56 protein-coding genes, 1 tRNA gene and 1 pseudogene (2 of these 58 cut by a window edge) are annotated in these 56,423 nt (G+C 52.5%); 33 read left to right on the top strand and 25 right to left on the bottom strand.

Going from position 1 to position 56,423, the window contains the following annotated elements:
• Positions 1–1,801, top strand: partial view of a beta-N-acetylhexosaminidase gene (locus GYRE_RS01890; protein ID WP_038252529.1) — the 3' portion only. The gene continues 593 nt to the left of window position 1, outside the view; 1,801 of the gene's 2,394 nt are visible here — the last part of the coding sequence; its start codon lies beyond the left edge, outside the window; its stop codon occupies positions 1,799–1,801.
• 41 nt (positions 1,802–1,842) lie between these two features.
• On the opposite strand, the gene ridA is transcribed toward GYRE_RS01890, so the two are convergent.
• The 4 genes and pseudogenes from ridA to pyrL form a co-directional block, all read right to left on the bottom strand.
• A complete protein-coding gene (ridA, locus tag GYRE_RS01885; RefSeq protein ID WP_038252528.1) occupies positions 1,843–2,229 on the bottom strand; it encodes a 2-iminobutanoate/2-iminopropanoate deaminase in 387 nt (128 codons plus the stop codon).
• 72 nt (positions 2,230–2,301) lie between these two features.
• The gene (pyrI, locus tag GYRE_RS01880) at positions 2,302–2,763 is read right to left on the bottom strand and encodes an aspartate carbamoyltransferase regulatory subunit (RefSeq protein ID WP_038252526.1); all 462 of its coding nucleotides are present in this window, start codon (positions 2,761–2,763) and stop codon (positions 2,302–2,304) included.
• An 11-nt stretch (positions 2,764–2,774) separates the two neighbouring features.
• On the bottom strand, positions 2,775–3,710 hold the full coding sequence (pyrB, locus tag GYRE_RS01875) for an aspartate carbamoyltransferase (protein WP_006816877.1): 936 nt from the start codon (positions 3,708–3,710) through the stop codon (positions 2,775–2,777).
• Between the two features lie 2 nt (positions 3,711–3,712).
• A pseudogene (gene pyrL, locus GYRE_RS23360) lies at positions 3,713–3,848 on the bottom strand (pyr operon leader peptide).
• Between pyrL and GYRE_RS25235 the strand changes: the two are divergent.
• Complete coding sequence (locus GYRE_RS25235; RefSeq protein ID WP_373896528.1) at positions 3,828–3,944, top strand: hypothetical protein; 117 nt, start codon at positions 3,828–3,830, stop codon at positions 3,942–3,944. The pseudogene pyrL and the gene GYRE_RS25235 sit on opposite strands and share 21 nt — an antisense overlap.
• A 3-nt stretch (positions 3,945–3,947) precedes the next feature.
• On the opposite strand, the gene GYRE_RS01870 is transcribed toward GYRE_RS25235, so the two are convergent.
• From GYRE_RS01870 to arcA, 5 genes are all read right to left on the bottom strand, one after another.
• A complete protein-coding gene (locus GYRE_RS01870) occupies positions 3,948–4,427 on the bottom strand; it encodes an arginine repressor (protein WP_006816878.1) in 480 nt (159 codons plus the stop codon).
• 120 nt (positions 4,428–4,547) lie between these two features.
• Positions 4,548–6,017: a basic amino acid/polyamine antiporter gene (locus GYRE_RS01865; RefSeq protein WP_006816880.1), complete on the bottom strand. Its 1,470-nt coding sequence runs from the start codon at positions 6,015–6,017 to the stop codon at positions 4,548–4,550.
• Positions 6,018–6,067: 50 nt separating this feature from the next.
• Positions 6,068–7,072: an ornithine carbamoyltransferase gene (argF, locus tag GYRE_RS01860; protein ID WP_038252523.1), complete on the bottom strand. Its 1,005-nt coding sequence runs from the start codon at positions 7,070–7,072 to the stop codon at positions 6,068–6,070.
• Between the two features lie 19 nt (positions 7,073–7,091).
• Complete coding sequence (locus tag GYRE_RS01855) at positions 7,092–8,027, bottom strand: carbamate kinase (RefSeq protein ID WP_038252521.1); 936 nt, start codon at positions 8,025–8,027, stop codon at positions 7,092–7,094.
• Positions 8,028–8,037: 10 nt separating this feature from the next.
• Entirely contained in the window at positions 8,038–9,258 is a 1,221-nt protein-coding gene (gene arcA / locus GYRE_RS01850; RefSeq protein WP_038252519.1) for an arginine deiminase, read from the bottom strand.
• A 666-nt stretch (positions 9,259–9,924) separates the two neighbouring features.
• On the opposite strand from arcA, the gene GYRE_RS01845 reads away from it, so the two are divergent.
• Complete coding sequence (locus GYRE_RS01845) at positions 9,925–10,377, top strand: YhcH/YjgK/YiaL family protein (RefSeq protein ID WP_038252517.1); 453 nt, start codon at positions 9,925–9,927, stop codon at positions 10,375–10,377.
• A gap of 39 nt (positions 10,378–10,416) precedes the next feature.
• Here GYRE_RS01845 and argF (GYRE_RS01840) read toward each other — a convergent pair whose 3' ends face one another.
• A complete protein-coding gene (argF, locus tag GYRE_RS01840; protein WP_038252515.1) occupies positions 10,417–11,421 on the bottom strand; it encodes an ornithine carbamoyltransferase in 1,005 nt (334 codons plus the stop codon).
• Between the two features lie 163 nt (positions 11,422–11,584).
• Between argF (GYRE_RS01840) and rraB the strand changes: the two genes are divergently transcribed.
• Entirely contained in the window at positions 11,585–12,010 is a 426-nt protein-coding gene (gene rraB, locus GYRE_RS01835; RefSeq protein ID WP_006816888.1) for a ribonuclease E inhibitor RraB, read from the top strand.
• Between the two features lie 48 nt (positions 12,011–12,058).
• Positions 12,059–12,817 carry a tRNA isopentenyl-2-thiomethyl-A-37 hydroxylase MiaE gene (gene miaE, locus GYRE_RS01830; RefSeq protein WP_038252513.1) on the top strand — a complete coding sequence of 253 codons (759 nt, stop codon included), beginning with the start codon at positions 12,059–12,061 and terminating at the stop codon, positions 12,815–12,817.
• Positions 12,818–12,837: 20 nt separating this feature from the next.
• On the opposite strand, the gene GYRE_RS01825 is transcribed toward miaE, so the two are convergent.
• Positions 12,838–13,338 (bottom strand): GNAT family N-acetyltransferase, encoded by a 501-nt coding sequence (locus GYRE_RS01825; RefSeq protein ID WP_038252510.1) that lies wholly within the window; start codon positions 13,336–13,338, stop codon positions 12,838–12,840.
• Positions 13,339–13,542: 204 nt separating this feature from the next.
• On the opposite strand from GYRE_RS01825, the gene GYRE_RS01820 reads away from it, so the two are divergent.
• A complete protein-coding gene (locus GYRE_RS01820) occupies positions 13,543–14,394 on the top strand; it encodes a DUF3289 family protein (RefSeq protein WP_038252509.1) in 852 nt (283 codons plus the stop codon).
• Positions 14,391–14,927, top strand: a complete 537-nt coding sequence (locus tag GYRE_RS01815) for a DUF943 family protein (RefSeq protein WP_038252508.1) — start codon at positions 14,391–14,393, stop codon at positions 14,925–14,927. Before GYRE_RS01820 ends, GYRE_RS01815 begins: the two co-directional genes overlap by 4 nt.
• 39 nt (positions 14,928–14,966) lie before the next feature.
• Here GYRE_RS01815 and valS read toward each other — a convergent pair whose 3' ends face one another.
• From valS to pepA, 3 genes are all read right to left on the bottom strand, one after another.
• Positions 14,967–17,822, bottom strand: coding sequence for a valine--tRNA ligase (gene valS, locus GYRE_RS01810; protein WP_038252506.1), 2,856 nt, complete (start codon positions 17,820–17,822; stop codon positions 14,967–14,969).
• On the bottom strand, positions 17,822–18,265 hold the full coding sequence (gene holC, locus GYRE_RS01805) for a DNA polymerase III subunit chi (RefSeq protein WP_006816894.1): 444 nt from the start codon (positions 18,263–18,265) through the stop codon (positions 17,822–17,824). Before holC ends, valS begins: the two co-directional genes overlap by 1 nt.
• A 120-nt stretch (positions 18,266–18,385) precedes the next feature.
• Positions 18,386–19,897 (bottom strand): leucyl aminopeptidase, encoded by a 1,512-nt coding sequence (gene pepA, locus GYRE_RS01800; protein ID WP_006816896.1) that lies wholly within the window; start codon positions 19,895–19,897, stop codon positions 18,386–18,388.
• Between the two features lie 257 nt (positions 19,898–20,154).
• Here pepA and lptF point away from each other — a divergent pair, with 257 nt between their 5' ends.
• Both lptF and lptG read left to right on the top strand, forming a co-directional pair.
• Complete coding sequence (gene lptF / locus GYRE_RS01795) at positions 20,155–21,255, top strand: LPS export ABC transporter permease LptF (protein WP_038252503.1); 1,101 nt, start codon at positions 20,155–20,157, stop codon at positions 21,253–21,255.
• Positions 21,255–22,337 carry an LPS export ABC transporter permease LptG gene (lptG, locus tag GYRE_RS01790; RefSeq protein ID WP_006816898.1) on the top strand — a complete coding sequence of 361 codons (1,083 nt, stop codon included), beginning with the start codon at positions 21,255–21,257 and terminating at the stop codon, positions 22,335–22,337. The genes lptF and lptG overlap by 1 nt, the downstream gene beginning before the upstream one ends.
• A 59-nt stretch (positions 22,338–22,396) precedes the next feature.
• Here the strand turns inward: lptG and GYRE_RS01785 are convergent, their stop codons facing one another.
• Positions 22,397–23,899, bottom strand: coding sequence for a helicase HerA-like C-terminal domain-containing protein (locus tag GYRE_RS01785; protein WP_038252499.1), 1,503 nt, complete (start codon positions 23,897–23,899; stop codon positions 22,397–22,399).
• A 134-nt stretch (positions 23,900–24,033) separates the two neighbouring features.
• Here GYRE_RS01785 and GYRE_RS01780 point away from each other — a divergent pair, with 134 nt between their 5' ends.
• Complete coding sequence (locus GYRE_RS01780; protein ID WP_038252496.1) at positions 24,034–25,671, top strand: dihydroxyacetone kinase subunit DhaK; 1,638 nt, start codon at positions 24,034–24,036, stop codon at positions 25,669–25,671.
• A gap of 32 nt (positions 25,672–25,703) precedes the next feature.
• Here the strand turns inward: GYRE_RS01780 and ahr are convergent, their stop codons facing one another.
• The 3 genes from ahr to GYRE_RS01765 form a co-directional block, all read right to left on the bottom strand.
• Entirely contained in the window at positions 25,704–26,723 is a 1,020-nt protein-coding gene (gene ahr, locus GYRE_RS01775) for an NADPH-dependent aldehyde reductase Ahr (RefSeq protein ID WP_038252493.1), read from the bottom strand.
• Positions 26,724–26,880: 157 nt separating this feature from the next.
• Positions 26,881–27,459, bottom strand: coding sequence for a class I SAM-dependent methyltransferase (locus GYRE_RS01770; RefSeq protein WP_038252491.1), 579 nt, complete (start codon positions 27,457–27,459; stop codon positions 26,881–26,883).
• Positions 27,459–28,472 (bottom strand): HNH endonuclease, encoded by a 1,014-nt coding sequence (locus GYRE_RS01765; protein ID WP_038252489.1) that lies wholly within the window; start codon positions 28,470–28,472, stop codon positions 27,459–27,461. Before GYRE_RS01765 ends, GYRE_RS01770 begins: the two co-directional genes overlap by 1 nt.
• Positions 28,473–28,715: 243 nt before the next feature.
• Here GYRE_RS01765 and GYRE_RS01760 point away from each other — a divergent pair.
• Together GYRE_RS01760 and GYRE_RS01755 are read left to right on the top strand one after the other, a co-directional pair.
• Positions 28,716–28,800 (top strand) — tRNA-Leu (locus tag GYRE_RS01760).
• A gap of 200 nt (positions 28,801–29,000) precedes the next feature.
• Complete coding sequence (locus GYRE_RS01755; protein ID WP_038252487.1) at positions 29,001–30,269, top strand: tyrosine-type recombinase/integrase; 1,269 nt, start codon at positions 29,001–29,003, stop codon at positions 30,267–30,269.
• Positions 30,270–30,882: 613 nt separating this feature from the next.
• Here the strand turns inward: GYRE_RS01755 and GYRE_RS01750 are convergent.
• From GYRE_RS01750 to GYRE_RS01740, 3 genes are all read right to left on the bottom strand, one after another.
• Positions 30,883–31,764 carry a DNA adenine methylase gene (locus GYRE_RS01750; RefSeq protein ID WP_038252485.1) on the bottom strand — a complete coding sequence of 294 codons (882 nt, stop codon included), beginning with the start codon at positions 31,762–31,764 and terminating at the stop codon, positions 30,883–30,885.
• Positions 31,764–33,284, bottom strand: coding sequence for a ParB/RepB/Spo0J family partition protein (locus GYRE_RS01745; protein ID WP_038252484.1), 1,521 nt, complete (start codon positions 33,282–33,284; stop codon positions 31,764–31,766). The genes GYRE_RS01750 and GYRE_RS01745 overlap by 1 nt, the downstream gene beginning before the upstream one ends.
• A gap of 271 nt (positions 33,285–33,555) precedes the next feature.
• A complete protein-coding gene (locus tag GYRE_RS01740) occupies positions 33,556–34,488 on the bottom strand; it encodes a hypothetical protein (protein WP_038252483.1) in 933 nt (310 codons plus the stop codon).
• 179 nt (positions 34,489–34,667) lie between these two features.
• On the opposite strand from GYRE_RS01740, the gene GYRE_RS25230 reads away from it, so the two are divergent.
• The 3 genes from GYRE_RS25230 (at position 34,668) to GYRE_RS01725 (ending at position 38,530) form a co-directional block, all read left to right on the top strand.
• Complete coding sequence (locus GYRE_RS25230) at positions 34,668–34,961, top strand: helix-turn-helix transcriptional regulator (protein ID WP_373896527.1); 294 nt, start codon at positions 34,668–34,670, stop codon at positions 34,959–34,961.
• 202 nt (positions 34,962–35,163) lie between these two features.
• Complete coding sequence (locus GYRE_RS01730; RefSeq protein WP_038252480.1) at positions 35,164–36,771, top strand: DUF3987 domain-containing protein; 1,608 nt, start codon at positions 35,164–35,166, stop codon at positions 36,769–36,771.
• A 769-nt stretch (positions 36,772–37,540) separates the two neighbouring features.
• On the top strand, positions 37,541–38,530 hold the full coding sequence (locus tag GYRE_RS01725) for a hypothetical protein (protein ID WP_146748699.1): 990 nt from the start codon (positions 37,541–37,543) through the stop codon (positions 38,528–38,530).
• Between the two features lie 196 nt (positions 38,531–38,726).
• On the opposite strand, the gene GYRE_RS01720 is transcribed toward GYRE_RS01725, so the two are convergent.
• Entirely contained in the window at positions 38,727–39,671 is a 945-nt protein-coding gene (locus GYRE_RS01720; protein ID WP_038252477.1) for a glycosyltransferase, read from the bottom strand.
• Positions 39,672–40,200: 529 nt separating this feature from the next.
• Here GYRE_RS01720 and GYRE_RS24890 point away from each other — a divergent pair.
• The 10 genes from GYRE_RS24890 (at position 40,201) to GYRE_RS01670 (ending at position 46,760) form a co-directional block, all read left to right on the top strand.
• Positions 40,201–41,385 carry a hypothetical protein gene (locus tag GYRE_RS24890; RefSeq protein ID WP_245939530.1) on the top strand — a complete coding sequence of 395 codons (1,185 nt, stop codon included), beginning with the start codon at positions 40,201–40,203 and terminating at the stop codon, positions 41,383–41,385.
• 168 nt (positions 41,386–41,553) lie between these two features.
• Positions 41,554–42,225, top strand: coding sequence for a hypothetical protein (locus GYRE_RS01710; protein WP_038252474.1), 672 nt, complete (start codon positions 41,554–41,556; stop codon positions 42,223–42,225).
• Positions 42,222–42,473 carry a DUF905 family protein gene (locus GYRE_RS01705; RefSeq protein ID WP_038252472.1) on the top strand — a complete coding sequence of 84 codons (252 nt, stop codon included), beginning with the start codon at positions 42,222–42,224 and terminating at the stop codon, positions 42,471–42,473. Before GYRE_RS01710 ends, GYRE_RS01705 begins: the two co-directional genes overlap by 4 nt.
• A gap of 138 nt (positions 42,474–42,611) precedes the next feature.
• The gene (locus tag GYRE_RS01700; RefSeq protein ID WP_038252470.1) at positions 42,612–43,430 is read left to right on the top strand and encodes a DUF932 domain-containing protein; all 819 of its coding nucleotides are present in this window, start codon (positions 42,612–42,614) and stop codon (positions 43,428–43,430) included.
• A 185-nt stretch (positions 43,431–43,615) separates the two neighbouring features.
• A complete protein-coding gene (locus GYRE_RS01695) occupies positions 43,616–44,098 on the top strand; it encodes an antirestriction protein (protein ID WP_038252469.1) in 483 nt (160 codons plus the stop codon).
• A gap of 10 nt (positions 44,099–44,108) precedes the next feature.
• Positions 44,109–44,588, top strand: a complete 480-nt coding sequence (radC, locus tag GYRE_RS01690; RefSeq protein ID WP_038252466.1) for a RadC family protein — start codon at positions 44,109–44,111, stop codon at positions 44,586–44,588.
• A gap of 12 nt (positions 44,589–44,600) precedes the next feature.
• Positions 44,601–44,822 (top strand): DUF987 domain-containing protein, encoded by a 222-nt coding sequence (locus GYRE_RS01685; protein ID WP_038252463.1) that lies wholly within the window; start codon positions 44,601–44,603, stop codon positions 44,820–44,822.
• 31 nt (positions 44,823–44,853) lie between these two features.
• Positions 44,854–45,228, top strand: a complete 375-nt coding sequence (locus GYRE_RS01680; RefSeq protein WP_038252461.1) for a type IV toxin-antitoxin system YeeU family antitoxin — start codon at positions 44,854–44,856, stop codon at positions 45,226–45,228.
• 68 nt (positions 45,229–45,296) lie between these two features.
• Positions 45,297–45,671, top strand: coding sequence for a TA system toxin CbtA family protein (locus tag GYRE_RS01675; RefSeq protein ID WP_038252597.1), 375 nt, complete (start codon positions 45,297–45,299; stop codon positions 45,669–45,671).
• A 291-nt stretch (positions 45,672–45,962) separates the two neighbouring features.
• Entirely contained in the window at positions 45,963–46,760 is a 798-nt protein-coding gene (locus GYRE_RS01670; protein WP_038252458.1) for a helix-turn-helix transcriptional regulator, read from the top strand.
• Positions 46,761–47,094: 334 nt separating this feature from the next.
• Here GYRE_RS01670 and GYRE_RS01665 read toward each other — a convergent pair whose 3' ends face one another.
• Positions 47,095–47,349 (bottom strand): helix-turn-helix domain-containing protein, encoded by a 255-nt coding sequence (locus GYRE_RS01665; protein ID WP_038252456.1) that lies wholly within the window; start codon positions 47,347–47,349, stop codon positions 47,095–47,097.
• Positions 47,350–47,571: 222 nt separating this feature from the next.
• Between GYRE_RS01665 and GYRE_RS01660 the strand changes: the two genes are divergently transcribed.
• From GYRE_RS01660 to GYRE_RS01635, 6 genes are all read left to right on the top strand, one after another.
• Positions 47,572–47,883 (top strand): helix-turn-helix domain-containing protein, encoded by a 312-nt coding sequence (locus GYRE_RS01660; RefSeq protein ID WP_038252454.1) that lies wholly within the window; start codon positions 47,572–47,574, stop codon positions 47,881–47,883.
• 382 nt (positions 47,884–48,265) lie between these two features.
• Positions 48,266–48,724 (top strand): STM2901 family protein, encoded by a 459-nt coding sequence (locus GYRE_RS01655; protein ID WP_038252595.1) that lies wholly within the window; start codon positions 48,266–48,268, stop codon positions 48,722–48,724.
• Positions 48,718–49,050 carry a DUF1493 family protein gene (locus GYRE_RS01650; protein WP_038252452.1) on the top strand — a complete coding sequence of 111 codons (333 nt, stop codon included), beginning with the start codon at positions 48,718–48,720 and terminating at the stop codon, positions 49,048–49,050. Before GYRE_RS01655 ends, GYRE_RS01650 begins: the two co-directional genes overlap by 7 nt.
• A gap of 18 nt (positions 49,051–49,068) precedes the next feature.
• Complete coding sequence (locus GYRE_RS01645; RefSeq protein ID WP_038252451.1) at positions 49,069–49,554, top strand: Hcp family type VI secretion system effector; 486 nt, start codon at positions 49,069–49,071, stop codon at positions 49,552–49,554.
• Between the two features lie 262 nt (positions 49,555–49,816).
• The gene (locus tag GYRE_RS01640) at positions 49,817–50,491 is read left to right on the top strand and encodes a nucleoside deaminase (RefSeq protein ID WP_112471441.1); all 675 of its coding nucleotides are present in this window, start codon (positions 49,817–49,819) and stop codon (positions 50,489–50,491) included.
• A 218-nt stretch (positions 50,492–50,709) separates the two neighbouring features.
• Positions 50,710–52,185 carry an APC family permease gene (locus GYRE_RS01635; RefSeq protein WP_006816919.1) on the top strand — a complete coding sequence of 492 codons (1,476 nt, stop codon included), beginning with the start codon at positions 50,710–50,712 and terminating at the stop codon, positions 52,183–52,185.
• An 84-nt stretch (positions 52,186–52,269) separates the two neighbouring features.
• Here GYRE_RS01635 and GYRE_RS01630 read toward each other — a convergent pair whose 3' ends face one another.
• Together GYRE_RS01630 and GYRE_RS01625 are read right to left on the bottom strand one after the other, a co-directional pair.
• The gene (locus tag GYRE_RS01630) at positions 52,270–52,962 is read right to left on the bottom strand and encodes a cache domain-containing protein (RefSeq protein WP_038252450.1); all 693 of its coding nucleotides are present in this window, start codon (positions 52,960–52,962) and stop codon (positions 52,270–52,272) included.
• 28 nt (positions 52,963–52,990) lie between these two features.
• Positions 52,991–53,716: a FadR/GntR family transcriptional regulator gene (locus GYRE_RS01625; RefSeq protein WP_038252590.1), complete on the bottom strand. Its 726-nt coding sequence runs from the start codon at positions 53,714–53,716 to the stop codon at positions 52,991–52,993.
• A gap of 237 nt (positions 53,717–53,953) precedes the next feature.
• Here GYRE_RS01625 and GYRE_RS01620 point away from each other — a divergent pair, with 237 nt between their 5' ends.
• Positions 53,954–55,381 carry a gamma-aminobutyraldehyde dehydrogenase gene (locus tag GYRE_RS01620; protein ID WP_006816922.1) on the top strand — a complete coding sequence of 476 codons (1,428 nt, stop codon included), beginning with the start codon at positions 53,954–53,956 and terminating at the stop codon, positions 55,379–55,381.
• An 11-nt stretch (positions 55,382–55,392) separates the two neighbouring features.
• On the top strand, positions 55,393–56,423 hold the 5' portion of the coding sequence (locus GYRE_RS01615; protein ID WP_006816923.1) for an NAD(P)/FAD-dependent oxidoreductase. It continues 862 nt past the right edge of the window; only the first 1,031 of its 1,893 coding nucleotides appear in the window; it begins with the start codon at positions 55,393–55,395; its stop codon lies off the right edge, out of view.

The following is a 56,423-nucleotide window of genomic DNA, read 5'->3' as shown; positions in this document are numbered from 1 at the left end:
GCACCTGACCGACGACCAGGGCTGGCGCTTTGCCTCCACGCGCTATCCTAAGCTGCAGCAAAAGGCCAGCGACGGACTCTATTACACTCCGGCACAGATGAAAGAGATTGTGCGCTATGCCGCCGCGCGGGGTATCCGGGTGGTACCGGAAATCGACATGCCGGGCCACGCTTCCGCTATTGCAGTGGCCTACCCGGAGCTGATGAGCGCGCCAGGACCCTATGAGATGGAGCGCCACTGGGGTGTGCTGAAGCCGGTGCTGGATCCCACCAAAGAGGCAACCTACGCCTTTGCCGACGCGATGATCGGCGAACTGACGGCTATCTTCCCCGATCCTTACCTGCATATCGGCGGTGATGAGGTGGACGACAGCCAGTGGAAAGCCAATCCGGCTATTCAGAAATTTATGCAGCAGAACAAGCTCGCCGACAGCCACGCTCTGCAGGCCTATTTCAACCGTAAACTGGAAACCATTCTTGAGAAGTACAAGCGTCAGATGGTGGGCTGGGATGAGATTTATCACCCAGACCTGCCGAAAAGCATCCTGATCCAGTCATGGCAAGGGCAGGATGCGCTGGGAGAAGTGGCGAAGCACGGCTATAAGGGCATTCTCTCCACCGGCTTCTATCTCGATCAGCCGCAGTACACCGCCTATCACTACCGCAACGAGATCTATCCACAAGGGCTGAACGGGGTCGATACCCTCACCGATGCCGACAGTGCTCAGAGCTGGGCATTCTCCATGCCACGGCTGAAGGGCAGTGCGGTTGAGGGCAGCTTTACGCTGGTGAAAAATAGCGATGGCTGGCGTGGGTTTATTGATTTTAACGGCAAATCTCGCCGTGAAGTCCACGATATCGAGTGGATTTCTGACGACCAGCTGACCTTTACCGTAGATACCTGGATGGGGGAAACGCGCCCGGTTGTCACGGTGAATGACGACACGCTCAGCGGCTATTTCCTGATAGGCAACACCCGCTACCCGATCGCAGGCAAACGCCTTGAGGAAGTGCCGAAGGGCATTCAGCCGGTAGTGCCGGATGCGGAACAGCAGAAGAACCTGCTCGGCGGCGAGGCGGCGCTGTGGGCGGAAAACGTGGTGGCGCCGGTGCTCGACATTCGCCTGTGGCCGCGAGCCTTCGCGGTGGCAGAACGTCTGTGGTCCGCCGAAGATGTGAAGGATATCGACAACATGTACCAGCGCCTGCAGGCGATGGACAGCTGGTCGACGGTATCGGTCGGGCTTGAGCAGCACGCCCAGCAGATTGCGCAGTTCACCCGCCTGGCTAACAGCAGCAACACGCTCCCGCTGCAGATCCTCGCTCAGGCGGTGGAGCCTGCCCACTACTACACCCGCCAGCATCTGAAGTTCCAGGCCGGAAACTACCATCAGTTCGAACCGCTGAACCGCTTTGCCGACGCGATACCGGCTGAGAGCACCAGCGTGCGCCAGATGGACCGCTGGGTTGAACGCCTGATTAGCGACGCCGAGGACAATGAAAGCGCTGATGCGCTGCGCCATCTCTTCACCCGCTGGCAGAACAATACCGCTGACGCCCTGGCGCTCAGTGACGGACAATATCAGCTGAAGGCGATGAAACCGGTTATTCAGAACGTAGACAAGCTGGCGGCTATCGGGCTGCGCTTAACGGATCTGGTGGTGCGTCAGGGAACGCTTGATGACAAAGAGATCGCGGCGATTCAGGCACAGCTTGATGAAGCAGCAAAAACGCAGGACGAAGTGGTGATTGCGGCGGTGTATCCGCTGGAGAAACTGCTGCGTGCGACGCGCAACGAGTGATAGCAATTCCCCCTCGCCTGTGGAAGGTGAGGGGGTAGCGATTAGCGACGTACCGCGATCGCTTCGATTTCAATCTTCACGTCTTTCGGCAGGCGAGCCACTTCGACGCAGGAACGCGCCGGGAATACGGCTTTGTGCTCAGTGAAGAAAGCTTCGTAAGTGGCGTTAACGGTGGCGAAATCGTTCAGATCTTTCACGAAAACGGTCGTTTTAACAATGTCACCTACTTTCAGGCCCGCAGCTTCAATGATCGCCTGAACGTTTTCCAGGGACTGACGCGCCTGCGCTGCGACATCTTCTGCCACGGCGCCGGTTTTCGGGTCTACCGGGATCTGGCCAGAAGTGATTACCATGCTACCCAGATCAACGCCCTGTACGTATGGGCCGATGGCTGCTGGTGCACTTTCCGTCGCGATAATTTTACTCATGATATCTCCTGAATACAGCGGTAAAAGGGTCCCGCCCATTATAGGGAGAGCGGGACACGATACCAACCGCAATTAGTTAGCCAGCACCACATTATGAGAAAACTCTTTTTCGCAGTATTTGCATTTGAGACCGATGTCGTTTGCGCGCTTTTTCACTGTGAAGCTGGAAGAGACCGGTTCGGCATGGCTGATGCAGTTGCTGTTCGGGCAAACCAGCACGCTGTCGATGCGCCCCGGCAGGCTCGGACGTGATTTTCCGACGACTTCATAATCGTCGATGCGGTTAACGGTGGCATCCGGTGCGTACAGCGCCAGCTGGTTTACCTGCTCGTCGGTCAGGAAGGTGTTTTCAATTTTAATCAGGTCTTTACGACCCATTTCACCGGACGGCAGGTTGAGGCCGATAGTAATGCGCTGATCGGTTTTGGTCAGTTTGAACAGCGTCAGCAGCGTAAAACCAATCTGTGCAGGGATATGGTCGATTACGGTGCCACATTTGATGGCTTCTACCTGCAGTTTGTTATCGTGTGTCATGTTCATTCCCCTTACAGTTCCAAATCGCGATTCAGTACCAGCGCCAGCAGTGCCTGGCGTGCGAAGATGCCGTTACCGGCCTGCTGGAAGTACCAGGCATGCGGCGTTTTGTCGACGTCGGTGGTGATTTCATCGATGCGCGGCAGCGGGTGCAGCACCTTCATGTTGTTACGGGCGCCTTCGAGGTCGCTGGCGCGCAGAATAAACTGCGCCTTCACGTTGGCGTATTCCGACGGATCCAGACGCTCTTTCTGCACGCGGGTCATATACAGAATGTCCACTTCTGCCATCACTTCATCGATGGCGTTGTGCAGGCTCCAGGAGATACCTTTCTCATCCAGCATGTCGAGAATGTACTGCGGCATGGCCAGCGCATCCGGCGCGATAAAGTAGAAGCGGTTGCCGTTGAATTTCGCCAGCGCCTGGGTCAGCGAGTGCACGGTGCGGCCATACTTCAGGTCACCGACCATCGCCACGTTGAGGTTCTCGAGGCGGCCCTGGGTTTCCTGAATGGTGAAGAGATCCAGCAGGGTTTGCGTTGGGTGCTGGTTGGCACCGTCACCGGCGTTGAGGATTGGCACGTTGCCGGAGAACTCGGTCGCCAGACGCGCCGCGCCTTCCTGCGGGTGGCGCATCACGATGGCGTCAACGTAGGTGCTGATAACCGAAATGGTGTCGGCCAGGGTCTCGCCTTTTTTGCCAAGCGACGTATTGCTGCTGTCAGAGAAACCGACCACGCTCGCCCCGAGGCGGTGCATTGACGTTTCGAACGATAAACGTGTACGGGTTGAAGCCTCAAAGAAACAGCTGGCGATCACTTTATGTTTCAGCAGTTCCGGTTGCGGATGTGCTTTCAGTTTCGCTGCGGTCGCCAGCACCAGTTCGAGGTCTTCGCGACCGAGATCGTTTATGGAAATGATATGTTTTTGATATAGCGGGTTGGCCATGGTTATCTCCTGATCGCTGGGCAAAAAAAAAGCCCCTTAAATAAGGGGCTTCGAATAGGTGAGCAACGGAAAGAAAAACGGCAGGCCAGCGTCCTTTTTCAGACGCGGTAAGACGAAATGTCGTACACACTGGACCATGCTTCCTCCCGGCAAATTGCCCGGCATTATACGCAGCTCATTTTTCGGATCAAGCGATTAATGCACGATTTAACCACGGCAAACGCTTATATGTGAATATTAATTCATCATGAGTAAGTAATTAATCTGCTTCTGTACCAGGGCGGTGCGCTTCACGCTGCGCGGAGCGACCCAGACAATACTGCTACCCGCAACGACCCCCAGGATTTCCGGTAACGCGTGATAATCAAGGATCCGCGCCACCGCGCGGCCGTATCCCGCGGCGGTATGGATAAGGATAAATTCGCTATTGTGCTCAACGCTGACCACCATTTCAGCAATCGATCGCGCGGCGTTGGGTGCCGGGCGCAACTGTGGATTCACGGAATAAATCTTTTGTCCCTTGGCATTTCTGATTTTTATGACGCCGAGCAATTTTAGCAACCGCGACACGGTAGACTGGCTGATGCTGCTAAAGCCATGGCGCTGCAGATCGCTGCGAAGTTCTTCCTGCGACAGATAGCTCTTCTCGGCAATCAGTCGCTGACAGACGGAAAGCTGCAGCTGCTCTTTGTCGCTGGTGGGCTGTTCAAATTTCATTATCGGATGTCCTGGTTGATAAAACATACGTGATGCAATCATCAATGACTTGCTTTCCGATTTTATGGCTAATCCTTTGTTTACCCAGAAAAAACGCCCCAAACGGGGCGTAAACCATTTTCAAGTAATAGAGATGGCGCCGGCAAAGATCTGCACCAGGGTGTAAACCGCCACAAGAATTAGCGCGATGAGCACGCAGGCTTCCATCCCGTTGAAGCAGCGCTGCTGACTGTGTTTTTTCTTCCAGACGTACACAATCGCTCCCGGAATAAACAGTAGTGAACTGAGCAGCATTGAGTTCCCTGCCGCAAAGCAGAGCCAGAAACCGTACACCGTGGCGATAATACTGATCACCCAATCACGGGCCAGTTTCTCTCCTGGCTTGTAGTGTTCACGCGTCCACACCAGCTTCAGGCCATAGGCGGCGCTGAACAGGTAAGGGGGCAAAATGGCCGCCGTGGCGATGGAGAACAGCACCTGATAGCCCGCCTGGTAAAACAGTGCCAGCAGCAGGAACAACTGCACCAGACCGTTGGTAATCCACAGCGATACCGACGGCGACTGGCGGTGGTTTTCATGGGCAAAAATTTCCGGGAACACGCCGTCCTGCGCCGCGACTTTGGGCAGCTCAGAGGCAAACAGCGTCCACGCCAGCAGAGCCCCGGCAACGGACAGCACCACGCCGCCGGCGACAAATTTGGCGCCCCATGGACCCACCACGCTTTCCAGCACGCCCGCCATGGACGGGTTTTTTAACCCGGCAAGCGTTGCCTGATCGAGGATCCCCATCGACAGCACGCTCACCAGCACGTAGATAGCCAGTGCTCCAAGCAGACCGACCACCGTGGCCTTGCCGATATCGCGACGGTTTGCGGCGCGGGCCGAGACCACGGTCGCTCCTTCAATTCCGATAAATACCCAGGTGGTGACCAGCATGGTGCTTTTCACCTGGTTGAACAGATCCGGATGGGTGCCGTCGACCTGCATCATGCGGCCCCAGAAATCGGCGGTCAGCACACCAAGACGGAAGGCAATAAACACCGCAATGATGAAGATAATCAACACTAACACTTTGATAACAGTCAGGATGGTGTTGATCCACGCCGCTTCGCGCACTCCGCGCAGCACCAGCGTATGTACCAGCCATAGCACGATAGAAGCGCCGATTATCGAGGCTAAGTTGTTGCCATCACCAAAGACCGGGAAGAAAAAGCTCACCGCGCTGAACAGCAATACGGCATAGGAAACGTTACCAAGCCAGGCGGAAAACCAGTAGCCCCAGGCCGCCTGGAAGCCGATGAAATCGCCGAAGCCGGCACGGGCGTAGCTGTAGATCCCGCCTTCAAGATGCGGGCAGCGCGCGCTGAGGTTTTGATAAATAAAAGCCAGGCACAGCATGCCGATGCCGGTGATGACCCAGCCAACAATCAATGCGCCGGGAGAAGCCACGAGAGCGAAGTTCTGCGGCAGGCTGAACACCCCGCCGCCGATCATGGAGCCGATGACCAGCGCAACCAGCGCGCTCAGCCCCAGCTTTTTCTCCCCGCTGCCAGCCGCGACGGCGCCGTCATCCTTTGCTAAATCAGACATTGTTATTCTCCTGTCAGGATGCCGCACCGGGCGGCATCCGCATTCAGGGATCACTCGCCAAGGGTGGCGACCATGACCGCTTTGATGGTGTGCATGCGGTTTTCCGCTTCGTCGAAGACGATGGAATTCGCCGACTCAAACACCTCGTCGGTCACTTCCAGCCCTTTCAGGCCATAGGCGGCTTCAATTTCGCGTCCCACTTTGGTGTGCTCGTTATGGAAGGCGGGCAGGCAGTGCATGAATTTGACGTTCGGGTTGCCGGTCGCCTTGATGACGCTGGCGTTAATCTGATACGGCGTCATCACGCTGACGCGCTCGGCCCACGCCTCTTTTGGCTCGCCCATCGACACCCAGACGTCGGTATAGAGGAAGTCGACCCCGTGCACGCCCTCTTCGACGCTTTCGGTCAGCAGGATGCGGGCACCGGTTTCTTCCCCGATGGCGAGACACTGTTTCACCAGCTTTTCATCCGGCCAGAAGGCGCGCGGTGCGACCAGGCGAATGTCCATGCCCATTTTTGCGGCACCGACCATCAGCGAGTTACCCATGTTGTTACGGGCATCGCCGAGATAGGCAAAACGCAGTTGCGGCAGGGTTTTGCCCGGCGCGTGCTCAAGCATGGTCATCAGGTCAGCGAGGATCTGCGTCGGGTGGAATTCATCGGTCAGCCCGTTCCACACCGGCACACCGGCAAACTCGCCAAGCTCTTCGACGATAGGCTGGCCGTAACCGCGATATTCAATGCCGTCGTACATGCGTCCGAGCACTCGGGCGGTATCCTTCATCGACTCTTTATGGCCAATCTGCGAACCGCTTGGCCCGAGATAGGTCACCTGCGCGCCCTGGTCGAAGGCACCGACTTCAAACGCACAGCGGGTGCGGGTGGAGGTTTTTTCAAAGATCAGGGCAATGTTTTTCCCGACCAGCGTCTGCTTCTCGCGCCCGGCTTTTTTGTCGGCTTTCAGGGTGATGGCGAGATCGATCAGGTACTGGATCTCAGCCGGGGTATAGTCCAGCAGTTTCAGAAAGTTGCGGTTTTTCAGATTGATAGTCATCGCTAAATCCTTATTTACATCAGTAAGCCGGATGAGCCGGGCTGTTTTCGGGGCGAATGAGGGTGCCTTTTTCTCCGGCGAGGATTTCTGGCCCGTCGGCAAGTGCGCCAATTCCGGCGATGCCGTGGCAACGCTCAACGAAGTGGCTACAGGCGGCGACTTTCGGCCCCATCGATCCGGCGTCAAAAGTCAGTTCGTTCAGTTGTTCCGGGGTGACCTGCGCCAGCGGGCGCTGAGTCGGTTTGCCCCAGTCGAGATACACGGCGTCTGCGTCGGTGAGGATCAGCAGCGCATCGGCGCGGATTTGTCGGGCAAGTAACGCGGCGGAGAGATCTTTGTCGATCACCGCCTCAATGCCGTGATAGCCGTCGGCCTGTTCAACCACCGGCACGCCGCCGCCGCCGTTGCAGATAACCAGGTGATCGCGGGCGATCAGTGCGCTGATGGCATCACGCTCCACGATCTGCTGCGGCTGCGGAGAAGGCACCACCCGACGGAAGTACGGACCATCGGCTTTAAATACCCAGCCTTTTTCCGCTTCCAGCTCGCGGGCCTGCGCCTGGTCGTACACCGGGCCGATGTACTTGGTGGGGTTACGAAAGGCTGGATCGGCAGGGTCGACTTCCACCTGCGTCAGCAGGACGCTGACTTCACGCTGCGGCAGCTGGTTTTTCAGCGCCTGCTGCAGCATGTAGCCAATCATCCCCTGGCTCTCTGCGCCCAGGATATCCAGCGGGTAGGGGGCGACCTTGCTGTACGCGCTGTTTTGCAGCGCCAGCAGGCCAACCTGCGGGCCGTTACCGTGAACCAGCACCACCCGCCACTGCTGGGTGAGCCCGGCGATGGTTTTCGCCGCCAGTTCAATGTTGCGGCGCTGGATATCGGCTTCCAGCGGCTCGCCGCGTTTGAGCAGGGCGTTGCCGCCGAGGGCGACGACCAGAGTGGGTTTCGTCATAGTCATCTCCTCAGATCCCGTCACGTTCCAGCGGGCAGCTCATGCAGCGCGCACCGCCGCGGCCACGTCCGAGTTCATCGCCCGGAATGGGCAGCACGGTGATCCCGGCTTTGTCGTATTTCTCGTTGGTCCAGGTGTTACGCTCGTAGCCAACCACCACGCCCGGGCGCAGCGTCAGGACGTTGTTGGCGTCGTTCCACTGTTCGCGCTCGGCCTCAAAGGCGTCGCCACCGGTGGTGATAAGCCGTACCTGGGTAATGCCGAGCGCTTTTTCGATGGCGTGCAGCAGGTCCGTTTCCTGGGTGCGTTTGAGCCCACCACGGCCATCCGGAGTCAGCGTCCAGCACTGGGCGTCTTTGCGAACCACTTCCGGATAGACCGAGAAGGTGTCGACGTCGATATGGGTCATGACGGTATCGAGGTGCATGCAGGAGCGATGTTTCGGCAATTCGACGGCAATGACTTTTTCTGCCTGACGATGTTTGAACAGGGCGTTGGCGAGGAATTCCACCCCCTGCGGTGTAGTACGTTCCGACATCCCGATTAATACGGCGCCGCGGCCAATGACCAGCACATCACCGCCCTCGAGGGTGGCGTGGTCGTAATTAATATTTTCGTCGCCGAAGTATTTAATAAAATCGCCATCGGCAAACTGAGGATGCCAACGATATATCGCGCGCAGGTTATTGGTTTCGCGCTGACGGGCCGCTTTAGCCATTGGGTTGATGGAGACGCCGTTATAAATCCAGCATGAGGTGTCGCGGGTAAATAAATGGTTAGGTAATGGCTTCATAATAAAGTCATTAACGTCGTGGGTATCCACCACCATATTCTTAATCGATGCCGGAATTTCACCGTAGGTGACGCCGCCGCTTAAATGGCGCGCCAGTTCGCGGCGCGGCAGGTCGGCAAGCCAGGCGCGTACATCGGCGGCAAACGTTGGTCCCAGACGATAGTCGGAAACCTGGGTAGACAGCAGCCAGTCGCGGGCTTCGGTGACCTCCAGCGTTTGCGTTAGCAGGTCGGTCAGCAGCAGTACTTCAATGCCCTGCTGGCGTAGCGTGTTGGCGAAAATATCATGCTCTTCCCCCGCGCGTTCAACCGAAAGCACATCATCAAAGAGGAGATCCTGGCAATTAGACGGGGTCAGCCTTTTAAGACTTAAATTAGGGCGATGGAGCATAACACTGCGTAATTGACCAATTTCAGAACCGACATAATGCTTTTCCATAATTATTCCTTTAACCATTTTTTAGAATAAAAAGGGTGGCTGCGAAAATGAATTCGTAGTCGTTTTGAATGAATGACTTCGCGGTTATAGTTGAGTTTTTTGATATTTAAGATTGTGACTTAAATCACAGCTGGCGGGGTAATTAAAAGCAAGTGCTTATTACATGATAGGGGTCATATATTATATATAAACTTTGGTGTATTAAGTGAATGGCTAAGCATCAGGAAGGGTGATTATTCCTCGCTGTTAATGTGATGTAGATATTTAATATCTATTTATGATTGTTAATTTGTTGATTTTATATGGTTTTATTTAGTTACAGGCATGGTTATTCATTTTTCTTGTTCCTTTATTTTTCTCTTTAGTTAAATCTGAAAATAATTATTGCATGAAGATGAAATAAATCAGGATGAATAAACTGTGAGGCCGGGTGAGGTTTTTAAATAACACACCAGCGATCAGCAGGTTAAGAGAGGCCGGTGGGAGGGAGGAAAAACGGTTATGCATAATTCATGAATAATATTCGGATGTGGGTTAACCATTAATTAACAATCCCGGCAATAAACATGCGTTGGCGCAAATCTCCATCATAAAGCGGTAGCAGACGGCGATCGGCGGGAGTATAACAACAAAAAATGAAACGATGTTTTGATTGAGGTGTAAATCATGATTGTTGGCAACATCCACCATCTGCAGCCCTGGCTCCCGACGGAGCTGCGTCAGGCGATTGAATTTATCAAGGCGAACGTCACCGCGGCGACTCCGCCCGGCAAGCACGATATCGACGGCAACCGGCAGTTTTACCTGGTGTCGGAAGACATGACCGAGCCCTTCGCCGACCGTCGGGCGGAGTATCACGCGCGTTATCTCGATATCCAGATCGTACTGCAGGGGCAGGAAGGCATGACCTTCAGTACGCTACCGGCGGGTCAGCCCGCGACCGACTGGCTGGCTGACAAGGACATCGCATTTTTACCGGAGGGGGCGCAGGAGAAAACCGTCATCCTTAATGAAGGGGATTTTGTGGTGTTTTATCCGGGAGAAGTGCACAAGCCGCTGTGCTCGGTCGGGAAACCGGCGAAGGTGCGTAAGGCCGTCGTGAAAATTCGGGTGGAATAAGCGTTAACCCCTCTCCCGTGCGGGAGAGGGGGCTGGGATTTACTCGCCGAGGGTGGCAACCATCACCGCTTTGATGGTGTGCATCCGGTTTTCGGCCTGGTCGAACACAATGCTCGCCGCAGATTCAAACACCTCGTTGCTGACCTCCATGCCGCCGTGCAGGCCAAACTCTTCCGCCATTTTCTTGCCGACGAGGGTTTGGTCGTCATGGAAAGCCGGCAGGCAGTGGAGGAACTTCACCTGCGGATTTCCGCTGAGCTGCATCATCTTGCTGTTGACCTGATAGTCGCGCAGCAGCGCAATTCGTTCTGCCCACTTCTCTTTTGGTTCGCCCATCGACACCCAGACGTCGGTATAGATGAAGTCGGCACCTTTCACCCCTTCGGCAATATTTTCCGTCAGCGTCACGTTACCGCCGTTCTTCTGCGCCAGCGCCGTGCATTCGGTCACGAGGCTCGACTCTGGCCAGCAGGCTTTCGGAGCGACCAGACGCAGATCCAGCCCGGTCAGCGCGGCGGCCTCAAGCATCGAGTTACCCATGTTGTTACGGGCATCCCCGGCGTAGACCAGCGTCATCTCGTTGAACGATTTACCCGGCAGGTGTTCCTGCATGGTTAACAGATCTGCCAGCAGCTGGGTCGGGTGGAACTCGTTGGTCAGGCCATTCCACACCGGCACGCCGGAAAATTCTGCCAGGGTTTCCACGATTTCCTGGCCGTGACCGCGATACTGAATACCGTCGTACATCCGGCCCAGCACGCGGGCGGTGTCTTTAATTGATTCTTTATGCCCAATCTGGCTGCCGTTAGGGCCGAGATATGTCACGCGGGCACCCTGATCGTAAGCGGCAACTTCGAAAGAGCATCGGGTACGGGTCGAGTCTTTTTCGAAGATGAGCGCTATGTTTTTACCGATCAGTTTTTGCTTCTCAGTACCTTGTTTTTTATCAGCTTTCAGACTGGAAGAAAGCTGCAGCAGATGGGTGATTTCAGCAGGGGTAAAGTCGAGTAATTTTAAGAAGTGCTTATGGTGTAACGTTGTCATGTTTGCCTCTCATGGCTCAAGCCACTTGTTGAATTAAAATTCACTTTATATGTATTAATATTCACTTGCAACCCCGGTTCACAAATCTTTTGCACAAAGGTGGAGGCAACGTCGGTGGTATGTGACAATAAGAGTATCTGCCGCACATTATGAGGAACGAGCCATGGCAAACCCGGAACACCTGGAAGAGCAACGCGACGAAACGCGTCTGATCATTGAAGAACTACTGGAAGACGGCAGCGATCCGGATGCGCTGTACACCATCGAGCACCACCTTTCCGCCGACGACTTTGAAACGCTGGAGAAAGTGGCGGTAGAAGCCTTCAAGATGGGCTACGAAGTCACCGAGCCGGAAGAGCTGGAAGTGGAAGAGGGTGATGTGGTTATCTGCTGCGATATCCTGAGCGAGTGCGCGCTGAAAGCGGAACTTATCGATGCGCAGGTAGAACAGCTGATGAACCTGGCAGAAAAACATGGCGTGGAATACGACGGTTGGGGTACCTACTACGAAGACCCGAACGGTGAAGAAGGCGAAGACGGCGACGACGAAGATTACGTCGACGAAGACGACAACGGCATTCGCCACTAAGTCATAATCTGTGCGGCGGGGCTCCTCGCCGCACAGCAGGATTCAGGTATGGATTACCCGCAAATACTCGCTCCCGTATTACAGTTCCTGCACTGCCCGACCCCCGCCGCGTGGGTGGAAGAAGCCCGCAAACCCGAAAGACTTCCGCTGTTGCTCACCGATCACATGGTGTGCGAGCTTAAGGCCGCGCAAACCGCCATGCTGTTGGTGCGTAAGTACATTGCTGACAAGCAGGGTGCGGAGGCGCTGCTGGCATGGCTGCACCCCTATGAAGCCTTCACCTTCCGCGAAGGGCCGGAGCCGGATTTCGCCGCGCTGCATAAGCAGATTGGCAAAAGCATTATGCCGCAGACCGATGACCCGTGGGGACAGGCGCTTATCGACAGCATGGTGCTGCTTATCAAAGAGGAGCTGCACCACTTCTGGCAGGTGCGCGAGATGATGGTGGCGCGCGGTATTCCTTACGTCAAAATCACCGCCAGCCGCTATGCGAAGGGGATGCTGAAAGAGGTACGCACCCACGAGCCGCTTACCCTTATCGATAAGCTCATCTGCGGGGCATACATTGAGGCGCGCTCCTGCGAACGTTTTGCCGCGCTGGCACCGCATCTGGACGCCGATCTGCAGAAGTTTTATTTGTCGCTATTGCGCTCGGAGGCTCGCCATTATCAGGATTATCTGGCGCTGGCACAGCGGGTTGCGAAAGAGGATATTACATCAAGGGTAAAATTCTTCGGGGAAGTAGAAGCGGCGCTCATCAACACGCCGGATGAGGAGTTCCGCTTTCATAGTGGGGTTCCGGTATAGCCCGGAAAATCTGGCAGGACTTATAACCCTTTCAACATCCGCACTTCGCAATCGACGTGTCCGGTACAGCCCAGCGGCTCGGCGATATGCTCAAAGCCAAGGTGTTCGTACAGACGAATTGCCTCGGTCAGAAATGCGGTGGTCTCAAGGTAGCACTGTTTGAATCCCTGCTCGCGCGCGAAGTCGAGCGCCATCAGGGCCAGCTTCTTCGCCAGACCCTGACCGCGCACGGAAGCGAGAAAGTACATCTTCTGCAGTTCACAGATACCCGGCTCACTGCACGACAGCGGCGCAACGCCGCCGCCGCCAACGACTTTCCCGTCCTGTTCCACCACCCAATAGGCATGACCCGGCTGGCTGTACAGCTCGAACAGCTCATCAAGATTAGGATCCGCCACGGTGTAGCCTTTGTCGGCCGTAAGACCGTACTCCGCTGACACCTGGCGGATAACGCCGGCAATGGCCGGGTTATCCGTGGCGGTTATCCGGCGCAGCGTGGGGGGGAATAGCGTGGAATTCATTTTGTTACTCAATCAAAAATTCATCATGGTTATATTTGATACCACTCTATATTCATTCATGCAAGACAGAGATAATAACTGAAGAAAATTTTCATCATTAGCCTATTGTTTATGTCGTGTTGCTCAAGTTTTATTCTTTAATTTTACTTTATTTTCATTATGGCCGTAAAGCACGAACATATTATTTATCAGGATGATGAATCCATGAATACAAATATGCTTTTATCAATATCTCTGCCATATGAGATTTTTTCAACTGCCCATCGTTTTGACGATCATTATGTCGATGATATGCAGTTCGGTGATTTGCATGATGAGGATTTTAAAAGGCTGGGATTAGAGGATATTTCTGCTCGCGTCGATCCCTTCAGGTGTCTGGAATTTGATCCGCTGACTTCTTTTGGCACCCATGCCCCTGATTTCAATTTTAAGCAGCCGAAAGGCAGGTCGATTAGCCGTCAGCGGTGTGCTGATATTATGTTTGATGAGATGAAAGCGTTATCCAGACAGTTTGCCAGTGGGCAGTATGCGCCGCTTATTGGCGAGTTGATTGACTATTTTCATTTTGGCAGCGGGCAACCCTGGTCCGGTCAGCTTCTGGACCAGGCTTATGATGAAGTCATTCGGGGGATTGGCACAAATGATGTGTTGATGAAAATTCAGAGGGCAATAAGTGAGCGTTTGCGTTCGAAACCAAAGGCAGGACTGGATTCTGAATTTATTTTTGGTCTGCAAGCTGATTTGAATAGATTCCGGTTGCCAAAATTCAACCGTTTTAAAGACAGGTTTAATGGGTTGGGAATCAGCGTACACGATTTTTATGCGCAAAAAATAAGCCTTATTCGTTTCCAACGTTATGCCATGTCATGGGATGGTCTTCTTTATTTTAAAGGGCAAGACCATTTTGGATTAGGCAAAGAGGATATTACTGACAAACTCTATAATAAATTTCGTTTTTTCCGACTCTGGTTTTTTCTGCAGCGCCATCGAGATTATGCATACAAACCTTTTTTGACAAATTGTAGTTCCAATGTACATATTTGGGGCGGTGCATGAAACCTGAGCACTGGAGGCGTAATTTAATTAGAGGTAGCCTGTTACTATTGATCTGCGGTTACCTGCTATGGGCTCAACGGCCGGTGACTATCATTCGGGCAGGAGAACGATTTGAATATGAGCCCAAGCATTTTCATGGGCTTTATGCCAGCAGTCTGCGTGGGTTTATCGACTTTGAAGCCTATGATATTGCTGTTGACCATTTGGCATTAACCGAGTGGGGACGTATCCACTGGTATCTGGAGCATAAAACTGAACTGAAGAAAAAATATCGGATACCACTGAGTCATTCCTATCGTATTGTATTTTGGGATATTGGCGGAGGTTTTATCAACGGTGATAAATCCGGCGATGGCGATCTTTTCTGTTTTACGCCCCAAAAGAATACCAATAAAAATTGTATTGAAAAAAATATTTTTCTAAGTGTGGAATTTGATGCGGGAGGTTATGAGAAATTTTATTTCGATAGCCAGGACTATTACTGGATCACCATGTCGGACGGGAAGCTAGTGAGAATAAAAAATGCGTTATAAAAAACGCCGAAGAGAGTCTTCGGCGTTTTAGCATCAAGATTACAGAGCCGCAATAACCGCTTGCTGCTCAATCAGCTTCGCTTTCGCTTCAGCATAACCGGTCAGCTTTTCACGCTCTTTAGCGATGACCGCTTCCGGCGCGCGCGCCACGAAGCCTTCGTTGCTCAGTTTGCCTTCAATACGACCGATTTCTGCTTCGATTTTGGCGACTTCTTTCGCCAGGCGGGCCAGCTCATCTTCTTTGTTGATGAGGCCAGCCATCGGGATCAGCAGCTCGGCGCCGTCGATGATTTTGGTCACGGAAACCGGACCTTTGTCATCGGCAGGCAGCACGGTGATGCTTTCCAGACGCGCCAGGGTCTGCAGGAAGCTCTGGTTCTCGTTCACGCGACGCACGGCGTCGGTGCTGCAACCGCGCAGCAGCAGCTCCAGCGGTTTGCCCGGAGCAATGTTCATTTCCGCACGGATGTTACGTACTGCGATGATGGCCTGCTTCAGCCATTCGGTGTCCGAAGCCGCGGCTTCATCAACCTGGGCTGCATCGTATACCGGGAACGGCTGCAGCATGATGGTGTCAGCGGTGATACCGCAGATGACCTTCACACGCTGCCAGATGGTTTCAGTGATGAACGGGATAATCGGGTGCGCCAGGCGCAGCAGACCTTCCAGTACGGTAACCAGCGTATGGCGGGTGCCGCGCAGCTCTGCTTCTGTACCACCATTCATCACCGGCTTGGTGAGTTCGAGGTACCAGTCACAGAACTGGTTCCAGGTGAATTCGTACAGGATGCCCGCGGCGATGTCGAAGCGATAGTTGTCCAGCGCTTCGCGATACGCTTTCACGGTCTGGTTGAATTCAGCCAGGATCCAGCGGTCAGCCAGCGACAGCACTTTCTCGCCGCCGTTGAAGCCACAGTCCTGGTCTTCGGTGTTCATCAGCACGAAACGGCTGGCGTTCCACAGCTTGTTACAGAAGTTACGGTAACCTTCCAGACGTTTCATGTCCCAGTTGATGTCACGGCCGGTAGAGGCCAGTGCCGCCAGGGTGAAACGCAGGGCGTCGGTGCCGTGCGGCTCAATGCCGTCCGGGAACTGTTTGGAAGTACGCTTACCGATCTTCTCAGCCAGCTGCGGCTGCATCATGTTGCCGGTGCGTTTTTCCAGCAGGTCAGCCAGGGAGATACCGTCAACCATATCCAGCGGGTCAATCACGTTGCCCTTGGATTTGGACATCTTCTGGCCTTCATCGTCACGAATCAGACCGGTCATGTAGACGGTCTTGAACGGTACCTGCGGCTTGCCGTCTTCATCTTTGATAAAGTGCATGGTCATCATGATCATGCGGGCAATCCAGAAGAAGATGATGTCGAAGCCGGAAACCATCACGCTCGTCGGGTGGAACTGACGCAGGGCGTCGGTGTTTTCCGGCCAGCCGAGGGTAGAGAAGGTCCACAGCGCTGAGGAGAACCAGGTGTCCAGCACGTCCTCGTCCTGGCGAAGCTGGATGTCGGCACCGAGGTTGTTTTCCTGACGTACTTCTTCTTCACTGCGGCCAACGTAGACGTTACCCTGCTCGTCGTACCATGCCGGGATGCGGTGGCCCCACCACAGCTGACGAGAGATACACCAGTCCTGAATATCACGCATCCAGGAGAAGTACATGTTTTCGTACTGCTTCGGTACGAACTGGATGTCACCGTTTTCCACCGCTTCAATCGCCGGTTTCGCCAGCGGCGCAACGCGCACGTACCACTGGTCGGTCAGCATCGGTTCGATAACCACGCCGCCACGGTCGCCGTAAGGCACGGTCAGGTCGTGCGGTTTGATCTCTTCCAGCAGATCCAGGGCGTCAACGGCGGCAACCATCGCTTTACGCGCAGCAAAACGCTCCATTTTCTGGAACTCTGCCGGGATATCACTGGAGTAGACGGTTGTTTCAACGCCGTTGGTGTCATACACCTGCGCGCTTTCGCGGATGTCGCCGTCGAAGGTCAGGATGTTGATCATCGGCAGGGCGTGACGTTTGCCTACTTCATAGTCGTTAAAGTCGTGTGCCGGGGTGATCTTCACACAGCCGGTACCTTTTTCCATGTCGGCGTGTTCGTCGCCCACAATCGGAATACGGCGGTTAACCAGCGGCAGCACCACGAATTTACCGATTAAGTCTTTGTAACGCGGATCTTCCGGGTTAACGGCCACGCCGGTATCACCCAGCAGGGTTTCCGGACGGGTGGTGGCAACCACCAGATAATCTTTACCGTCTGCGGTTTTTGCGCCATCGGCCAGCGGGTAGCGGATGTGCCACATGGAGCCTTTGGATTCGCGGTTTTCGACTTCGAGGTCAGAAATCGCGGTGCGCAGTTTCGGATCCCAGTTGACCAGGCGCTTGCCACGGTAAATCAGATCTTCTTTGTGCAGACGGACAAACACTTCTTTCACGGCATTGGAAAGGCCTTCGTCCATGGTGAAGCGCTCACGCTCCCAGTCCACGGAGTTGCCCAGACGACGCATCTGGTTGGTAATGGTACCGCCAGACTCCGCCTTCCACTGCCAGATTTTGTCGATGAAGGCATCGCGACCGTAGTCGTGACGGGTTTTGCCTTCTTCGGCCGCAATCTTGCGCTCAACCACCATCTGGGTCGCGATCCCGGCGTGGTCGGTACCGACCTGCCACAGGGTGTTTTTACCCTGCATACGCTGATAGCGGATCATGGTATCCATGATGGTTTGCTGGAAAGCGTGACCCATATGCAAACTGCCGGTGACGTTCGGCGGCGGGATCATGATGCAGAAACTTTCCTGGCTTTCATCACCATTTGGTTTGAAATAGCCCTGCTTTTCCCAGTGCTCGTAAAGCGGCTGTTCGATATCTTGTGGGTTGTATGTCTTTTCCATTATTTCCAGGTTGCCGTGGTCAGGTTAAAACCGGCGAGGCGATAAGCTTTATAGCGATCGCGCGCCAGTTGTTTTAAAGAATCTTCATGAGGAACGAAGTCTATCACTTCTGTGAAAGCGGTGGCAAAATCTGCAAAGCCGGTGCGTAAACTAATCAACAGATCCCGTGGGCTGCTGTTGCGCTTCTGCGGCCAGGCAATCTCCACCGGGGCTCCGCCACGCGGGCCTTCACCCGACAGGTTATGCGGTACAAAGCTTTCCGGCGGGCGCGTCCACAGCGCTTCGTCGAGGCGAATGGCCTGCGCTTCGTCTTCACAGGCAATCAGGACACGTTTACCGCTGCGCCAACGTTCTGCGGCAAGTTCACACACCAGTTGCTCCACGGCGCTCAGGCCGTCGGCGGTGTTGTCGTTGTCCAGAAGATAGAACGTCGCATTCTTCATATATGGGGCTTCTTGTGATGGATTTAAAGCATGCTGCCCGGTGGCGCTGCGCTTACCGGGCCTACAGTGTGCTGCCGTTTGTAGGCCGGGTAAGGCGTCGCCGCCACCCGGCATTTAACATTACTCTTCGCCGTTAAACCCAGCGCGATTGAGCAGGAACTGCGACAGCATGGCTACCGGACGACCGGTTGCACCCTTGGCTTTACCGGAGCGCCACGCGGTACCGGCGATATCCAGGTGCGCCCAGTTGTACTTGCGGGTAAAGCGCGACAGGAAGCAGGCTGCGGTGATAGCTCCGCCAGGACGACCGCCGATGTTTGCCATATCGGCAAAGTTGGATTCCAGCTGTTCCTGGAACTCATCGCCGAGCGGCAGACGCCATGCGCGGTCGCCGGACTGCTCGGAAGCCCCGATCAGCTCGTGCGCCAGCGGATTGTGGTTCGACATCAGGCCGGTGATGTGGTGGCCCAGCGCAATCACGCAGGCGCCGGTCAGGGTGGCCACGTCGATGACGGCTTCTGGCTCGAAGCGTTCAACGTAGGTCAGCACATCGCACAGCACCAGGCGGCCTTCGGCATCGGTGTTCAGCACTTCTACCGTCTGGCCGGACATGGTGGTCAGCACGTCGCCCGGACGATACGCACGACCGCCAGGCATGTTCTCACAGCCTGCCAGCACGCCGATGACGTTGATAGGCAGCTGAAGCTCTGCCACCATCCGCATCACGCCGTAGACCGCCGCCGCGCCGCACATGTCGTACTTCATCTCGTCCATGCCTTCGGCAGGCTTGATGGAGATACCGCCGGAGTCGAAGGTCAGGCCTTTACCTACCAGCACGACAGGACGTGCGTCTTCCGCCGGGTTACCTTTGTACTCAATCACCGACATCAGGGATTCGTTCTGCGAACCGTTCCCTACCGCCAGATAAGAGTGCATACCCAGCTCTTTCATCTGCTGCTCGCCAATCACGCGGGTGACGACGTTTTTGCTGTAAGCATCGGCCAGCTGACGCGCCTGGGAAGCCAGGTACGCGGCGTTACAGATGTTCGGCGGCATATTGCCGAGATCTTTCGCGGCCTTGATACCGGCAGCAATCGCCAGACCGTGCTGAATGGCGCGCTCGCCGCTGGTCAGTTCGCGACGGGTCGGCACATTGAAGACCATTTTACGCAGCGGGCGACGTGGCTCGCTCTTGTTGGTCTTCAGCTGATCGAAGCTGTAGAGCGTCTCTTTCGCGGTTTCCACCGCCTGACGCACTTTCCAGTAGTTGTTACGGCCCTTCACGTGCAGCTCGGTCAGGAAGCAGACCGCTTCCATTGAACCGGTGTCGTTCAGGGTGTTGATGGTTTTCTGGATAACCTGCTTGTACTGGCGCTCATCCAGCTCGCGTTCTTTGCCACAACCGATAAGCAGGATACGCTCTGACAGCACGTTCGGTACGTGATGAAGCAGCAGGGTCTGACCCGGCTTACCTTCCAGCTCACCACGACGCAGCAACGCACTGATGTAGCCGTCGCTTATCTTATCGAGTTGTTCGGCGACCGGGGAGAGGCGACGCGGCTCAAAGACACCGACAACGATGCAGGCACTCCGCTGTTTTTCCGGGCTACCGCTTTTTACACTGAACTCCATGCACTACGCTCCTGAATCTTAAAGACAACAGCAGTGGCTACGGATAGAATTGAAACCTTTCGTAACTCATGTCCGCTGTTGCGGTGACTTCATGATATTCTTACTGTGTTTACGGTTTGAACACGTTCGAGAACGGATAACCGCCGAGTAGTTTAATCTTAGCGATGTTTTCGACGACTCAAGAGAATAAATGACGTTTAAGCCATGAAACAAGCTATTTTCCTGCAACAAGACGGGTTTTTACGGGCGTATTTATAGTGATAATCATAAGATATTTGATGCGGGAGACGCTGAAAAGCCAGCTTGCCATCCTTTTCATCCTGCTGCTGATCTTTTTCTGTCAGAAGCTGGTGCGGATCCTGGGCGCAGCGGTCGATGGTGAAATCCCGACGAATCTCGTGCTTTCTCTGCTTGGACTTGGGGTCCCGGAGATGGCGCAACTCATTTTGCCGCTGAGCCTGTTCCTGGGGCTTCTGATGACGCTCGGCAAACTGTATACCGAAAGTGAAATTACGGTCATGCATGCCTGCGGTCTGAGCAAGGCGGTGCTGATTAAAGCAGCAATGCTGCTGGCGCTGTTAACCGGCGCCGTGGCGGCAGTGAACGTGATGTGGGCAGGCCCGTGGTCGGCTCGCCATCAGGATGAAGTGCTGGCAGAAGCGAAAGCCAACCCCGGCATGGCGGCACTGGCCCAGGGCCAGTTCCAGCAGGCCACCAACGGCGATGCGGTGCTGTTTATCGAAAGCGTTGATGGCAGCAGCTTTAAAGACGTGTTCCTGGCGCAGCTGCGGCCAAAAGGTAACGCGCGTCCGTCGGTGGTGGTTGCCGATTCCGGCCATCTTTCTCAGCATAAAGATGGTTCGCAGGTGGTTACCCTGAACCAGGGGACGCGTTTTGAAGGCACCGCGATGCTGCGTGACTTCCGCATCACCGACTTTAAAGATTACCAGGCGATTATTGGCTACCAGGCGGTGGCGATGGATCCGACCAATACCGAGCAGATGAACACCCCAACGCTCTGGAACACGGATACCGACACCGCGCGCGCCGAACTGCACTGGCGCTTCACGCTGGTGTTTGCCGTGTTTGTGATGGCGCTGATGGTGGTTCCGCTGAGCGTGGTGAACCCGCGTCAGGGCCGCGTACTGTCGATGCTGCCCGCGATGCTCCTGTATCTGGTGTTCTTCCTGCTGCAGACCTCGCTGCGCTCCAGCGCCAGCAAAGGGAAGCTGGATCCGATGATCTGGATGTGGGGCGTAAACCTCTTGTATCTGGCGCTCGCGGTGGCGCTGAACCTGTGGGATACGTTGCCGGTACGCCGGTTGCGCGCCCGTTTTGCCGGTAAAGGAGCCGTATAATGCAGGCATTTGGCGTACTTGACCGCTATATCGGTAAAACTATCTTCAACACCATCATGATGACGTTGTTCATGCTGGTGTCGCTCTCGGGCATCATCAAGTTTGTCGACCAGCTGAAAAAATCGGGCGAGGGTACCTACACCGCGCTGGGCGCCGGGATGTATACCCTGCTCAGCGTACCGAAAGATATCCAGATCTTCTTCCCGATGGCGGCGCTGCTTGGCGCACTGTTAGGCCTGGGGATGCTGGCGCAGCGTAGTGAACTGGTGGTGATGCAGGCCTCCGGCTTTACGCGCATGCAGGTAGCGCTCGCGGTGATGAAAACCGCGATCCCGCTGGTGCTGCTGACCATGGCTATCGGCGAATGGGTGGCTCCGCAGGGCGAGCAGATGGCACGTAACTATCGTGCGCAGCAGATGTACGGCGGTTCGCTGCTTTCCACCCAGCAGGGGCTGTGGGCGAAAGACGGGCACAGCTTTGTTTACATCGAGCGCGTGAGAAGCAACGACGAGCTGGGCGGCGTGAGTATCTACTCCTTCAACGACAACCGTCGTCTGCAGTCGGTGCGCTACGCCGCTACTGCGAAGTTTGATACGGACAACAAGCTGTGGCGTTTGTCGCAGGTTGATGAATCTGACCTGACCGACCCGAAACAGATTACCGGCAGCCAGACGGTGACCGGCACCTGGAAAACCAACCTCACGCCAGACAAGCTCGGCGTAGTAGCGCTGGATCCGGATGCGCTGTCAATCAGCGGCCTGCACAACTACGTGAAGTACCTGAAGTCCAGCGGCCAGGACTCCGGGCGTTATCAGCTCAATATGTGGAGCAAAATCTTCCAGCCGCTCTCGGTGGCGGTGATGATGCTGATGGCGCTGTCGTTTATCTTTGGCCCGCTGCGTAGCGTACCGATGGGCGTGCGCGTGGTGACCGGGATTAGCTTCGGCTTCGTATTCTACGTGCTGGATCAGATCTTCGGCCCGCTGACGCTGGTGTACGGCATTCCGCCGGTGGTGGGTGCTCTGCTGCCAAGCGCGAGCTTCTTCCTGATAAGCCTCTGGCTGATGATGCGCAAGGCGTAGATTTTACCGCTCGCGCTAACCCTCTCCCCGGTGGGGAGAGGGTATCTCCAGAGCGGTGCTTAACGCTTTCTTCCGCCCAGTAAACTTCCTAACATCCCACGCACAATCTGGTTCGTCACCTGACGCGCCGCGCTTTTCGCCATGGTCTGCACCACGCCGTCACGCTGGCCGCCGCGCGGGCCGGTAGAGCCAAAAAGAATATCCTTCAGCCCACCGAGTATTCCGTCGTCAACGGCAACGTTCTGCCCTTTGGCCGGGGGGGCCTCCTGTTTGTCGGTGGCAACCTGCACGCCTTTTTGCAAAATTTCAAACGCCGACTCGCGGTCGATAACGTCTTCATACTTGCCGTACAGCGGCGAGTTGTTGATAAGCCCGTTGCGCTCGTCGTCGGTGACCGGTCCCATGCGCGAGCAGGGCGCGATAACCATCGCACGCTCCACTACGGACGGGCTGCCTTTCTCGTCGAGGAAGGAGATAAGCCCCTCGCCGGTGCCCAGCTCCTGAATGGCTTTCTCGGTATCAAACGCCGGGTTGGCGCGCATGGTCTGCGCGGCGGTTTTCACCGCTTTCTGATCCTTCGGCGTGAAGGCGCGCAGCGCGTGCTGCACACGGTTACCGAGCTGGCCAAGCACGTTATCCGGAATATCGGAAGGGTTCTGCGATACGAAGTAAACGCCGACCCCTTTGGAGCGGATAAGGCGAATAACCTGCTCGATTTTATCCAGCAGCACCTGCGGCGCATCGCTGAACAGCAGATGCGCTTCGTCGAAGAAGAACACCAGCTTCGGTTTCTCGAGATCGCCCGCTTCCGGCAGTTGTTCATAAAGCTCGGAGAGCATCCACAAGAGGCTGGCGGCGTACAGCTTCGGCATCTGATAGAGCTTCTCGGCGCTCAGGATATTGATAATGCCTTTGCCATTGCTGTCGGTGCGCATCCAGTCTTTGATATCGAGCATCGGCTCGCCAAAGAAGTGCTCTGCGCCCTGTTGCTCAAGGGTCAGCAGGCCGCGCTGAATAGCCCCGACGGAAGCCGTGCTGATGTTGCCGTACTGGTTCTGGAACGACTTCGCGTTATCGCCGATGTACTGGGTGATGGCGCGCAGATCTTTAAAATCGAGCAGCAGCAGACCCTGATCGTCGGCGATGCGGAAGATAATGTTCAGCACCCCGGACTGGATCTCGTTGAGGTTCAGCAGACGGGCGAGCAGCAGTGGGCCGAGATCGGACACCGTTGCGCGTACCGGGTGACCCTTCTCACCAAAAATATCCCACAGCACTACCGGGTTCGCGTGCGGTTCCCAGTCGGTAATACCAATCTTTTTCAGCCGCTCCAGCAGCTTCTCGGAGGCTTGCCCCTCTTTGGCCACCCCGGTCAAATCGCCTTTTACGTCGGCCATGAATACCGGTACGCCGATCTCAGAGAACGATTCTGCCATCTTCTGCAGGGTGACGGTTTTCCCCGTCCCGGTGGCACCGGTGATTAAACCGTGACGGTTCGCCATGCCTGGCAATAAAAACAGCTCTTCTTCAATAGTGCGAGCTATCAGCAAGGGTGCGCTCATGTTTCTTCCTCCATTAGTCCTGCGAGCAGTATAGGCAACCTGAAGATAAAGTGATTCAGTAAATTCTGTTCTTTGCGATGCGCTTTCCAGGGCGCACTATGCTTTGCATACCGTTTACTTTTTTTTGGAAGATTATGTCCAGATTCTTTTTTAATGACCGCAAACAGCTGGTCAACGATGCCATCGAAGGCTTAGTGTTATCGGCGCCGCACGGCAACCTGGTGCGCCTGGATATCGACCCGGCCATCCGCGTGGTGGTACGTGGCGACTGGGATAAAAGCCGGGTGGCGGTGATTTCCGGCGGCGGCTCCGGCCACGAACCGGCGCATGCCGGGTTTGTCGGTAAAGGCATGCTTACGGCGGCGGTGTGTGGCGATCTGTTCGCCTCGCCGAGCGTCGACGCGGTGCTTAACGCCATTGTGGCCGTGACCGGCGATCGCGGCTGCCTGCTCATCGTCAAAAACTATACCGGCGACCGCCTGAACTTTGGCCTCGCCGCCGAGAAAGCCAAACGCTACGGCCTGAAGGTGGAGATGGTGATCGTCGCCGACGATATCGCGCTGCCGGACAACAAACAGCCGCGCGGCATCGCCGGCACGGCGCTGGTGCACAAAATTGCCGGGCACGCGGCGGAGCAGGGCAAATCGCTATGCGAAGTGCGCGACATCGCGCAGGACGCCTGCAACAGCGTGTTCAGCCTTGGCGTGGCGATGGAGAGCTGCAACCTGCCGGGCAGCGAAGAAGATGAAGGGCGTATCAGGCACGGCCAGGTGGAGCTGGGGCTGGGTATTCACGGTGAACCGGGGGCATCGATTGTCGATAGCCACAACAGCAAAGCCATCATCGACACGCTGGTCGCACCGCTGAAGGCCCAGGTGGGCGATGCGCGGGTGGCGGTGCTGATCAACAACCTCGGCGGCGTATCGGCGCTGGAGATGGCGCTGCTGACCAAAGAGCTGGCGCATTCCGCGCTGAAAGACCAGATTGCCTGGCTGATTGGCCCGGCGCCGCTGGTGAGCGCTCTCGACATGAAAGGCTTCTCGCTTTCGCTGCTGAAGCTTAACAGCACCTTTGAAGCTGCCCTGCGGGAAGACGTAGACACCGTGGGCTGGCAGAAGCCGGTGGCGTTCGCTCCGGTGAGAACGGTGAAACACGCTAAAATTCACGACCGCATTGACTTCACCCCTTCGGATAACCCGCAGGTGAGGGCGGCGGTAGCGGCGGTGACCAGCACGCTTATCGGCCTTGAGAACCACCTGAACGCGCTGGATGCAAAAGTTGGCGACGGTGATACCGGCTCGACCTTTGCCGAAGGCGCACGGGAAGTGGCCCGCCTGCTCGCGCAGGGGCAGCTGCCGCTCAACGACACGGCGAAGCTGCTGCAGGTGGTGGGCGACAGCCTTGCCACGGTGATGGGCGGCTCCAGCGGCGTGCTGATGTCAATCTTCTTCACCGCTGCCGGGCAGTCGGTGCAGAACGGCAAAGGCGTGGCAGAAGCGCTGCTGGATGGACTGAAGCAGATGAAGCAGTACGGCGGTGCCGACCTCGGCGACCGGACGCTTATCGACGCGCTACAGCCGGCGCTGGAAACGCTGCGTAGTGGAAACCTGCAGGCCGCGGCAAGCGCTGCGCAGCAGGGGGCAGAGCGCACCGCGACGATGAGCAAAGCCGGAGCCGGGCGCTCTTCCTACGTGAATAAAGAGAACCTCGACGGCGTGATGGACCCGGGTGCGGTGGCGATTGCCGAAGTGTTTAAAGCCCTCCGGGCCTGATAACAGCCCTCTCCGGGGAGAGGGCCTATGGCTTAAAAATCAGCCTTCAGCACCACGCGGTAGCGGGCTTTACCTTCCCGCACGTGCTTTAACGCCTCGTTGATTTTCGACATCGGGAACAGCTCGGTGGTGGGAGCCACCCTGCTGCGCCCGGCGAACTTCATCAGCGTGCGCAGCTCAGACGGATTACCGGTAGCCGAGCCGGAGACGCTGCGGTCGCCCTGAATCAAAGTGAACGCCGGAACCGACAGCGGCTTCAGCACCGCGCCGACGGTGTGGAAGTTGCCACCATAGGCCAGCGCTTCAAAATACGGCTGCCAGTCGAGGCTGACGTTCACGGTGTTGATGATGAGATCGTACTGCCCCGCCAGCGCCTTCAGCGCCTCTGGGTCACGGCTGTTGACTACCTTATCCGCCCCCATGGCGCGCACTTCCTGCTCTTTCGCCGGGTTAGAGCTGAAGGCAGTGACTTCGGCACCCATCGCCCGCAGCAGCTTAATGGCGATGTGCCCAAGGCCGCCAATGCCGATAACCCCGACGCGGCTGGTGGCGGTGATATGGTGCGTCAGCAGCGGTTTGAAGACGGTGATACCGCCGCAGAGCATCGGGCCTGCGCTTTCGATATCGATGCTGTCCGGCAGCGGGATGACCCATTGCCAGTCGGCCCGCAGCTTATTGGCAAAGCCACCGCGGTTCATAATGGTGGCGGTGGAGCCTTCGAGGCAGTTGATTTGATTGCCGCTGATGCAGGCATCGCAATGCCCGCAGCTGCGCGCCGTCCAGCCTACGCCCACGCGCTGGCCGATTTTCAGCCCCTTGCTTTGCGCCGCACTGCCGAGCGCCGCCACGTGGCCAATCACCTCATGACCGGCGACCAGCGGGTACTGGGAGATCCCCCACTCGTTGTCGATCATCGATAAATCGGAATGGCAGATCCCACAGTAATCCACCTCCACTTCGACATCGTCCGGCAGCAGTTCACCTGCATCGTACTCCCAGACCTCCAGTTCGGCGCCCGCTTCTTTTGCGGCGTAGCTTTTTATTTTCGACATGATGCTTTTCCGTTGTTGGTGTTGAACTGGAAGTGTAGAGCATGGGGTTATGGGGTGCTTCGCAGAAGGTGGTGGGAAGGCGGTGGGAAGGTGGTGAACACCGCATCATACAGTCCCCTCTCCCTTGAGGGAGAGGGTTAGGGTGAGGGTGAGAACACTACGCCTTACACAACAACGCATTCAGCCAGCGGTCATCCCGCCCAGGCCGTCGATCTTCGGTCCGCCACGTGGAGTGAAGGCGGATCCCCGGGAGCATTTTCACCAGCTCCCCGAGCGCCAGCTCATTGAGATCGGTAAAGTGACGCCCCTCTTTGACTCTCTCACCGTCGCCGTATTTAAACGAGACATACCAGACTCCACCCGACTTCAGCGCTGCTGCCAGCCGTTGCATCACGCCAGGAAGCTCCTCCGCTGGCACATGCAGCAGCGAGGCACAGCACCAGATGCCGTCGTAACGGCGGGTGGCGTTGAGTTCACTGAAGCTCATCTGCTGTACCGGCACCCCGGCATGTTCCGCTGCCAGTGTAACCATTTCGGCAGAGGCATCGAAGGCTTCAACGTGAAATCCCATCTCTTTGAACGCTTTAGTGTCTCGCCCGGAGCCGCACCCGGCATCCAGCACAAGGGCACCCGGTGCCAGCATCGCGATAAACGGAGCATATAGTGACGCCATATCTACCGCGACGGTATCGGCAAAAAACTGCGCAGCGTTATGCTGGTAAAAGTTCATCGTCATCAGAATCTGTCTGGCCCCATCGCCGGGGGCTCCCACTGGTGGATTAAGGTTTGTTGTGCAGTGTTCCAGACCTTGTTGAGAAAGTCACTGCGCTGAGCGGCCGTTTTGCCCGTCTGCTGGATAAGCGTTGCGCGCAGCGGCAGGTGGCTGTTGATGAAGTATTCGTTGCGATCGTTAAGCCGTTTTAACAGCTTAAGCGTGGGGACGCGTGACGATTTCCCCTGCCTGCCACGGTTGCAGTGCTGGCAGGCCAGCACCAGGTTCCATACCCCGTTTATGTTTGCTACTTCGCTTCTCGCAAGCCACGGGATGAAGTGATCGACATCCGCCAGATTTTCATCACCGCTTTGCAGGCTGATGGGCGCATAGCAGTAAAAACAGTGCCCCTTCTGGTAGCCGTTGAGGCTGTCACGACAGCTGGTGATGGTTACCCGACGATCGCCGCGAGTAGTGAAGAGCTGCTGGTCTTGTTGTGAGTATTCGACGGCAATCAGGTTGCGTGAAACCCCCATCGCCCAGGCCTGCTCGACCAGCTTCCAGCGGGCATCCGTTTCATGGATCAGATTCTGAAACTGCTGGCGCTCGGTCAGGCGATAGAACGCCTCAGTAAGACGAATACCCTTGTGGGTTTTGCGCTCATCGATAAAAAAGCGGGTGTCGATCTCGGTCTGATTGACGTTGTGAAAGGCATCAATGACGTTGTTAAAACCGTAGCGAACCGTGTTTTCCCGCAACGCGCTCTGGTCAATTTCGCCCGCGTTGAACTGGCGACAGGCGCTGAGGCAACGGCTTCTAGATACGGTGATTTGTTTCGGCGCCGTTAGCAGGTGGCGACAAAGATGCTCGCTGAACGGTAGCGCGAGATCGTCCAGCAGGATGAGGTCGTTGCCGCTGCGCGGGATATCGTACAGCGCATGCGCGAGGGCGAACTTGTAGGAAGCAACGTTTTTGCCAAAAAGGATGATGCCACGCCAGTAGTTTTCAAGCGTTGGATCGACCTGATAGAAGTGCATGCAGAGTCCTGATTTATCGGCGTGATGAATGACAACAGTCCGTAACAGGATCAGATAACAGATGCGGGTAAATGTAAACCGGGGAGCTCACGTTACAAGGATTTGCGAGCACGATTCCATAATGGGGCAGGGAAGGGGCGGATGCTGAAAATTTCGGCATTCAGAAGAGGTTACGCGGCGGAACGCTTGCGCGCGGATCAGCAAAAGGTATAATGCACCGGCTATCAGCATATCCCCTTCAGTGCCGGAGTGGCGAAATCGGTAGACGCAGTTGATTCAAAATCAACCGTAGAAATACGTGCCGGTTCGAGTCCGGCCTTCGGCACCAAAAGTATATAAATAGACGTCAATCGACGTCTTTTTTTATGCCCTAAATCCGCTCTACACAAGGCTTTACCCGCTTTTCCCCTCAACTGAAGTCAACCTAACTCAACCCACATCAACAAGCTTGTGAGTATACTAATGAGTATATTTGTCGATTCGATATTGCTTGTATACTCACGATATACCAATGGAAGGAGGACCACTATGGCCCTAACGGATACTAAAGTTCGTTCTGCGAAACCTGAGGAGAAAGAGTATTCACTTGTTGACGGCGACGGCATGTCCTTACTTGTAAAACCTAACGGCTCAAAGTATTGGCGATTTCGTTTCCGTTTCGGCGGTAAACAGCATTTGATGGCGTTTGGCGTCTATCCTGAAATCTCGTTAGCTAATGCCAGACAAAAGAGAGAAGAGGCCAGAAAGCTGGTTGCTGCTGGCATTGATCCTCGTGAGCATAAGCGTGCTTTAAAAGAAGAGCAGGCGAAAGAGATTATTACTTTCGAGAAGGTTGCCAGAGAGTGGCTTGCGACTAACCAAAAATGGTCGGAAGATCATGCTAATCGCGTAAAAAAGAGCCTGGAGGACAATATCTTTCCCGCAATTGGTTCTAGCAACATTGCTGAATTGGGTACTCGTGACTTACTGGCCCCCATTAAAACGGTGGAACTGTCTGGACGTCTTGAGGTGGCTTCTCGTCTCCAACAGCGTACCACGGCCATCATGCGTTATGCAGTGCAAAGCGGGCTGATTGATTACAACCCAGCGCAGGAGATGGCTGGAGCCGTCGCCTCAGGCAATCGACAACATCGCCCGGCGCTGGAATTAAAGCGTATCCCTGAGTTACTTGAGAAAATAGACGGCTATACCGGCAGGCCGCTAACCCGCTGGGCAACGGAACTCACTCTGCTTATCTTTATTCGCTCCAGTGAGCTGCGTTTTGCTCGCTGGTCAGAGATCGATTTTGAAACGTCAATGTGGACTATCCCGCCTGAGCGAGAGCCTATTCCCGGCGTGAAACATTCTCAGCGAGGATCAAAGATGCGTACACCTCATCTGGTACCGCTTTCAAAGCAGGCGCTGGCGATCCTGAAGCAGATAAAACAGTTCTGTGGTAAACATGAGTTGATTTTTATTGGCGATCACGATCCGCGTAAACCCATGAGCGAGAACACGGTAAACAGTGCGCTACGGGTGATGGGCTATGACACTAAAGTTGAGGTTTGCGGCCACGGTTTTCGTACAATGGCCTGTAGTTCGTTAATTGAGTCAGGACTATGGTCTAAGGATGCGGTGGAAAGGCAGATGAGCCATATGGAACGCAATTCGGTGAGGGCTGCGTATATCCATAAAGCGGAACATCTGGATGAGCGCAAGTTGATGCTGCAATGGTGGGCGGATTTTCTGGATGCGAACCGGGAGAGGGGGATTACGCCGTTTGACTATGCGAAGAGCAATCGGGGTAATGGAGTGTGAAATGTTTGTCAGTTTGTATTTAAATTAAAAATATTGGACCAGCTTTTAATAACCCTAAATAACTTCGCACATTGATGTTTTACTTCTCATCGAGTGAGGCCAGTGCTGACGGGGTGCAACACTCCAGCGAGTGTAGCGCTATTATGCAAAGCTATTTAGTAGAGGACTGTTTTTCTTTGCTGTGGTCCCGCGCACTCAGATTACTGTAAAGACAACGTATTAATGTAATATATAATAATATTGCGGATGGTTTGTTGATTTTTCTAGACGCGGGTACCATTTGTTTTTGATTATTGATAATACAAGTCAAAACTCTTAGCATATGAGAATATTGTTATGAGTTTTTTAAATGATGGTTCTTATCAGATTCTGTTTGTAGAGGATAAATTTTTATTCACCAGATAACAATCTAAATTAAAAAAATGATTTTAATAATTTAAGGCGCTGCCTACTGAATAAAATAAAGTGACTTGGTCATTTGAGTATGCTGAATAGAAGGGAACACCACCGATGATACACTCAATTAAGTGTTGCCAGTAGTGTTCTAATTATAGAACACTACTAGTATACAATACAAAGATCTAACCTGCTAATTCAATGATAAACATATTTATTATTTATTGCATTCTCGATAATGTCTCTTTATTTCATTAAAGCTAACATCTGGTTTAAAATTAGCCTTGATAATACCTGGAGAGTGTATGATAACTTCAGCCCCTTTATATTTGGTTTGTGCTGTGTATGTTAAACCAAATGGCTCAGGAGAAAATTCAGAATAAATGCCGCGAATTTCAGGAGTATCATCATAAGTAACAATCCATGGATGAGTAATCCGTTTTACGCTTTCAAATAGACGATAATGATCGTTATGTTCAAAAAAGTTTTGATATAAACCCTTTCCTTTAATGTAGTAAGGTGGGTCTATATTTATTAAAGCTTTATCTTCTACTACAGGAAGCACCTCATCAATAAAATGAGTTGCATCTAAGTTACTTAGGCGTATAGAGTCACGCATAGCAGCTATTGATTTTATTTGTTCGATAACCCGCTCTTTATTAAATCGGCAATCAATTTTATATCTTCCAGTTTGTTCTTTTCCGCCGATTACACCAGCCTTGATAATTCCAGAACGATTAGTTCTATTCAAGAAAAGAGTTGCAAAACCTAACTTAAGAAAATCAGATGTATTACTTCTGTATATTTCTCGCTGCTTATGCCACTCATCCATTGTAATGATACTTGAATCAATCAACGAGCAAAGTTCGTCAGTTCTATACAGAACACTGTGCCAAAAGGCATGAATTGCTGGATCTAAGTCATTGATATACACTTTACGAACATGTTTATTAATCAGTAGATACCAAGCGATAGCACATCCCCCAGCAAAAGGTTCAACATATGTTCCACCTTCGAGGGTGTTCAGCTTTATGATCTCAAGAACATAAGCTGTAAGTTTTGATTTCCCACCTGGGTATCTCAAAGGAGAGTAAAACATTATATTTCCTTTAAACTAATCAATATACTGAAGAACGGCAGTAACATATCCCAAAAACGATTTAAGAATTGGCGCTCAATTTTATGAACTTTTGTTCCATGAACATACTCATTCAAAGTATTCAGGCTAAAATCGTTGCTATTGTGTAATAGCTGATCGATGATTTTGTCAGCTTCTTTATCGCCAATCAAGTCTCCGCGTAAGATACTCAGCTTTTGGCTAAGTGTTACGTCATTGTAAGGCCTCTTTGCCCGCTTAGACACGTCTTGTTGCAATTCACAATTGTTGATATATTCATCAACAGATAGTTCTAGGAAAATTCGAATCGATGCAGCAGAAACATTAGGATACTTACGAAGAGGTAACTTTTGCAACTCGTTAAAAAGTGCTCTAATTTTATAGCTTCTAACTTTTATTTCATGATATTCATCAGTTAGTTGCCCACGATTAGGGTTACCTTTCAAGGTAGGCTTCAAGTCTTCTGGCTCTCTTCCTTGTCCATTTAAATCTTGGCCTGAATCCGTTTTATCATCACCTTTTGGCTCATTTTCCTGAGGATTAGCCGTAGGCGCTGTAACAGCGGCCTCATCTTGATCTTCCGCTGACGCTTGTCGAATTTTAGGCAAATACTCAAAAATTTGTTGGAAATGCGAATCAATAGTTCGGGTATTAACAACAATTCCTAGTTCATTATTCTTATTTAACATCAATTTTAAGAATTTAGCATACGCGACATAAAAATCGTTAAGGTTTGCATTAATGACAACACCGACATCGCTAAATTCTATATGCCATGCTTCTCTTACTTGGCTGTTACCAAACCAACGTTCAAGGACAGTCATATTTATGCGATGACTGTATACCTGCTCCCTTTCTTCTATTGATAAATAACTAGTAACTTCCTGTCGCGTAGCTATATCTCTGATTTTTACATAACGTAAAGCTTCAACAATTGAAGCTCTTTTAAATCCAGTTAACTCTATTGTCATATCAATATCTTGACCAACAGAGTCATATACAGTTATTATATAACGTTGTTGCTGTAAACGTTGCCATCTGATTTGATTGCTGGCATTGGAATGTCGTTGCAAAATATACCAGCGAGCATCATCATAACTAGGTGATACACAAACTTTAATTTTTTCTATTGTATCCCTATCAATCGATTTTGATAGCTTACTTACGGCTCGACGAATCGTCATTGGGGCTTTTTCTGGATTTCTAAGTAACTTAAGTGCCATTACTCTGCGATTGCCTTCCGCCACATAAAAATTCTTATCAGCTTGATTTTGCCATACCACAATAGGGTCGAATGATACGAACCCACGGTTGGCTATTGATGTAATTAACTCGATAAAATCCTGTTTATCATTTACATCGGATATTAATTCTTCAACGAAATCTCGAACACGCACAGGTTGGCTAGATGGGTCTAGGCGAGGGTTATCCCTCCAAAGCTTTAAGTTATCAACTGAGCGTAGTACCCTGTTTTCCCACCACTTTTTATTTTCCTGAGCCATGTTATCCCCTGTGTATAAATATTGTCCGAATCCACTATCTTCTAGTTTACAACACGTTACTTTATCTTAGGAACACTAAATCACCACAGTTACGGGGGACGGACCAGTGCACCTGCAGAATGTGGTGCTATCGGCGGGTAGACATCATCACTTTGTGATTTTTTATACTGTTAGTGGCCCTTAAGACGGTAACGGACTGCCTGCTCTCCTGTAACTGGCAATGCTGCGGGAAAGAGCCTGTTACTGGATCGCATGAGTTTATCAATGGGTTTTAATTATTGTGCTGTCTTTTACACGCAGACAGGGCTTTATCGAAAAGTTCCTTAAATTCTCCCATACGCGCCCACCCCTTTATCATACTTGCTGAGTTAGCCGATTCATTCAAACTATTCGCAGTGATGAACTCATCAAGTCGCCTCCCCAGTAGATTGTGTAATGCAGTAGCTGTCTTCAGCTTATATGTGTATGGATTTGGCAGTATTTCCTCTTTCAGGATGCGAGTAACTTCTCTTTTGTGAGAGCCAAAATTTTTCTCAGCTTTTGCATTTCCGGCTTTTTTTGCGTCTCTGTGTTTTTTTAACGCTGATTCAAGGGTCTGTACGTTGCTGCACCATCCCCGAAACTCCCCCAGTTGTTCGAAGGCTTCAAACATTGCATTGGACTTCTCGGCTTCGCGGCCCATTTCGCTCAAGTAATGAAAGGCCAGTGTAAAAAAGTAAGAGGCCGCTTCAAACCTGTCCATTCCATTTGTATTCAGTAACTCATTTACCGTATCAAGCCCCTTGCGCAGGCCTTTGACATGCAGGGAGGTAAAATCCGGGTCTTCCACAGGAGCCTGGTCGTTAAGTTTTTTGAGGTAGCCAAGTCCGGCTTCTATTTCATCCTCCTCACTTAAGTCTTCAAGTAGGAAGCGCATAAAAGAATCAAAATTGCACTGAGTGCTGACAACATAGTTTTGAAGAATAGTTGTCGGGCATCGTTCCTTTTCTGAGTTTTTTCTTAGTGTTATGTGATGTATCCAGTCGTGATACGAGTCATTCAGATAACTTACTAGGCGCTGTTCGGACGAGGAAAAATTGATCCAGTGATCATTCAGGAAACTACCTGGAACAGGCTGTGTGGGCTTATTGAAGTGTTCGAGATAGTAATCAGTGGGTGTTTTACCAAAATTACCTTCAAACGTATTGTTTCTGTTTCGTGCCATGCCTTATGAGTATCCTCACCAACATTATGATTTTTAATCATAAACGAAAAAGTGTTAAGTGTTGTGCGTCACCTCAAAAAAATATTTTCTGCACAAGTATTTTTACCTTTATATCTTGCTCTTAAAGTCAATAGTACTCTGGAGAACTCTCCGGCTATCAACTTAAGGAGGAACCAACGATGACCAACCCGCTACAAACAGAATATCCGGTATATGCAAACCGGCATGAGAACATACAAATTGGAACCCCACTTCCACCAGAAGTTGAAAAACGGATCCACTTTGCAATGGGCGATGACATCCTGCTCAGCATGAAAGACATCACTGCTCACAGTGGCCTTAGTGACAAGCATTACTATTCCCTTATTTCCAGAGGTATGTTTCCCCGACCGCTGAAAATTGGGCGCTCAAGTCGCTGGAGAAAAAGTGACTATGAAGCATGGTTAAATGAGCGGGACATAAATCGCAAGTAATTCGGATTGCAATGTCACTTACTGAAACGATTTGTATTAACGGGATTATCTAAAGTACAAGAAAATACGCACGCCTGTAATTGAAAAATAAGTTATCTATACCAGCATATTTATCACATTAACCCCGTGAGGGGAACAGCTATACCTGCTGTTCATCAGCAGGTATATGTCTTATGCTCTTTAAAAATAAGGGACCATTATCATGAATCTGCCCCTGCATAATTATCAGGGGGGAACTCCTGAACAACGAAATCTGTCTGTTAACGCCTCTGAAACACTATCATTTCCAATAAAGTCTCTTCCCAAAAAAATCAGTAATGCAATCATCGCTACGAGTGTAAATAAAAAAGTCTCTGTAGAGATTGCTGCCAGTTCATTTCTGGCTGCTGCTTCTCTTGCCTGCCTCCCGCTGATTGAAGTGATACCTGTACATACAAAGATCCCTGAGCCCGCCGTGCTCAATTTTCTGGTTATTGCCGGGTCCGGTAGCGGAAAGTCTACGGTGTTGAGAGCTGTTATGCAGGTCTTTCATGATTTTTCATCAGAGGTGAATGAAGAATATAAAAATCTATTGAACCAATTTCAGACCGATACAAGCCTGTGGGAGGAAAATAAAAAGGCACTAGCCCGAAACCTACGAAAGGCGACGTCCAGAAATTATGGTCGTGAAGATGCAGAAGGGGTTATGGAGGAGCACCTGAATAATAAACCGCAGAAACCTGTCCGGTTTAAGTTCTTATATCAGGATATCTCTAACGGTGAGCTTATCAAAAGCCTCGGAGATAATCCTGATGCGGGTATTTTCTCTGAAGAAGCCGTAACATTTTTTAAATCCAGGGCTAAAAACGATCCGGGTATATTTAACCTCGGGTGGGATGGTGCTCCATACTCATATCAACGTGACGGCGTGGATTGTGAAATCAATCTTCGCCTGATGTTTTGCCTGATGGTTCAGCCCGATATTTTTGATGAATATATCACCAGGAACCAGATAATAGGGAGAGGGAGCGGTTTCCTTGCCCGTTTTCTGTCAGTCAAAGTCGAGGGTGAATGTCAATATCAGGATGGCGATTTTAGTCATATGAACCGCGCTCTTGACGAATTTGATAACAGAGTCCTAGAGCTACTGGAACGGGCAAAGCAATGTTTTTATGATGGCATCACTGATAAGCAACAATTAATCCTGTCACCTCAGGCCATTGCATTTATGGGCGAGAAACGCGCCGAAATGAAGCAAAAAATAAGCGAAGGAGGACCATGGGAACATATTAAGGATATTGCTCTTAAATCGGGCTCTAACGCGATACGACTGGCTGCAATGCTTCACCACTTTGATGAGCAGCCAGGAAATGAAATATCGCTTTCAGTAATGGAATGTGCACATAGGGTCATTGACTGGTATATGCAACAGGCTGGAAGGGTGTTTTATAAAAATTCACGTCTTTTCCTTTTTGAAAAAGATGTGCTGGAAGTATACCACTGGATCCACAACAGAATGACGATAGAGGGAAGAGCGATAATCGCAAAGTCAGAAATTATGCGTCTGGGACCCACGCATAAGGATAATAATCTCCGGTTAGCCAGCAAACTGGAACCCATCCTGGCACAACTGGCATGGCAAAAAAGAATTTATTTGGTTCAGAATTACACAGGAGGCCCTGTTCATATCATCCTGCCTGATTCACTCGGCGTTTTTCAGCATCCAGGTATACGGCGAGACTTATTCCCTCATGGGGTCAGACGCCTTGAACCCAGTGATGTACCTGAAAGGGTGTCTCTGAACTTACCTAATCTGACTTACTCCTGGTGAAGCGGGTGCTCATTACCGGATGCCCAATGTGATGATTTATGCATTCTACATGCGCGTGTCCCTACAAGGCAGCTGAGTGTTTTTTCATCGAAATGTAATCTGCTATGGCTTCACGAGCCCTGATTCTTGCGAATTTTCGCAGAATCTCGGTTGTTATTATGCCTGTGATTTTTGTTTTTGGTTGAAATATGAGCAAGTGAGTCATTCTCAGGAGGTGATATGGCATAAGAGGCAAAGGCCTCGTGATTGAATGGTTAGTCAAAAAATCAGCATGCGGGAAAGCCCTTCATAGCTACCATGGGATAACTATGCGTTATTGGAGGGCTTCATCAAAAATACCTGTCAGAGGAGGAAATATACGATTCATAATAAGTGAATATTGAGGGTGGGTTTAGTGAGATAGTCTCTAGGTGTCTTCTGTCTCATTTAACCCATTATACATTATCTTATTACTATTAATTATCACTATCTATTCTATTTATAGATCATTATTAAGATTATTATCATGACGCAATGTGATCGTAGTAATTGTAGAAGAAGAGTATCCAGACGTTCAGCAACAGGTAAAGCAGATCTTTGTGAATACCATTACCAGAGATTTCAGTCTAACCAGCAAAATAAAGAGAGGCGATTATTAAGTACCTGTCAGTATTGTGGACACTCTCTGGCAGAGACAAGGAATAGACAGTATTGCAGTGCAGCATGCCGTCAAAAAGATTCACGTAAAATTAATGCCAATAATACCGTAAGTATTCTGGATTCATCATACTTGAAACATATCAATAGTACCTATATACGCAATCCATTTATTTTAGGATCTATTACTGGACTGGAGGATGTGGTGGATTTTCACCAGCTATATCAGATAAAAGCCCGTCATCAGCGAAGCTATGCTATTCCAGCTTACGAGGGGTATCAGGGAAAACTGAAGCTTGTGGCGTTGCTGTGTATTGAAATATGTCACATGTATCCAAATGGGAAAGGAGGTGCAAACATAGCAGATAATTTGATTATAGCTCCTGAATTAATAAACCGCAGAAACAGAGATGTAATACCTTATCAGGGCCATGGTTTCGACGGTATCAAATCAGCAGGTGAAAGTATTCCATTTAACGGAAGTTTGTATGATGGACTGGCAGAGCAATATGGCGTCTTAAGGGTTAACGAAGAATTGCGCAGAATCACGCCTGTCAGGCGCTTTCATGGTAATGTTCCCAGAGAGATTGTGTTTGGCGGCATTGAGCAACAGCTTCCTTTATTCACGTTGCTTCATGGGGAACTGTGGCGTCTTGGACATCACAGAATTTCAGAATGTCTGGGCGAGATCCGGCAACTGTTCCCTGAATATCCTTTGTATCTGGAGTTGCTGGCGATTGTGGGTTTTCATGCGGTGTTATCTGGCGATCCCGATCGCATCATGGCGCTTTTATGCCGTGTTTTTAATAAATGCTTTGATGCCACCTCGTTGTTGCGTGAACCACACAAGCAGTGTATCGACCTGATGTATCGCTTGTTGCGTAAGTATCTTCGTCGCTACTTCAGTGTTGAAATAGATAGCAGGGAGGCTGTGGTGACGTTCTACAATGGGTTCTACTCACAAGAGATAATCGCGCCTGGCGATGCCGACGATGAAGTCGTGTGTTATCGCTATTCCACCGGTGTCAAACATTCTGCCACCACCTTTTTCTATGTACCACCACAGAAGAAGGAACCCGTCGATTTATGGCGTCTTATGGGGGAAGATCTTACTTTTGAGTAAAGGATATTCCAAATATTTTTGCGGCTATATTACTTACCTGAACAGATCAGGAATCTTTTCTGCAACGCCGAATAAACCACTTCCTGCGTGACTTACCCGGTTCGTTACTGATGTAGCGTTCCGGTTTTTTTAGTTTTATGCGGCAATTCTCTGTTGCATCTATCTCACGAGATTCACAACTGCGTAATCTCTCTGGCTACAGATAAATCTTTCTCATGAATTTCAGCAGAAAAAAGACATCTCTCAGGCTGCTGGCCCCTGCAACCAACTGACGCAACGCGATTCGCTGCCTGAACCGCATTCGGGCAGCCTGCCGATTGGCAATCTTACGCCGGTACAACCCGAGAAAATGGCGACACTCAACCAGTGCATGCCTCCTCAGAGGCTTTCTGATTTCATGGTGTTGCGGCAGGGATGAGAGCGCGAGAATGGCGCTGATGACATCAATGTAGCTGTGTGCACGGATATCGTAGTAGTCCTGACGGTGGGTAATGGATACCGGGTTTGTAATGTAGAAATAGTCCTTCCTGTCGGAGAAATAAAACCGACCGTTTGCAGCGGCGAGGTTAATTGTCCAGAGAATGTCCTTGTGGCTTTTACCCTCCTGAAAGTGCAGATTATTCTTCCTGATGTAAGACGAGCGAACCATCTGCAGCCACAGGTAGTGCGGCCACTCTTTCTGCGCCACGCAATGCTGTATCCAGGCATGCCCGTTGAGCGCGTAACCACAGGGCTGTTTGCGATGAACAGGTCGCCGCTGCAGGCAACAGCTGTCTGTGTGCCAGCCATTGAAAAGGGCAACATCGGCCTGGTTCTCCCGTGCACTCTTCAGACGCTCCCGGAGAAACCCCTCATCAATCCGGTCATCCGCATCCAGAAAGACCACCCACTCACCGCCGTGAACCGCCAGCGCGGTGTTACGTGCAGCATATACCCCCTGATTTTCCTGATGAACAAGAATCAGCCGTTCATCGGTGATGGCGTTAAGTATGGTCGACGTTTCGTCGGTAGAGCCGTCATCAACGACAATCACCTCAATGTTGAGTGTTTGCTCACTGAGGAGTTCATGCACCAGATGGTCGATGCTGGTCTGCGCATTGAAGACCGGGATAATGACACTGACATCAATTTTAGGCTGCATATCGGGCTACGCTTTCCCTTCGCTGTCATCTTTCTGACGCCTGACGGGGAGGATGTGTTTTTCCCTGATTTCCTGCTCAGTATCAAACAAGCATTCGTCGCAGTATTCCTTATCAAGCCCAAACAGGAGGCTGATGACGCCCCTTCTCTTGTTACATCTTGCACATCTTTTCATTCCGACACCTGTATCCCTTTTAGCCAGCCACTTTCAATCTTGGTTAGGTAAATCTCTATAAAACAGACTATTAACAATATTTCACTGTCGTTCATGTGTTGTCTTTACAAAATTATTAATTGATTATACAGATCAATTCTATTAAATCGATCGATAAAAACGATCATGATGTTACCGATTACACACACTCTGGCATGGGTTTTAGTCGGGTCATTTCCACGGCCCGGAAGGGTTATCAACAGCGAAGAGGGCAGGATGAAGGTTCCCGCTGATTAGTGGGTGATGAGTACTTTCAGGAAGTAAAACCATTCGGGAAAAAGGCCCGTTTCCCGCTCAGCAATTAAAAAGGATAAAATTGAATGAAAAAAACCGTCCACTTCAGAAAACCTTGCTGGCTGTTGTGCTCAGCATGGCGGCGTTTAATGCCTCTGCCGCATGGACCGTCAATGGTACCTTTTGCCAGTCGTACAGCGATGACGGTCAGGTTCTGCTAAGGGTTAAGCCGTCAACGATTGGTGTCATTGAGAATAAGCCGCAGTGCGGCGGTCGTGGCACCACTGAACTTGCCGGTAGTAATTTCAGGATTAATAACACTTCTTATCCATCCAGTGTGATGTGTAACAGCCAGTCCCAATACCAGGCAGTGCAGACAACTGTGGCAACCAGTGATATTCAGTCAGTAATTAATTCATTGAAAGAAAACAAAAAAGTCAACATGAGCACATTTGGTTCTTCTTTTACCTTCAGTACCTCTGATTTTGCCAGCGTGTGCGGCTCAGTGATTAATCAGAAGGTGACTGATTTCGATCCCCAGTCGGAATATAGGCAGGACATGGCAAAGATGGGTTACAAACAGGATGAAAACGGCCAATGGCATAAACAATCAAAGCAGGCATATTCACGCGAAGCTGACCCGGAAATAACTTCCAACTACAATCCAAAAGCGGGTGTTGCTGAAGGTTCTGGAAAAGGTGGGCTCCATGGGGACGGAGCCAGTAAAAATCTTTATGGGCCAAGTAGCCAGGCACAAAAGGATGCTGAAGCGGCAAACGAAGCCCGCCACCTCGCGGCACAAAATCGTGTGTCGAAAACTATCTCAGGAATAACAGAACCAGAGAAGCAGACAGCCCAGCAGTCTGCCGATTTCCCGGTGAATGCGTTCTGTACCCTAGATAACGGGAAAAATGTGGGTGTCTTTGCCGCCGAAGGACAGGATTATCGCTACACCTACTCGGATAAAAACGATAAATCCGAGCTGGAGTTAACAGAAGGGCTGTTCGGCGTGAAGGCCTTCCACTACCACGCACCGCTGGGAATGGGCTCTGCCAGTTATATCCGCTTTAACAAAGGGGTATACGACTACATTCTGCTGAGTAAAGACACCGGTCATGAAGAGTTTCAGGGCATCCGGGTGTACAAAAACGGTGATCTGGTTTCGGCTCACGAGTGCAAAACCCGTCTGACGCTCGATACCCGCCAGCTTCCTCAGGACGGTCACGTCGACAACGAAAAAATGGGTGAACACTTAATCCTGAACTGACCGTAAAAATCCTTAACTACAGGAATAACCCCGCCACGACAGGACCTTACACCAGCAGGCCACATCCCTCCAGGGACGCGGCCTGTTCTTTTTGCACCCCCACCGGCCAGGCTCATCACAGCGATGTCCCTGGCCTTTCTTTTATCCACTGTTTAAGCAGGAGAACGAATGGAAAATAACGATGAAATTCACGTTGAGTATGACGATGAGATGCCTGCAGAGGAACACAACCCCCGCAGCATTCAGGCAATGGTGGGCTGGCTCTATGATAAAGCCGTCAGCGGGATTGCCGGGATCGAGTCGGCTGAAACCCTGGCAGAACGCTATCTCGCCGATGCGAAGGGAGATGTGATGAAAGCCGCCCACGCGATGATCCGCTGGGAGAGCGTCAAGGCGGGCAGTACCGGCTTTTTATCCTGTGTGGGCGGGGTGGTGGCGATGCCCGTCACGCTGCCGTTGAATATCACCAGCGTGCTGTTTCTCCAGACCCGACTGGTGGCAGCCATCGCCTGCCTTGGCAAACGCAATCTGGCTGACGAACGTATCCGGGCACTCGCCGGGCTGTGTCTGTGCGGTAACGCTGCCAAAGCGCTGTTGCAGGAAGTGGCGTTACAGGCGATGGACAACTGGACCCGGCCCTTCACACGGCAGATTGTGGAGAAAACCCTGGTGTTGATGGCTGCCCGTGCCGGTATGCGCACAGGCAGTCAGTTTATTCGTCTGGTGCCACTGGCCGGTGGCGTGGTTAGCGGGGCGGTGGATGTCACCACCACCCGCACAATTGGCCGCATTGCCTGCACCACGTTTCTGCCACCTTATCCGGGGCAACGGAAATCATGAGAAATCATCAGGTTCCCTCATTGCCGCAAGGGACGTTCACCCGCGCTCAGGCTGAAGCTATAGCCGCCGCATACATCAATATTGCTATCGAAGATGACCTGGGCACCCATTTGCGTCTGGTTATCCGCGATACCGACGACATGCTTATCTGGCGCGACTGGAATTTTGCCCCGGAGGCTGGCGTGATGCTCAACCGCTATATTGCCAGCAACGGCATCCCAATGGCCCCTGCAGCTGACGACAATTAAAGGTCGTTTCCACGACAGCAATAACAGCAATCACCACTACCACTATTTCCACCTCACAGCCACGCAGACCACCAGGCCATGCTTCCTTCCGGGGGGGCCTGTCTGCGTTTATGCCGTTAACCACAAGGATTTTTCATTATGCGATTAGCCAGCCGCTTTGGCCGCACTAACCAGATCCGCCGTGATCGTCCACTGACCCACGACGAATTACTCCAACATGTTCCCAGCGTTTTTGGCGAGGACAAACACGAATCCCGCTCGGATCGCTACTGCTATATTCCGACCATCACCCTGCTGGAGAACCTGCAGCGCGAAGGTTTTCAGCCGTTCTTCGCCTGCCAGTCGCGTGTTCGTGATCCTGATCGTCGGGAGCATACAAAGCATATGCTGCGACTGCGCCGCGCCGGTCAGATAAACGACCAGCAGGTGCCGGAAATCATCATCCTCAACAGCCATGATGGTGCATCAAGTTTTCAGCTGCTGCCGGGCATATTCCGCAGCGTTTGCACCAATTCCCTGGTCTGTGGGCAGTCGTTTGGCGAAATTCGCGTACCCCACCGGGGAAACGTGGTGGAGAGAGTTATTGAAGGCGCCTATGAGGTACTGGGAATATTTGACCAAGTGGAAGAAAAGCGCGAGGCCATGCAGTCGCTGTTACTCCCCCCACCGGCACAGCAGGCACTGGCGAAGGCTGCGCTGATGTATCGCTTTGGCGAAGAGCATCAGCCGGTAACCGAAGCGCAGGCGCTCTCCCCCCGTCGCTGGCAGGATGAGAAAAATGACCTCTGGACGGTCTTTAACCGCCTGCAGGAGAACCTGAGCAAGGGTGGATTGGTCGGACGCTCGGCACAGGGTAAGCGCAGCCGCACCCGAGCCGTCAACGGTATCGACGGTGACCTTAAACTGAACCGGGCCTTGTGGGTGATGGCGGAAGAACTGCAGCAGGCGCTGAGCTGATGCGGCACGCTCCAGCGAAAGAGATGTCGATGGCTATGCACAGTTCTGGCCACGCTCACATCTGAACGTACCGCTTGCTGATATTACCCGCCGGTAACACGGCACATCTGCTCCCCCAATTACACGACTCACATGCTCCCGCTCATCGGGAGTGCGCTGATGACCCTGACAAAAGGAAAACAACCATGACGGACATGATTCATCTTAACGATAACAACCTGTTGTATCCCTCTACCGGTGATGACTCCATACCGGTATTAGCCGCCACACTCGTTCCGGATGAACAACGAGTGGAATTCTGGCCGCAGTACTTTGGTAACATCCCACAATGGATAATCCTTGAGCCGCATATCTTCACCTGGATGGACCGCTTCTGCGCGGACTACAGCGGCGGCATCTGGCAGTTTTACACACTGAGCAACGGCGGTGCTTTTATGGCGCCGGAGATGGATGAGGATACCGATGAAAAATGGTCGCTGTTCAACACCATGAATGGTAACGGTGGTGAACTCAGCGTCGAAGCCGCCGGTATTGCCGTCTGTCTGATGACTTACAGCCACCACGCCATGCGCACCGAATGCGACGCCATGACGGAGCACTATTACCGTCTGCGAGACTACGCGCTCAACCACGCAGAATGCTGCGCCATCATGCACATCATCGACTGAGGAGCTCGTTATGGATACACAGTTACCGCTATTTGCCACTGAATTACCGGTATCCGCACAGCGCACCATCCGGGAGGCACTCATCCTGCTGGAGCATCAGCTTCGCGAGCCCGGCGTGGCATTTACTTCCAGCCATGCAGTACGTGACTGGTTACGCCTGCAGCTTGCCACACTGGAGCACGAAGAATTTACCGCGCTCTTCCTTGATAACCAACACAGGCTGATTGCGCATGAGACCCTCTTCACCGGCACCATTAACCATTTGCAGGTCCATCCACGGGAAGTGGTAAAGGCGGCACTGAAACATAACGCTGCCGCCATGCTCGCGGCGCACTGCCACCCTTCAGGGCACGCTGAGCCCAGCGAGGCAGACAGACGGATCACAGAACGTCTAAAACAAGCACTGGACTTGGTGGACATCCGTCTGCTGGACCATCTGGTTGTGGGCGGAATGGAGATCGTCTCGCTCGCTGAACGTGGCTGGTTGTAAGGAGAACCAGTGATGAAAATCATCCCTAAACGTCAGGCCATGGCGATTTACCGTCAGCATCCACAGGCCCGGTTGTTTCGTTTCTGTACCGGTAAATACAAATGGAGCGGCAGCATCTGCCATTACGCGGGTCGGGAGGTTCAGGACATCAGCGGTGTGCTGGCGGTTTTTGCTGAACGCCGTCAGGACCGTCATGGCCCGTATGTGGTTCTGCGCAGCGTCACACTTAATTAATCACTTACCATCACTGTTAAGGAGTGCTTAAATGTCCGATACTGAAAGTACCGATGCCGGGGCGATACCTCAGCACACAATCGCTTCCCCCTGGTGGGGGCTGAAGTGCGACACCACACCCTGTTTTGGTACCCGCTTGGTCCAGGAGGGCAATCAACTACACTTCCTGTCTGACCGGAGCAATTTCACAGGAACATTTCACGAAAGCGAAGCATTGCAGCTTAATCAGGCTTTTCCCCTGATGCTCAAACAGCTTGAGTTGATGTTGGTATCCGGTGAGCTCAACCCACGCCACCAGCACTGTGTCACGCTGTATCACAATGGTCTCATTTGCAAAGCGGACACGCTGGGCAGTTGTGGTTATATCTACCTCGCGATTTATCCGGGGGAACCGCCAGCAGCGTAATGACCAGACCTGCAACAGCATCCGGCAACACCATCACCTTCCTCGTTTCACCTCAGAAAGAGAACATCATGCAAACCCAATCTAACCCTGTACGGGCGGCAGAGTCCTGCCCGTCGCCTGTCGTCGTCTGGCAGACATTACTAACGCACTTGCTGGACCGCCACTACGGTCTGACGCTCAGCGATACGCCGTTTGGCAACGATGGCGTGATTCAGGAGCACATCGACGCGGGGATTTCGCTCTGTGATGCGGTGAACTTTATCGTCGAAAAGTACGATCTTGTCCGTATTGATCGTCGCAGTTTTAGTGCAGAAACATCGTCTCCGCTTATCGGTCGCATTGACATTCTTCGTGCCCGTAAAGCCTGTGGACTCATGACCCGCAACAGCTACAAAGCGGTTACCTACATCACTACCGGCAAATACAGCGAGATAACACGATGAAACTCTCCCTGACTGTAGAAGCCGATACCCGTTGAGCACCATTCACATCGATGCCTTTGGTGAACTGCTGCCGGGATTTGCGACCTTCGACTGGTAAATACCCTCTGTTCATTACCACAGGTATCCGGGGATGCTGGCTGTTGAGTAGGTGTAAAAGGTCATCTCTTTGGGGTGATGGCCTTTTAAATCTTCCACACTGATGACAAATTTCCATCTGAAAACACATATGTGTGTATTTACGCGTTTTTGTGTTTTAATGTCAGCCATCAACCTCATGGGAAGAGCGATGCCATGATACAGAACAACATCAAACAGCTTCGTACTCAACTGTCGATTACGCAGCGCGAGCTGGCGTATATGGTTGGCACCAGCCAACAGCAAATCCAGCGTATCGAAACCGGAAAGGTCGCAGCAAAGCTGGGCCTTGCACAGGCAATATGCAATGCCCTGGATAAGCCTTTAAATATCGTATTCCCGGAAAGCGATCAGTTGATTAACGATTTTCACAAGAAGCGCCGTAAAACCGATGAAGATCTTGAGACGATAGCCACAAGCGGTATTGAAATGGATGGAGGTCTCTGGACCGTAAAACTCTGGCTTCAGGGACAGCAGGACTATTTGTTGTTGCCCATTTCAGCTGCGGATAAGCGAAGGTTTTATTATTATTTTCAGGAAACAGCTAGCCCGAATATAGAGCGGTTCTTTCTCTTTGACTCGGACCAGTATCGCTATGCGTTAAATATGCGCGAAGTAGTATTTCACCAGTTCTTGTCTGATGGTCTACCGCCAATCGTTGCTGAAGAAGATGATGATTACGAAGACGATTATTTTAATGTCCATATCACCTTGGTGAACGGTGGCCCAGTGATTCCGCTGAGCGTTGAGCCTGATGCGCCGCAAAACGAAGAGGCGGATGATATCGGTCAGTTGAATACGTTCTTTGAAAAACTGGACTGCGAGCCTGAAACCACAGATCGTTATATGTTAACCGACGAAGATGGAGAAGATGCTTTTATCCGTATTGGTTCTATTGCCATGGTGCGAGTCGTACTTGACGCGCTGGAGCCTGTGGAAGAAGATGAAGAATAGTTTTTAGCTAGCTGTATTCACAGGGAATCGCGTTGAGTATACATGTGAGTATACACCGTGACCGCTTATTTTTATAAATTCATTTATTTCAAATGGTTATGGCGTAAATCGCGGTGCGGCCTTCGCACCGGTAGCCCAACAATAGGAATTAACGTTCAAAAAATCACCACTAACTTCTGTTCCAGATTTCACCATGGGTGTGCTGATTGAACCGGCAAAAACCGGGAGATGACTATACGGCTAAAAGAAATATTTATACTCGTTTTTCTGATATCCGTGCTGCTACTATCTGAGAATAGTAAAGGGCGAGTTACCGCCCCCATGTGCCACTCAGTTACGCCCGTTTTCCCCTCATCAGCTCTTTCCTCTCCACCATCTCTCCATCCTTAAAATACCTGCTCGGCCATAGCACTGATGGATGTAACCCCAGCGCTTCTGCTATCAAATACTCACCCTTCGGCCAGGGGCGCGTCAGCGCGTTCGCAAGTGTTGATGAGCTGAGCCCTGCCGAACGCGACAGGGCGGCGAGTGAGGTTCCTTTCTTGTGTAAACCCGCGATGATGTCTGCCGGGTGCCAGTCTGTTGTCATGATTCCCTCCTGACGGTGTAACGTTAAAATTTAACCTAACAACATCATGCTACGTAATTCGTAGTTCTGTATTCAAGATAAAAACTACGTTTATCGTAGTTTTGCGAGCGAGGTGTGATATCGCTGCAAGGTGCATGAAACAGGAGTTTTTTAGAAATTAACTGTATGTAACTACGTTTCTCGTAGTATCGGAAACACTAAAAAGCTACGACTATCGTAGCCATGAATGATACCGTGAATTATCAACGTATCTTTTGCGAGCGCCTGAAATCTGCGCGCCTGGCAAAAGGACTTTCTCAGAAGAAGCTTGGCATTCTGGCCGGGCTGGATGAGTTCGTCGCGAGTACGCGTATCAATCGCTATGAAAAGGGCGTGCATCAGGCGGGTACCGAGGTGGTTCATCAGTTGGCTTTAGCGCTGGATGTGCCTTCCGCCTATTTTTATGTTGCTGATGATCAGCTTGCACAGGTAGTACTGAGCTGGAATCAGCTAGATAACGACACTAGAGCAAAAATCATGTCCCTGGTCAGCTAACCATAATAGCTGCAACAGTATTTGATAAATAAGCTTTATTATCGTTCGATGCTATTATTTAGCCTCCATTCGGAATATCAATCTTAACCAGAGTACCTGAACAAAAGCACAATTTCTGCAGCCATTTTCCGGATGACGGCCCTGAATAGTTTTTTGCACGTAAGGGCTACTGAGATTCATAAAACCATAATCATCACTATTATCATCTCCTCTATTAATTAAAATTATGAATGTTTCTTCGATGTATATGTGGAAACTCACTTCATTATTATCACCTTAAAATAAATTGTTATTGCATTAGAACAGCTGGATTATCCATGGACTGTGCATAAATTAGGTCATTATGATTGCGTTTAACTTAGTATTTGTAAGGGATTACGCGATGGATACAGTAGAGGAGTTAAACGGAACATACTTCTATGCGGGGAGATCGAACCTGACTGCATCAGAACTCTTTTTTATGATTTTCTGTGAGACAACAGCGGATCATTTTGGGATTAATGATGTTGTAGCTGTAGTTGCACTTTACAGTGGGGTCAATAATCAGAAAACCAGGGTAAAGCCCAAAGGCGCAAAAGAGGGAACTTCACGGGTATCGAAAGCGATGAGGAAGTTTTTCAAAACGGCGAAATTTCCGTTCGGGATACGGCTCCCTACCTGGGTAGGAGGTTATACGCCATGGACAGCCGAACGTCGAATGGTGGCAAAGGTTAGTACCTTTATAGGGCGTACTATTCCCCTTGTAGGAGAAATTATTTTACTTACTGATGTCTCGCAGATCGCTTATCGCTCAATACGTGATTATAACCGGATAGCACGGGGTAAGGATAAATTATGGTAGATGACATTGAACAACGAATTTTTGCGCTGGCAAGACGCTATAACGGCGTTTATTTATTTAACAATGAGAAAAAGCAAAAGTTGTTAACAAGGGATACCGATCTGGACACTGGCATGCTTCTGGATGTTGGTGAAGCTGAAGATTTGATGGAGGAATTTTTTAAGGAGTTTCAGGTAGAACGAGGTAGCTTCAAGATTGAAACATATTACCCTGAAGAGCCTGTCTCGTGGAATCCTTTCAAGAAATTCCCACCGATTCCCGTTCCTGATTTCACCATCGGTATGCTGATTGAGTCGGCAAAAGCCGGTAAATGGTTATACGACTAATTGCAAGGAGCATAAAATATGGCGGTTCCAGTACATTTATTTTTGACCGATGACGGTGGTGCGGTTATTCGTGGTTCTTCTGATGTGGCACACCGCGAGGGAAGTATCGAGCTGAGAGGTTTGCACCATTGTCTGGCCATTCCCACCGATCCCATGACGGGGAAAGTGACCGGTACCCGCCAGCATTCACCTTTCCAGTTTACCAAAGAGCTTGATAGCTCCTCGCCGTATCTCTTTAAGGCTGCCGCTACAGGTCAGACGTTAAAATCTGCAGAGTTTCGCTTCTATCATATTAACTACGCAGGGCAAGAGGTGGAGTATTACCGAATCACACTGGAAAACGTCAAAGTGATTTCCGCCAGCCCGGTAATGCATGATACGCGAAGTTGTCCAGGTACTGGTCATATGGAAGACGTTGCACTGAACTACGAAAAGATCACCCATCTCTACAAAGACGGTAACCTGCTGGCGCACGACGCATGGAACGATCGCCCTACGGTATAGTGAAGGAGGGGGATCGTCCCCCTTTGCTTATTTTCGTTGATTGCTTAACCGTACAAGTATCGCTTCCCCCGAATTAACTTCTGACCTTCTACCATCTGTTAATTTCTTCGTACTACGCATTTATCTGAATCTAAAACCTAAGTTTTATTTTCCGATCCCCGTCCAGAATATCTACTTCAACCAACGTACTTAATACAAAAACGCGTTATGCTACTCCCGTTTTTAAGCATGTTTTCAATCATCAATCTTTGACGGAGAATACATGAACGTACAAGCAGATAATAACGATGAAATAAAACCTCGCCGTCGTTTTTTAAAAGGGGCAGGGGTGTTAGCAGCCGCTGCGGTGCTGGTGCCACAGGCGAGGGCGGAGAGTGGAAAAGTGCTAAAAGTTAATCTGAATATGCCGAATGCCATGCTGGAAGGAAGCGCGCAGGGCTTTCCTGCGCAGGGGCTGGAACCCACTCATCAGCAATCGGTTGATTTCCTGCGCGCGGCTAACAACGTGGGCAAACGCTCGATGGCGCTGGGGCATCACCCGTTCGGCGCGGTGCTGGTAGGGCCGGATCAGCGCACCATTTTACTCACCCAGGGTAATCAGGGGTCGGTGCTTCACGCTGAAGCCACGCTTGCGCGAATGGCCGCCGGAAACTATACGCCGGAGTTTCTCTGGGGCTGCACCTTATATACCTCGGTGGAGCCATGCTGTATGTGCGCCGGAACAATTTACTGGGCCAATATTGGTCGGGTGGTGTATGGCATGACGGAAGAACAGCTGCTGGAATTAACCGGTGATAATAAAGAGAACCCGACCATGAGTATTCCTTCCCGATATGTTTTTGCCCACGGGCAAAAGGCGGTAAAAGTGCTTGGCCCGGTTCCTGAAATCATGACGGAAATAGTCGATCTGCAGCGTCAGTTCTGGAACAGAAACTAACTCAATAACCTGTGCTTATTCCGGGAAGGGCCTGAAGATGACCGGGGCCTTCTCGCTCACCGGGATTGAAGTGCCGGGAGACGGATCGTCTGGCGAACGACGTGCGAAGCAGATCTATTTTTTAACAAAAATGTGACAAACATTCTATACATATAACATATTATCTTTTATAAATTTCTCTGTTTCACCTGCGAAGCAACCACAACAGAGAAAGACATATGGAACAGACATCTGGCAAGAAAAACGATGTAATTCATAACGATAATAAACCGCAGTTCAATCGCTCCATCGGCCTCATCTCTAACTTTGCGTTGGGGTTCACCTACCTTTCGCCGCTCACCGCGGTGTACTCCCTGTTTGCGCTGGCGGTCACGCTGGCGGGCCCACCGGCGGTATGGTGGATCCTGATCGTCGCCTGCGGGCAGCTCCTCGTGGCGCTGGTGTTTGGCGAAGTGGCCTCGCAGTACCCGATAACCGGCGGTCTGTACCCGTGGGCGCGCCGTCTGTGGGGCAAAAAATACGCGTGGATCGCCGCGTGGATCTACCTGTGGGCGCTGGTCGTCACCGTTACCTCCATTGCCGAATACACCTCCACGTTCGTCGCCTCGCTGTTCCACTTTGCCACTTCGCCGGGCAACATGCTGATGACCTCGGTCGTGCTGCTGCTGGTGATGATGGCGGTGAACATGTCGGGCACCAAAAACCTCGCCCGGGTGGCGAAAATCGGCTTCTGGTGCGAAATCGTCAGCGTCATCGCGTTGGGTATCTATCTGCTGATCTTCCACCGCTCGCAGCCGTTCTCGGTGGTGTTTGATTCCATGGGCGTGCTGGCGAAAGACGGCAGCTACCAGACGGCGTTTATGTCCGCCGCGCTGATGGGTCTGTTCATGTTCTTCGGCTTCGAGGCCTGCGGCAACGTGGCGGAAGAGGTGAAAAACCCCGGCAAGAAGATCCCGGTGGCGATGATCCTGAGCATCGTGTTTGGCGCGATCTCGGCGATCATCTCGGTGCTGGGCTATCTGCTCTCTTCGCCGAATCTGGTGAATATCGTCAACGGCAAAACCGCCGATCCTATCCCGGTTATCCTTAACGAAGCGCTGGGGCCGACCGGGGCAACGGTGTTTATCGTCGTGGCGATCGTCGCCATGCTGTCGTGCATCCTGTCGCTGCAGGCGGCGCTGAGCCGTTTGATCTTCTCCTTCTCGCGCGACCAGATGTTACCGGGCAGCAAGTGGATGTCGACGCTGTCGAAAAACAGCGTGCCGGATAACGCGATGATCGTCAGCTGCCTGCTGCCGGTGCTTATCTGCGTGTGGGTCTACTTCCAGCCGGATAATCTGTCGCGCATCACCGCCTTCGCGGTTATCGGGATCTATATCTCCTTCCAGATGGTGGTGCTAGCGGCGTTGCGTCAGCGTCTGAAGGGCTGGAAACCGGCCGGGGAGTGGACCGTGGGCGCGTGGGGCATGCTGGTGAACGTGCTGGCGCTGGCCTATGGCGTCTGCGGGATCTGGCTGCTGGCGCAGCCGGCGGAGAGCAGCAGCTTTATCGACCGCTGGACGGTGCTGGTAGGGCTTGCGATCGTCGTGCTGACAGGGCTGCTGTATATGGCGCTGGCCCGCCCGTTTGGGCGTTCGAATGCGCCGGAAAATGATGCGATTGCCTATGCGAAGCAGCTCAACGCGGAAGTGTAGTTTTAGCTTTGCCTGATGCGCTGCGCTTATCAGGCCTACGTGAATGTAGGTCGGGTAAGCGTAGCGCACCCGACAACTCCACTTCTAGAGCTGATACAAACGGAAATAATCGCTCTGATAGCACTGCTGCAGTTCGCCGGTATCCAGCAAATCCCCCACCCGGTAACGGGGCCAGGTTGAGAAGAAAATCCGCTTATCGAGGTTGGTCAGCACGACCCGCTGCTGGCGGGCGTAGGGGAGCAGTTCGTCTTCAATGCGGCTCACCAGCATGTCGATGGCGGCAACGCCCATAAACTGCCCTTTGCTGTACACCGGCACCGCCGAGGTGAGAGTGTAGGAGGTGTTGCAGATATAGTCGACGTACGGCCCGTGAATATAGGCCCGGCCGTCCGGCGGCGAGTGGCGAAACCACTCGAAGGTGCGGAAATCAAGGCGCTGCTGGGTGGCCTGGTCAAGTTCCAGGTTAACCTGCTCCACGCCGTCGGCGCGTTTGTACCACCACTCCAGTACCCAGAACTCCTGGCTGGTGGGCGTGCTGGCGATATGGCTGGCGAACCCGGCGCCAGAGCAGTAGGGCGTCTGGCTGAGCGAGGTTTTGATGTGTTGCTGGAGAACGGTTTTCACCGACGGCAGCAAAAACATGTCCGTAGAGCTGCCGGGCTGTTCGGCGACGGAGTGCTGGATCTCCCGCGCCAGAGCGACGGTGGCCTCCACGGTGGAACGGGTAATGTCCTCAATCTTGTCGGTCATCGCCCTGAGGGCGTCGGGTAAGCGCATCGTCATTCCTGCCTTCGCTCATTGCTCTTCAGTTTTCGTTATATTTAATTTTGTTTTCAATAAGATGGAACGTAAAAGTATCAATCAACTGGGTGGCCGCCTGCACGGAACCGGCTTCGTCGTGGCGAGAGAGTGCCGCGCTCAGCGATTCATACAAACTGACCACCTGCTGGTGGATCTCGTCGGAGCGGTACAGCACCGCCACCAGAGAGGCCCACTCGGCCTGTAGCTGCAGCTCCTGGCTTGCCAGCCGCGCGGAGTGCGAGTTGGCGGCAATCGTCAGCAGGCAGCGCATGTCGGCCTGGGTTTTCAGCTCCGGCGTGTTCGCCGCTTTCAGTACCCCGACAAACTCCTGTAGCCGCGCCATGTCAGTTTCCGTCATCCGTCGCGACGCCAGGCGGGCGCTGTGGCTGATAACCGCGCAGTGCATCTCGCCAAGGTCGGAGAGATAGTCGGTGCTGATGGTGCGAAACGGGTGCAGGTCGCCGTTCGCGGCGGCGCGCTTCTCACACACAAAGCTGCCGCCGTTGCGGCCACGCACCGTGTGGATGAGGTTGTTCGCCCTCAGCGTATTCAGCGCTTCCCGGATGGTGATGTGGGAAACGCCCATCATTTTTGCCAGATCGGCCTCGTTGGGCAGCTGTTCATGCGGCTCAAGCAGGCCGGTAATAATGGCGTTAGACAGTCGCTGGACTATCTGATCGGAACGGCTGACCTGTCCGATTGGCGCAAAGATGACGGCATGAGTAATCATAATTTTTTTGTGAATATCTCCCTGAAACAGCCCCATTCTTAACATATGCCCGCTATGCAGGCGAGGGGAGAATGGCGGCGCGATCCTCGTCCCGGGAAGGTGCGTTCCCGTTAATGATATGTGAAAATTAAGTTAAAAATGCGATGTGCTTCATGTTGTCAATGTTACATGATTGAAAGCCAATTATTCTAAATATATTAACTAAGATACTTTATGATTTAACGGCTGGAGACAGTGATGAGAACCCTGAAGCATTTCATTAACGGGCAGTATGTAGAAGGTCGGCAGGACAATCTGTTTGCGCTGGTAAGCCCGGTGGATGGCGAAACCTATGCGCTGTCTCCGGACGGCGGCGAGCAGGAGGTGGAGCAGGCCTATGCGGCGGCGAAGTCGGCGTTTGCAGTCTGGAAAACCTCAACCCCCTCAGAGCGGCAGAAAGCGCTGCTGAAGCTTGCCGATGAAATCGAGCGCAACGTCGAGCGTCTGGCGCTGGCCCAGAGCCAGGAGACCGGGCAGCTGCGTCATTTTATTGAAAAAGAAGAGATAGCGGCCTCCTGCGATGCCATTCGCTTTTTCGCCGGTGCCGCCCGCTGCCTGGAGGGGAAAGCCTCCGGGGAGTACGCCCACGGTTTTACCTCAACCATTCGCCGCGAGCCGCTGGGGATCGTCGGCCAGGTCACGCCGTGGAACTACCCGTTCATGATGGCGGTGTGGAAAATTGCCCCGGCGCTGGCGGCGGGTAACACCGTGGTGCTGAAGCCGAGTGACACCACGCCCATCAGCACACTGATGCTGGCTGAGCTGGCGGCGCCGCTGTTCCCGCAGGGGGCGTTCAACGTGGTGCTGGGCAAGGCCGGAACCGGCTCGCTGATAGTCTCAAGCCCGAAGGCGTCGCTGGTCTCAATCACCGGTTCGGTACGCGCGGGCCTGCAGGTGGCGGCCTCTGCGGCAGCTAACCTGACCAAAGCGCATTTAGAGCTGGGGGGGAAAGCGCCGGTGGTGGTTTTTGCTGATGCGGATTTGGATCGCGCGGTGGAGTTCATCACTACCGCCGGGTTCTTCAACGCCGGTCAGGACTGCACCGCAGCCACACGCCTGCTGGTGGAGGAGTCTGCATATCCGGCCTTCCTCGAAAAGCTGGTGCAAAAAACCAAAACCATTACCTTCGGCACTCCGGACAACCGCGATGCGCTGTACGGCGCGCTGAACAGCCGCAATCAGCTGGAGCAGGTTAAAGGTTTTATCGATCGCCTGCCGGCGCACGCCCGTATTGAAACCGGCGGTCGTCCGGGGTCAGGCCCGGGCTTCTATTTTGAACCGACGATTATCTCCGGCCTGCAGCAGCACGACGAGGCCATTCAGCATGAGGTGTTTGGCCCGGTGATGACCATTCAGGCGTTCACCACCGAGGAGGAGGCGTTGCACAAAGCCAACGACGTGGAGTATGGCCTTGCCGCCAGCGTCTGGACCAGCAACCATGGCCGCGCCCAGCGTTTCAGCATCGGGCTCGATTTCGGCACCGTGTGGATCAACAACCATATCCCGCTGTGCGCCGAGATGCCGCACGGGGGCTTCAAGAAGTCCGGTTATGGCAAAGATCTCTCATCTTATTCACTTGATGAGTATACTCGAGTGAAACATATCATGTGTGATATCAACGAATAACAAGGACACTCATGGCGATTACCAGACGCGACTTCCTTAACGGTGTGGCCATTACCATCGCGGCGGGGTTAACCCCGCTCGATCTGGTTCGGGCGGCAGGCAAAGCGGGCGCGGTGATTCATGGCGAATATTATCCGCCCGCGTTGACCGGCCTGCGCGGCAACCACCCCGGCTCCTTTGAAATGGCGCATGCGCTGGGTCGGGAGCATGAAAACTTTGCTCTTGATGGCCTGCCCGTCGAGGAAGAGTACGATCTGGTTATCGTCGGCGGCGGCATCAGCGGCCTCGCCGCCGCCTGTTTCTGGCAGCAGCTGGCAGGAAAAGAGAGCAAAATCCTGGTGCTGGATAACCACGACGATTTTGGCGGTCACGCCAAGCGCAACGAATTCACCGTTGAGGGTAAAACCCTTATCGGCTACGGCGGCAGCGAGGCGTTTCAGTCGCCAGCCAATAATTTCAGCCCGGTGGTGAACAAGCTGATGGCGGATCTCGGCATCAGCGTCAGCCGCATGAAAGCCGGTTTTGACGTCAATTTCTATCCGGACCATCAGCTCAGCCGCGGCGTGTTCTTTGATAAGAAGCACTTCGGCGAGACGAAAATTGTCAGCGGTGACCCGGGGCGCGCGGTGTCGGACGATATCCCGCACGACCGCCTGAACGGTCGCCCCATCGAGGCGTTCATCAACGACTTCCCGCTGAGTGAGGAAGATCGCAAGGCGCTGATTACGCTGCACGTGAATCCCTCCGACTACCTGCCGGGGATGACGGTTGAAGAGAAAAGCGCATGGCTCGATGGCCACAGTTATCACGAGTTCCTCAGTGAGAAAGTGGGTTTAAGCAAGATGGCGCTGCTCTATTTCCAGCAGCGTTCGAATGACTTTTTCGCTATCGGCATCGAGGGGATCTCCTGCGCTGACGCCCGCGCCTGCGCCCTGCCGGGGATGGAGGGCATGGGCCTGCCACCGCTCGACGGTGAAGCGCTGGCCGATCTCGAAGAGCCCTACGTGTACCACTTCCCGGACGGTAACGCCGGGCTGACGCG

Origin of the sequence: Yokenella regensburgei ATCC 49455, from assembly GCF_000735455.1 — a bacterium.
Taxonomy (GTDB): domain Bacteria; phylum Pseudomonadota; class Gammaproteobacteria; order Enterobacterales; family Enterobacteriaceae; genus Yokenella; species Yokenella regensburgei.
This window is presented reverse-complemented; position numbering and strand designations above follow the sequence as displayed.

What these genes read in the sequence shown, in the direction of transcription:
- ridA (WP_038252528.1), bottom strand. Translation starts at nt 2,229, where the DNA reads ATGAGTAAAATTATCGCGACGGAAAGTGCACCAGCAGCCATCGGCCCA.
- pyrI (WP_038252526.1), bottom strand. Translation starts at nt 2,763, where the DNA reads ATGACACACGATAACAAACTGCAGGTAGAAGCCATCAAATGTGGCACC.
- pyrB (WP_006816877.1), bottom strand. Translation starts at nt 3,710, where the DNA reads ATGGCCAACCCGCTATATCAAAAACATATCATTTCCATAAACGATCTC.
- GYRE_RS25235 (WP_373896528.1), top strand. Translation starts at nt 3,828, where the DNA reads ATGTCGTACACACTGGACCATGCTTCCTCCCGGCAAATTGCCCGGCAT.
- GYRE_RS01870 (WP_006816878.1), bottom strand. Translation starts at nt 4,427, where the DNA reads ATGAAATTTGAACAGCCCACCAGCGACAAAGAGCAGCTGCAGCTTTCC.
- GYRE_RS01865 (WP_006816880.1), bottom strand. Translation starts at nt 6,017, where the DNA reads ATGTCTGATTTAGCAAAGGATGACGGCGCCGTCGCGGCTGGCAGCGGG.
- argF (WP_038252523.1), bottom strand. Translation starts at nt 7,072, where the DNA reads ATGACTATCAATCTGAAAAACCGCAACTTTCTGAAACTGCTGGACTAT.
- GYRE_RS01855 (WP_038252521.1), bottom strand. Translation starts at nt 8,027, where the DNA reads ATGACGAAACCCACTCTGGTCGTCGCCCTCGGCGGCAACGCCCTGCTC.
- arcA (WP_038252519.1), bottom strand. Translation starts at nt 9,258, where the DNA reads ATGGAAAAGCATTATGTCGGTTCTGAAATTGGTCAATTACGCAGTGTT.
- GYRE_RS01845 (WP_038252517.1), top strand. Translation starts at nt 9,925, where the DNA reads ATGATTGTTGGCAACATCCACCATCTGCAGCCCTGGCTCCCGACGGAG.
- argF (WP_038252515.1), bottom strand. Translation starts at nt 11,421, where the DNA reads ATGACAACGTTACACCATAAGCACTTCTTAAAATTACTCGACTTTACC.
- rraB (WP_006816888.1), top strand. Translation starts at nt 11,585, where the DNA reads ATGGCAAACCCGGAACACCTGGAAGAGCAACGCGACGAAACGCGTCTG.
- miaE (WP_038252513.1), top strand. Translation starts at nt 12,059, where the DNA reads ATGGATTACCCGCAAATACTCGCTCCCGTATTACAGTTCCTGCACTGC.
- GYRE_RS01825 (WP_038252510.1), bottom strand. Translation starts at nt 13,338, where the DNA reads ATGAATTCCACGCTATTCCCCCCCACGCTGCGCCGGATAACCGCCACG.
- GYRE_RS01820 (WP_038252509.1), top strand. Translation starts at nt 13,543, where the DNA reads ATGAATACAAATATGCTTTTATCAATATCTCTGCCATATGAGATTTTT.
- GYRE_RS01815 (WP_038252508.1), top strand. Translation starts at nt 14,391, where the DNA reads ATGAAACCTGAGCACTGGAGGCGTAATTTAATTAGAGGTAGCCTGTTA.
- valS (WP_038252506.1), bottom strand. Translation starts at nt 17,822, where the DNA reads ATGGAAAAGACATACAACCCACAAGATATCGAACAGCCGCTTTACGAG.
- holC (WP_006816894.1), bottom strand. Translation starts at nt 18,265, where the DNA reads ATGAAGAATGCGACGTTCTATCTTCTGGACAACGACAACACCGCCGAC.
- pepA (WP_006816896.1), bottom strand. Translation starts at nt 19,897, where the DNA reads ATGGAGTTCAGTGTAAAAAGCGGTAGCCCGGAAAAACAGCGGAGTGCC.
- lptG (WP_006816898.1), top strand. Translation starts at nt 21,255, where the DNA reads ATGCAGGCATTTGGCGTACTTGACCGCTATATCGGTAAAACTATCTTC.
- GYRE_RS01785 (WP_038252499.1), bottom strand. Translation starts at nt 23,899, where the DNA reads ATGAGCGCACCCTTGCTGATAGCTCGCACTATTGAAGAAGAGCTGTTT.
- GYRE_RS01780 (WP_038252496.1), top strand. Translation starts at nt 24,034, where the DNA reads ATGTCCAGATTCTTTTTTAATGACCGCAAACAGCTGGTCAACGATGCC.
- ahr (WP_038252493.1), bottom strand. Translation starts at nt 26,723, where the DNA reads ATGTCGAAAATAAAAAGCTACGCCGCAAAAGAAGCGGGCGCCGAACTG.
- GYRE_RS01770 (WP_038252491.1), bottom strand. Translation starts at nt 27,459, where the DNA reads ATGACGATGAACTTTTACCAGCATAACGCTGCGCAGTTTTTTGCCGAT.
- GYRE_RS01765 (WP_038252489.1), bottom strand. Translation starts at nt 28,472, where the DNA reads ATGCACTTCTATCAGGTCGATCCAACGCTTGAAAACTACTGGCGTGGC.
- GYRE_RS01755 (WP_038252487.1), top strand. Translation starts at nt 29,001, where the DNA reads ATGGCCCTAACGGATACTAAAGTTCGTTCTGCGAAACCTGAGGAGAAA.
- GYRE_RS01750 (WP_038252485.1), bottom strand. Translation starts at nt 31,764, where the DNA reads ATGTTTTACTCTCCTTTGAGATACCCAGGTGGGAAATCAAAACTTACA.
- GYRE_RS01745 (WP_038252484.1), bottom strand. Translation starts at nt 33,284, where the DNA reads ATGGCTCAGGAAAATAAAAAGTGGTGGGAAAACAGGGTACTACGCTCA.
- GYRE_RS01740 (WP_038252483.1), bottom strand. Translation starts at nt 34,488, where the DNA reads ATGGCACGAAACAGAAACAATACGTTTGAAGGTAATTTTGGTAAAACA.
- GYRE_RS25230 (WP_373896527.1), top strand. Translation starts at nt 34,668, where the DNA reads ATGACCAACCCGCTACAAACAGAATATCCGGTATATGCAAACCGGCAT.
- GYRE_RS01730 (WP_038252480.1), top strand. Translation starts at nt 35,164, where the DNA reads ATGAATCTGCCCCTGCATAATTATCAGGGGGGAACTCCTGAACAACGA.
- GYRE_RS01720 (WP_038252477.1), bottom strand. Translation starts at nt 39,671, where the DNA reads ATGCAGCCTAAAATTGATGTCAGTGTCATTATCCCGGTCTTCAATGCG.
- GYRE_RS01710 (WP_038252474.1), top strand. Translation starts at nt 41,554, where the DNA reads ATGGAAAATAACGATGAAATTCACGTTGAGTATGACGATGAGATGCCT.
- GYRE_RS01705 (WP_038252472.1), top strand. Translation starts at nt 42,222, where the DNA reads ATGAGAAATCATCAGGTTCCCTCATTGCCGCAAGGGACGTTCACCCGC.
- GYRE_RS01700 (WP_038252470.1), top strand. Translation starts at nt 42,612, where the DNA reads ATGCGATTAGCCAGCCGCTTTGGCCGCACTAACCAGATCCGCCGTGAT.
- GYRE_RS01695 (WP_038252469.1), top strand. Translation starts at nt 43,616, where the DNA reads ATGACGGACATGATTCATCTTAACGATAACAACCTGTTGTATCCCTCT.
- radC (WP_038252466.1), top strand. Translation starts at nt 44,109, where the DNA reads ATGGATACACAGTTACCGCTATTTGCCACTGAATTACCGGTATCCGCA.
- GYRE_RS01685 (WP_038252463.1), top strand. Translation starts at nt 44,601, where the DNA reads ATGAAAATCATCCCTAAACGTCAGGCCATGGCGATTTACCGTCAGCAT.
- GYRE_RS01680 (WP_038252461.1), top strand. Translation starts at nt 44,854, where the DNA reads ATGTCCGATACTGAAAGTACCGATGCCGGGGCGATACCTCAGCACACA.
- GYRE_RS01675 (WP_038252597.1), top strand. Translation starts at nt 45,297, where the DNA reads ATGCAAACCCAATCTAACCCTGTACGGGCGGCAGAGTCCTGCCCGTCG.
- GYRE_RS01670 (WP_038252458.1), top strand. Translation starts at nt 45,963, where the DNA reads ATGATACAGAACAACATCAAACAGCTTCGTACTCAACTGTCGATTACG.
- GYRE_RS01665 (WP_038252456.1), bottom strand. Translation starts at nt 47,349, where the DNA reads ATGACAACAGACTGGCACCCGGCAGACATCATCGCGGGTTTACACAAG.
- GYRE_RS01660 (WP_038252454.1), top strand. Translation starts at nt 47,572, where the DNA reads ATGAATGATACCGTGAATTATCAACGTATCTTTTGCGAGCGCCTGAAA.
- GYRE_RS01655 (WP_038252595.1), top strand. Translation starts at nt 48,266, where the DNA reads ATGGATACAGTAGAGGAGTTAAACGGAACATACTTCTATGCGGGGAGA.
- GYRE_RS01650 (WP_038252452.1), top strand. Translation starts at nt 48,718, where the DNA reads ATGGTAGATGACATTGAACAACGAATTTTTGCGCTGGCAAGACGCTAT.
- GYRE_RS01645 (WP_038252451.1), top strand. Translation starts at nt 49,069, where the DNA reads ATGGCGGTTCCAGTACATTTATTTTTGACCGATGACGGTGGTGCGGTT.
- GYRE_RS01640 (WP_112471441.1), top strand. Translation starts at nt 49,817, where the DNA reads ATGAACGTACAAGCAGATAATAACGATGAAATAAAACCTCGCCGTCGT.
- GYRE_RS01635 (WP_006816919.1), top strand. Translation starts at nt 50,710, where the DNA reads ATGGAACAGACATCTGGCAAGAAAAACGATGTAATTCATAACGATAAT.
- GYRE_RS01630 (WP_038252450.1), bottom strand. Translation starts at nt 52,962, where the DNA reads ATGCGCTTACCCGACGCCCTCAGGGCGATGACCGACAAGATTGAGGAC.
- GYRE_RS01625 (WP_038252590.1), bottom strand. Translation starts at nt 53,716, where the DNA reads ATGATTACTCATGCCGTCATCTTTGCGCCAATCGGACAGGTCAGCCGT.
- GYRE_RS01620 (WP_006816922.1), top strand. Translation starts at nt 53,954, where the DNA reads ATGAGAACCCTGAAGCATTTCATTAACGGGCAGTATGTAGAAGGTCGG.